The organism is Flavobacterium luminosum (genome assembly GCF_023635005.1).
GTDB lineage: Bacteria > Bacteroidota > Bacteroidia > Flavobacteriales > Flavobacteriaceae > Flavobacterium > Flavobacterium luminosum.
Genome location: NZ_JAMLJM010000004.1, coordinates 115141 through 171453, shown reverse-complemented (window position 1 = coordinate 171453; position 56313 = coordinate 115141). Strand labels below are relative to the sequence as shown.

Annotated in this window: 67 protein-coding genes (2 of these 67 cut by a window edge); 65 read left to right on the top strand and 2 right to left on the bottom strand. The window is 34.3% G+C overall.

Annotated elements, in window-relative coordinates; translation table 11 throughout:
* From rpsJ to ctlX, 34 genes are all read left to right on the top strand, one after another.
* Positions 1 to 190, top strand: partial view of a 30S ribosomal protein S10 gene (gene rpsJ, locus NAT50_RS07350; RefSeq protein ID WP_073311719.1) — the 3' portion only. The gene continues 116 nt to the left of window position 1, outside the view; only the last 190 of its 306 coding nucleotides appear in the window; its start codon lies beyond the left edge, outside the window; the stop codon is at positions 188 to 190.
* A 113-nt stretch (positions 191 to 303) separates the two neighbouring features.
* On the top strand, positions 304 to 921 hold the full coding sequence (rplC, locus tag NAT50_RS07345; RefSeq protein WP_250592572.1) for a 50S ribosomal protein L3: 618 nt from the start codon (positions 304 to 306) through the stop codon (positions 919 to 921).
* Positions 921 to 1550 (top strand): 50S ribosomal protein L4, encoded by a 630-nt coding sequence (gene rplD / locus NAT50_RS07340; RefSeq protein WP_250592571.1) that lies wholly within the window; start codon positions 921 to 923, stop codon positions 1548 to 1550. Before rplC ends, rplD begins: the two co-directional genes overlap by 1 nt.
* Before the next feature lie 6 nt (positions 1551 to 1556).
* Positions 1557 to 1847: a 50S ribosomal protein L23 gene (gene rplW / locus NAT50_RS07335; protein ID WP_250592570.1), complete on the top strand. Its 291-nt coding sequence runs from the start codon at positions 1557 to 1559 to the stop codon at positions 1845 to 1847.
* Between the two features lie 10 nt (positions 1848 to 1857).
* A complete protein-coding gene (gene rplB, locus NAT50_RS07330; RefSeq protein ID WP_250592569.1) occupies positions 1858 to 2682 on the top strand; it encodes a 50S ribosomal protein L2 in 825 nt (274 codons plus the stop codon).
* Between the two features lie 6 nt (positions 2683 to 2688).
* Positions 2689 to 2967 carry a 30S ribosomal protein S19 gene (gene rpsS / locus NAT50_RS07325; protein ID WP_073311710.1) on the top strand — a complete coding sequence of 93 codons (279 nt, stop codon included), beginning with the start codon at positions 2689 to 2691 and terminating at the stop codon, positions 2965 to 2967.
* An 8-nt stretch (positions 2968 to 2975) separates the two neighbouring features.
* A complete protein-coding gene (gene rplV, locus NAT50_RS07320) occupies positions 2976 to 3386 on the top strand; it encodes a 50S ribosomal protein L22 (RefSeq protein ID WP_250592568.1) in 411 nt (136 codons plus the stop codon).
* Between the two features lie 5 nt (positions 3387 to 3391).
* Positions 3392 to 4132, top strand: a complete 741-nt coding sequence (gene rpsC / locus NAT50_RS07315) for a 30S ribosomal protein S3 (RefSeq protein WP_250592567.1) — start codon at positions 3392 to 3394, stop codon at positions 4130 to 4132.
* A gap of 18 nt (positions 4133 to 4150) precedes the next feature.
* Positions 4151 to 4576 carry a 50S ribosomal protein L16 gene (rplP, locus tag NAT50_RS07310; protein ID WP_250592566.1) on the top strand — a complete coding sequence of 142 codons (426 nt, stop codon included), beginning with the start codon at positions 4151 to 4153 and terminating at the stop codon, positions 4574 to 4576.
* Positions 4577 to 4588: 12 nt separating this feature from the next.
* On the top strand, positions 4589 to 4780 hold the full coding sequence (rpmC, locus tag NAT50_RS07305) for a 50S ribosomal protein L29 (RefSeq protein ID WP_250592565.1): 192 nt from the start codon (positions 4589 to 4591) through the stop codon (positions 4778 to 4780).
* Positions 4781 to 4795: 15 nt separating this feature from the next.
* A complete protein-coding gene (gene rpsQ / locus NAT50_RS07300) occupies positions 4796 to 5053 on the top strand; it encodes a 30S ribosomal protein S17 (protein WP_073311703.1) in 258 nt (85 codons plus the stop codon).
* 2 nt (positions 5054 to 5055) lie between these two features.
* Entirely contained in the window at positions 5056 to 5424 is a 369-nt protein-coding gene (gene rplN, locus NAT50_RS07295) for a 50S ribosomal protein L14 (RefSeq protein ID WP_014166275.1), read from the top strand.
* A 12-nt stretch (positions 5425 to 5436) separates the two neighbouring features.
* The gene (gene rplX / locus NAT50_RS07290; RefSeq protein ID WP_250592564.1) at positions 5437 to 5751 is read left to right on the top strand and encodes a 50S ribosomal protein L24; all 315 of its coding nucleotides are present in this window, start codon (positions 5437 to 5439) and stop codon (positions 5749 to 5751) included.
* A gap of 2 nt (positions 5752 to 5753) precedes the next feature.
* Positions 5754 to 6305: a 50S ribosomal protein L5 gene (rplE, locus tag NAT50_RS07285; protein WP_250592563.1), complete on the top strand. Its 552-nt coding sequence runs from the start codon at positions 5754 to 5756 to the stop codon at positions 6303 to 6305.
* 3 nt (positions 6306 to 6308) lie between these two features.
* Positions 6309 to 6578 (top strand): 30S ribosomal protein S14, encoded by a 270-nt coding sequence (rpsN, locus tag NAT50_RS07280; RefSeq protein WP_250592562.1) that lies wholly within the window; start codon positions 6309 to 6311, stop codon positions 6576 to 6578.
* Between the two features lie 107 nt (positions 6579 to 6685).
* Positions 6686 to 7084 carry a 30S ribosomal protein S8 gene (rpsH, locus tag NAT50_RS07275; RefSeq protein ID WP_250592561.1) on the top strand — a complete coding sequence of 133 codons (399 nt, stop codon included), beginning with the start codon at positions 6686 to 6688 and terminating at the stop codon, positions 7082 to 7084.
* A 14-nt stretch (positions 7085 to 7098) separates the two neighbouring features.
* Positions 7099 to 7644, top strand: a complete 546-nt coding sequence (gene rplF / locus NAT50_RS07270; RefSeq protein WP_250592560.1) for a 50S ribosomal protein L6 — start codon at positions 7099 to 7101, stop codon at positions 7642 to 7644.
* Between the two features lie 11 nt (positions 7645 to 7655).
* Positions 7656 to 8009 (top strand): 50S ribosomal protein L18, encoded by a 354-nt coding sequence (gene rplR, locus NAT50_RS07265; protein ID WP_250592559.1) that lies wholly within the window; start codon positions 7656 to 7658, stop codon positions 8007 to 8009.
* A gap of 6 nt (positions 8010 to 8015) precedes the next feature.
* Complete coding sequence (rpsE, locus tag NAT50_RS07260) at positions 8016 to 8540, top strand: 30S ribosomal protein S5 (protein WP_250592558.1); 525 nt, start codon at positions 8016 to 8018, stop codon at positions 8538 to 8540.
* A 12-nt stretch (positions 8541 to 8552) separates the two neighbouring features.
* Entirely contained in the window at positions 8553 to 8732 is a 180-nt protein-coding gene (rpmD, locus tag NAT50_RS07255) for a 50S ribosomal protein L30 (RefSeq protein ID WP_250592557.1), read from the top strand.
* A 14-nt stretch (positions 8733 to 8746) separates the two neighbouring features.
* Positions 8747 to 9199 carry a 50S ribosomal protein L15 gene (gene rplO / locus NAT50_RS07250; RefSeq protein WP_250592556.1) on the top strand — a complete coding sequence of 151 codons (453 nt, stop codon included), beginning with the start codon at positions 8747 to 8749 and terminating at the stop codon, positions 9197 to 9199.
* 13 nt (positions 9200 to 9212) lie between these two features.
* The gene (gene secY, locus NAT50_RS07245; protein ID WP_250592555.1) at positions 9213 to 10559 is read left to right on the top strand and encodes a preprotein translocase subunit SecY; all 1347 of its coding nucleotides are present in this window, start codon (positions 9213 to 9215) and stop codon (positions 10557 to 10559) included.
* 1 nt (position 10560) lies between these two features.
* A complete protein-coding gene (gene infA, locus NAT50_RS07240; RefSeq protein ID WP_007136545.1) occupies positions 10561 to 10776 on the top strand; it encodes a translation initiation factor IF-1 in 216 nt (71 codons plus the stop codon).
* 10 nt (positions 10777 to 10786) lie between these two features.
* Entirely contained in the window at positions 10787 to 10903 is a 117-nt protein-coding gene (gene ykgO / locus NAT50_RS07235) for a type B 50S ribosomal protein L36 (RefSeq protein ID WP_002987490.1), read from the top strand.
* Positions 10904 to 10905: 2 nt separating this feature from the next.
* Positions 10906 to 11280, top strand: coding sequence for a 30S ribosomal protein S13 (gene rpsM, locus NAT50_RS07230; protein ID WP_250592554.1), 375 nt, complete (start codon positions 10906 to 10908; stop codon positions 11278 to 11280).
* Positions 11281 to 11291: 11 nt separating this feature from the next.
* Positions 11292 to 11675 carry a 30S ribosomal protein S11 gene (rpsK, locus tag NAT50_RS07225; RefSeq protein WP_250592553.1) on the top strand — a complete coding sequence of 128 codons (384 nt, stop codon included), beginning with the start codon at positions 11292 to 11294 and terminating at the stop codon, positions 11673 to 11675.
* A gap of 84 nt (positions 11676 to 11759) precedes the next feature.
* Entirely contained in the window at positions 11760 to 12365 is a 606-nt protein-coding gene (gene rpsD / locus NAT50_RS07220; protein WP_250592552.1) for a 30S ribosomal protein S4, read from the top strand.
* Positions 12366 to 12388: 23 nt separating this feature from the next.
* Entirely contained in the window at positions 12389 to 13381 is a 993-nt protein-coding gene (locus NAT50_RS07215; protein WP_250592551.1) for a DNA-directed RNA polymerase subunit alpha, read from the top strand.
* Between the two features lie 62 nt (positions 13382 to 13443).
* Complete coding sequence (rplQ, locus tag NAT50_RS07210; RefSeq protein WP_250592550.1) at positions 13444 to 13926, top strand: 50S ribosomal protein L17; 483 nt, start codon at positions 13444 to 13446, stop codon at positions 13924 to 13926.
* An 86-nt stretch (positions 13927 to 14012) separates the two neighbouring features.
* Positions 14013 to 15122, top strand: a complete 1110-nt coding sequence (gene carA, locus NAT50_RS07205; protein WP_250592549.1) for a glutamine-hydrolyzing carbamoyl-phosphate synthase small subunit — start codon at positions 14013 to 14015, stop codon at positions 15120 to 15122.
* 127 nt (positions 15123 to 15249) lie between these two features.
* Positions 15250 to 16542 carry a phosphopyruvate hydratase gene (gene eno / locus NAT50_RS07200; RefSeq protein WP_250592548.1) on the top strand — a complete coding sequence of 431 codons (1293 nt, stop codon included), beginning with the start codon at positions 15250 to 15252 and terminating at the stop codon, positions 16540 to 16542.
* 199 nt (positions 16543 to 16741) lie between these two features.
* Positions 16742 to 18025 (top strand): citrate synthase, encoded by a 1284-nt coding sequence (locus NAT50_RS07195; protein ID WP_250592547.1) that lies wholly within the window; start codon positions 16742 to 16744, stop codon positions 18023 to 18025.
* Between the two features lie 112 nt (positions 18026 to 18137).
* Positions 18138 to 19097 (top strand): arginase, encoded by a 960-nt coding sequence (rocF, locus tag NAT50_RS07190; protein ID WP_250592546.1) that lies wholly within the window; start codon positions 18138 to 18140, stop codon positions 19095 to 19097.
* Entirely contained in the window at positions 19094 to 20047 is a 954-nt protein-coding gene (ctlX, locus tag NAT50_RS07185) for a citrulline utilization hydrolase CtlX (protein ID WP_250592545.1), read from the top strand. The genes rocF and ctlX overlap by 4 nt, the downstream gene beginning before the upstream one ends.
* A gap of 50 nt (positions 20048 to 20097) precedes the next feature.
* Here ctlX and NAT50_RS07180 read toward each other — a convergent pair whose 3' ends face one another.
* The gene (locus tag NAT50_RS07180) at positions 20098 to 20724 is read right to left on the bottom strand and encodes a MarC family NAAT transporter (RefSeq protein ID WP_250592544.1); all 627 of its coding nucleotides are present in this window, start codon (positions 20722 to 20724) and stop codon (positions 20098 to 20100) included.
* 110 nt (positions 20725 to 20834) lie between these two features.
* Here NAT50_RS07180 and NAT50_RS07175 point away from each other — a divergent pair, with 110 nt between their 5' ends.
* Positions 20835 to 21191 (top strand): CoA-binding protein, encoded by a 357-nt coding sequence (locus NAT50_RS07175; protein ID WP_250592543.1) that lies wholly within the window; start codon positions 20835 to 20837, stop codon positions 21189 to 21191.
* 55 nt (positions 21192 to 21246) lie between these two features.
* Here the strand turns inward: NAT50_RS07175 and NAT50_RS07170 are convergent, their stop codons facing one another.
* Positions 21247 to 22743 carry a sodium:solute symporter gene (locus NAT50_RS07170; RefSeq protein WP_250592542.1) on the bottom strand — a complete coding sequence of 499 codons (1497 nt, stop codon included), beginning with the start codon at positions 22741 to 22743 and terminating at the stop codon, positions 21247 to 21249.
* An 88-nt stretch (positions 22744 to 22831) separates the two neighbouring features.
* Here NAT50_RS07170 and recR point away from each other — a divergent pair, with 88 nt between their 5' ends.
* The 30 genes from recR to NAT50_RS07020 form a co-directional block, all read left to right on the top strand.
* Positions 22832 to 23452: a recombination mediator RecR gene (gene recR / locus NAT50_RS07165; protein ID WP_250592541.1), complete on the top strand. Its 621-nt coding sequence runs from the start codon at positions 22832 to 22834 to the stop codon at positions 23450 to 23452.
* 73 nt (positions 23453 to 23525) lie between these two features.
* A complete protein-coding gene (locus NAT50_RS07160) occupies positions 23526 to 24320 on the top strand; it encodes a polysaccharide biosynthesis/export family protein (protein WP_250592540.1) in 795 nt (264 codons plus the stop codon).
* A gap of 6 nt (positions 24321 to 24326) precedes the next feature.
* On the top strand, positions 24327 to 26783 hold the full coding sequence (locus NAT50_RS07155) for a polysaccharide biosynthesis tyrosine autokinase (protein WP_250592539.1): 2457 nt from the start codon (positions 24327 to 24329) through the stop codon (positions 26781 to 26783).
* Entirely contained in the window at positions 26784 to 27767 is a 984-nt protein-coding gene (locus tag NAT50_RS07150) for an SDR family oxidoreductase (protein ID WP_250592538.1), read from the top strand. It begins immediately after the preceding gene.
* 1 nt (position 27768) lies between these two features.
* Complete coding sequence (locus tag NAT50_RS07145; RefSeq protein ID WP_250592537.1) at positions 27769 to 29040, top strand: nucleotide sugar dehydrogenase; 1272 nt, start codon at positions 27769 to 27771, stop codon at positions 29038 to 29040.
* 24 nt (positions 29041 to 29064) lie between these two features.
* On the top strand, positions 29065 to 30426 hold the full coding sequence (locus NAT50_RS07140; RefSeq protein ID WP_250592536.1) for a UDP-glucose 6-dehydrogenase: 1362 nt from the start codon (positions 29065 to 29067) through the stop codon (positions 30424 to 30426).
* Between the two features lie 4 nt (positions 30427 to 30430).
* Positions 30431 to 31477, top strand: coding sequence for a dTDP-glucose 4,6-dehydratase (gene rfbB, locus NAT50_RS07135; protein ID WP_250592535.1), 1047 nt, complete (start codon positions 30431 to 30433; stop codon positions 31475 to 31477).
* A gap of 70 nt (positions 31478 to 31547) precedes the next feature.
* The gene (gene rfbA / locus NAT50_RS07130; protein ID WP_250592534.1) at positions 31548 to 32420 is read left to right on the top strand and encodes a glucose-1-phosphate thymidylyltransferase RfbA; all 873 of its coding nucleotides are present in this window, start codon (positions 31548 to 31550) and stop codon (positions 32418 to 32420) included.
* A 114-nt stretch (positions 32421 to 32534) separates the two neighbouring features.
* Entirely contained in the window at positions 32535 to 33842 is a 1308-nt protein-coding gene (locus NAT50_RS07125) for an oligosaccharide flippase family protein (protein ID WP_250592533.1), read from the top strand.
* A 1-nt stretch (position 33843) separates the two neighbouring features.
* The gene (gene glf / locus NAT50_RS07120) at positions 33844 to 34953 is read left to right on the top strand and encodes a UDP-galactopyranose mutase (RefSeq protein ID WP_250592532.1); all 1110 of its coding nucleotides are present in this window, start codon (positions 33844 to 33846) and stop codon (positions 34951 to 34953) included.
* 23 nt (positions 34954 to 34976) lie between these two features.
* Positions 34977 to 36218, top strand: a complete 1242-nt coding sequence (locus tag NAT50_RS07115) for a glycosyltransferase (protein WP_250592531.1) — start codon at positions 34977 to 34979, stop codon at positions 36216 to 36218.
* Complete coding sequence (locus tag NAT50_RS07110) at positions 36215 to 36874, top strand: CatB-related O-acetyltransferase (protein ID WP_250592530.1); 660 nt, start codon at positions 36215 to 36217, stop codon at positions 36872 to 36874. The genes NAT50_RS07115 and NAT50_RS07110 overlap by 4 nt, the downstream gene beginning before the upstream one ends.
* Entirely contained in the window at positions 36868 to 37773 is a 906-nt protein-coding gene (locus tag NAT50_RS07105) for a glycosyltransferase family 2 protein (protein WP_250592529.1), read from the top strand. Before NAT50_RS07110 ends, NAT50_RS07105 begins: the two co-directional genes overlap by 7 nt.
* Entirely contained in the window at positions 37770 to 38762 is a 993-nt protein-coding gene (locus NAT50_RS07100) for a CgeB family protein (protein ID WP_250592528.1), read from the top strand. The genes NAT50_RS07105 and NAT50_RS07100 overlap by 4 nt, the downstream gene beginning before the upstream one ends.
* A 2-nt stretch (positions 38763 to 38764) precedes the next feature.
* Positions 38765 to 39880, top strand: a complete 1116-nt coding sequence (locus NAT50_RS07095) for an EpsG family protein (protein ID WP_262918619.1) — start codon at positions 38765 to 38767, stop codon at positions 39878 to 39880.
* Positions 39881 to 39883: 3 nt separating this feature from the next.
* Positions 39884 to 40966 (top strand): EpsG family protein, encoded by a 1083-nt coding sequence (locus NAT50_RS07090; protein ID WP_250592527.1) that lies wholly within the window; start codon positions 39884 to 39886, stop codon positions 40964 to 40966.
* Position 40967: 1 nt separating this feature from the next.
* Positions 40968 to 41963: a glycosyltransferase family 4 protein gene (locus tag NAT50_RS07085; protein WP_250592526.1), complete on the top strand. Its 996-nt coding sequence runs from the start codon at positions 40968 to 40970 to the stop codon at positions 41961 to 41963.
* Positions 41950 to 42960 (top strand): glycosyltransferase, encoded by a 1011-nt coding sequence (locus NAT50_RS07080; protein ID WP_250592525.1) that lies wholly within the window; start codon positions 41950 to 41952, stop codon positions 42958 to 42960. The genes NAT50_RS07085 and NAT50_RS07080 overlap by 14 nt, the downstream gene beginning before the upstream one ends.
* 4 nt (positions 42961 to 42964) lie before the next feature.
* Positions 42965 to 44002 carry a polysaccharide biosynthesis protein gene (locus tag NAT50_RS07075; protein ID WP_250592524.1) on the top strand — a complete coding sequence of 346 codons (1038 nt, stop codon included), beginning with the start codon at positions 42965 to 42967 and terminating at the stop codon, positions 44000 to 44002.
* 7 nt (positions 44003 to 44009) lie between these two features.
* Positions 44010 to 44435: a WxcM-like domain-containing protein gene (locus NAT50_RS07070; RefSeq protein WP_250592523.1), complete on the top strand. Its 426-nt coding sequence runs from the start codon at positions 44010 to 44012 to the stop codon at positions 44433 to 44435.
* A 3-nt stretch (positions 44436 to 44438) separates the two neighbouring features.
* Positions 44439 to 45557, top strand: coding sequence for a polysaccharide biosynthesis C-terminal domain-containing protein (locus NAT50_RS07065; protein ID WP_250592522.1), 1119 nt, complete (start codon positions 44439 to 44441; stop codon positions 45555 to 45557).
* 28 nt (positions 45558 to 45585) lie between these two features.
* Positions 45586 to 46722 (top strand): non-hydrolyzing UDP-N-acetylglucosamine 2-epimerase, encoded by a 1137-nt coding sequence (wecB, locus tag NAT50_RS07060; RefSeq protein ID WP_250592521.1) that lies wholly within the window; start codon positions 45586 to 45588, stop codon positions 46720 to 46722.
* A 164-nt stretch (positions 46723 to 46886) separates the two neighbouring features.
* On the top strand, positions 46887 to 48092 hold the full coding sequence (locus NAT50_RS12375; protein WP_250592520.1) for a glycosyltransferase family 4 protein: 1206 nt from the start codon (positions 46887 to 46889) through the stop codon (positions 48090 to 48092).
* A 16-nt stretch (positions 48093 to 48108) separates the two neighbouring features.
* Complete coding sequence (locus NAT50_RS07050; RefSeq protein ID WP_250592519.1) at positions 48109 to 48711, top strand: sugar transferase; 603 nt, start codon at positions 48109 to 48111, stop codon at positions 48709 to 48711.
* A complete protein-coding gene (locus tag NAT50_RS07045) occupies positions 48701 to 49321 on the top strand; it encodes an acetyltransferase (protein ID WP_250592518.1) in 621 nt (206 codons plus the stop codon). Before NAT50_RS07050 ends, NAT50_RS07045 begins: the two co-directional genes overlap by 11 nt.
* Positions 49314 to 50450: a DegT/DnrJ/EryC1/StrS family aminotransferase gene (locus tag NAT50_RS07040; RefSeq protein WP_250592517.1), complete on the top strand. Its 1137-nt coding sequence runs from the start codon at positions 49314 to 49316 to the stop codon at positions 50448 to 50450. Before NAT50_RS07045 ends, NAT50_RS07040 begins: the two co-directional genes overlap by 8 nt.
* A 122-nt stretch (positions 50451 to 50572) precedes the next feature.
* Positions 50573 to 52498 carry a polysaccharide biosynthesis protein gene (locus NAT50_RS07035; protein WP_456298732.1) on the top strand — a complete coding sequence of 642 codons (1926 nt, stop codon included), beginning with the start codon at positions 50573 to 50575 and terminating at the stop codon, positions 52496 to 52498.
* A gap of 2 nt (positions 52499 to 52500) precedes the next feature.
* Positions 52501 to 53298, top strand: a complete 798-nt coding sequence (locus NAT50_RS07030; protein ID WP_317236676.1) for a polysaccharide biosynthesis/export family protein — start codon at positions 52501 to 52503, stop codon at positions 53296 to 53298.
* A gap of 11 nt (positions 53299 to 53309) precedes the next feature.
* Entirely contained in the window at positions 53310 to 55667 is a 2358-nt protein-coding gene (locus NAT50_RS07025; RefSeq protein ID WP_250592515.1) for a GumC family protein, read from the top strand.
* A gap of 400 nt (positions 55668 to 56067) precedes the next feature.
* Positions 56068 to 56313, top strand: partial view of a Fic family protein gene (locus NAT50_RS07020; protein ID WP_250592514.1) — the beginning only. 708 nt of this gene lie beyond the right edge of the window; the window shows 246 of its 954 coding nt (coding positions 1-246); it begins with the start codon at positions 56068 to 56070; the stop codon falls past the right edge of the window.

Here is a 56313-nt window from a genome sequence, read left to right as displayed (position 1 = left end):
TCCGTTACCAACAAACAAAAAGATTTTTACTGTATTGCGTTCTCCACACGTAAATAAAAAGTCGAGAGAGCAATTTGAAGTAATGTCATACAAAAGATTATTAGATATCTATTCTTCTTCTTCAAAAACTATCGATGCTCTAATGAAATTAGAGTTGCCAAGTGGAGTAGAAGTTGAGATCAAAGTGTGATAATTCACTGAGAATAAATATTTAGGCATTATGTTTTGATATTCAAAACATAATGCCTACTTTTGCACACTCAAAAAATAAAAATTTTAGTAAATAATTAATAATTAGTTAATATGTCTGGGTTAATCGGAAGAAAAATTGGCATGACTAGCATCTTTGATGAGAACGGGAAAAACATCCCTTGTACTGTTATTGAGGCTGGTCCATGCGTTGTTACCCAAGTCAGAACCAATGAGGTTGACGGGTATGAAGCTCTTCAACTTGGTTTCGATGACAAAACTGAAAAGCACACAGTAAAAGCTGAAGAAGGTCACTTCAAGAAAGCAGGAACTGTAGCTAAGAAGAAAGTCGTTGAATTCCAAGGGTTTGAGAATGAGCACAAATTAGGTGATGTGATCACTGTAGATCTATTCTCTGAAGGAGAGTTTGTAGATGTTCAAGGTGTTTCTAAAGGTAAAGGTTTCCAAGGTGTTGTAAAACGTCACGGTTTTGGTGGTGTTGGTCAACAAACTCATGGTCAACATAACCGTTTGAGAGCTCCTGGTTCTGTTGGAGCTTCATCTTATCCATCTAGAGTATTCAAAGGAATGCGTATGGCTGGAAGAATGGGTGGAGATAATGTAAAAGTACAAAATCTTAGAGTTTTAAAAGTGGTTGCTGAAAAGAACCTGCTTGTTGTTAAAGGATGTGTTCCTGGTCACAAAAACTCTTATGTAATCATTCAGAAGTAATGGAAGTAAAAGTTTTAGATATCAACGGAAAAGAAACTGGCAGAAAAGTTCAACTTTCTGACTCGGTTTTCGCAATTGAGCCTAACAAGCATGCTGTTTACTTAGATGTTAAACAATATCTTGCTAATCAAAGACAAGGTACTCACAAAGCTAAAGAAAGAGCTGAAGTAGCTGGTAGTACTCGTAAAATCAAAAAGCAAAAAGGAACTGGAACTGCTCGTGCAGGATCTAAGAAAAGTCCATTGTTTAAAGGTGGAGGTACTGTTTTTGGTCCAAGACCAAGAAGTTATTCTTTCAAATTAAACAAAGCTTTAAAACGTTTGGCTCGTAAATCAGCTTTAACATTAAAAGCACAAGAATCAAATTTAATCGTAGTAGAAGACTTCAATTTTGAAGCTCCAAGTACTAAAAATTTCATTAACGTATTGAAAGCGTTAGGATTAGAGAATAAAAAATCTTTATTCGTGCTGGGTGATACAAATAAAAATGTATATTTGTCATCTCGTAATTTAAAAGGTTCTTCTGTAGTAACTAATTCAGAATTAAGTACTTATGCGATATTAAACGCAAATAATTTAGTTCTTTTAGAGGGTTCTTTAGAAGGAATTGAAGAAAATTTAAGCAAATAATAGGCCATGAGTATCATTATTAAACCTATCGTTACAGAAAAAATAACTAAAGACGGTGAATTATTCAATCGCTTTGGTTTCGTTGTAGATAAAAAAGCTAACAAAGTACAAATTAAGAAAGCTGTAGAGGCTGCTTATGGTGTAACTGTTGTAGAAGTAAATACAATGAACGTACGTCCTAACCGTACTACTAAATATACAAAAAGTGGTATGATTTCAGGAAAAACTAATGCTTACAAAAAAGCGGTAGTTCAAGTACAAGAAGGAGAAACAATAGATTTTTACAACAATATCTAAGTAAAAAAAGATGTCAGTAAGAAAATTAAAACCTATTACCCCGGGTCAGCGTTTTAGAGTTGTTAATGGTTTTGACGCTATTACAACTGATAAGCCGGAGCGTTCATTAATCGCTCCGAAAAAAAACTCTGGAGGTAGAAATAGTCAAGGAAAGATGACCATGCGTTATACAGGTGGTGGTCACAAACAAAGATATCGTATCGTTGATTTTAAAAGAACTAAAGATGGTATTCCAGCTACGGTTAAATCAATCGAATACGATCCAAACAGAACTGCTTTTATCGCGTTATTAGCTTATGCTGATGGTGAGAAAACGTATATCATTGCTCAAAATGGTTTACAAGTAGGTCAAAAAGTGGTGTCAGGCCCTGAGGCTGCTCCAGAAATTGGAAATACATTACCACTTAGTAAAATTCCTCTAGGTACAGTTATTTCTTGTATTGAATTACGTCCAGGACAAGGTGCTGTTATTGCTCGTTCTGCAGGTACATTCGCTCAGTTAATGGCTCGTGATGGTAAATATGCTACTATCAAAATGCCTTCTGGAGAAACTAGACTTATTTTGTTAACATGTTCTGCAACAATTGGTGCAGTTTCTAACTCTGATCACCAGTTAATCGTTTCTGGTAAAGCAGGTAGATCAAGATGGTTAGGTAGAAGACCTAGAACAAGACCAGTAGCTATGAACCCAGTAGATCACCCAATGGGAGGTGGTGAAGGACGTTCATCTGGAGGTCACCCACGTTCAAGAAAAGGTTTACCGGCTAAAGGTTACAGAACCCGTGCTAAACAAAACCCGAGCAACAAGTATATTGTAGAACGTAGAAAGAAATAATAAGACATGGCACGTTCATTAAAAAAAGGACCTTTCGTACACTATAAATTAGAGAAGAAAGTACAAGAAAATATCGAAGGTGGAAACAAAGGAGTGGTAAAGACTTGGTCTAGAGCTTCAATGATTACACCAGATTTCGTAGGACAAACAATTGCAGTTCACAACGGTCGTCAATTTGTTCCAGTTTATGTTACTGAAAACATGGTAGGACACAAGTTAGGTGAATTTTCACCAACAAGATCTTTTAGAGGTCACGCTGGAGCTAAAAATAAAGGTAAAAAATAAAAGAAGACATGGGAGTTCGTAAAAGAGAATCAGCAGAAGCAAGAAAAGAGGCTAACAAGTCTTTGGCGTTTGCTAAATTGAATAACTGCCCTACTTCACCTAGAAAAATGCGCTTAGTAGCAGACTTGGTAAGAGGTCAGAAAGTTGAGAATGCACTAAATATATTAAGATTTAGTCAAAAAGAAGCTTCAAGAAAATTAGAAAAACTATTATTATCTGCAATCAACAACTGGGAGCAAAAAAATAGTGAAGGTAATGTAGCTGAAGCAGGCTTATTTGTAAAAGAGATCAAAGTGGATGGTGGTATGATGTTAAAAAGACTTCGTCCAGCTCCGCAAGGTCGTGCACACAGAATTAGAAAACGCTCAAATCACGTAACTATCGTTTTGGGAGCTAGTAATAACACACAAAGCAATTAATAAAGATGGGACAAAAGACAAATCCAATCGGAAATCGCCTTGGTATCATCAGAGGATGGGATTCTAACTGGTATGGTGGTAATGACTACGGTGATAAAATCGCCGAAGACTACAAAATCAGAAAGTACATTCATGCTCGTTTATCAAAAGCTAGTGTATCAAAAGTAATCATCGAAAGAACTTTGAAACTTGTAACCGTTACTATCACTACTGCTCGCCCTGGTATTATTATCGGGAAAGGTGGTCAAGAGGTAGACAAGTTGAAAGAAGAACTTAAGAAAATTACTGACAAAGAGGTTCAAATCAATATCTTTGAAATTAAAAGACCTGAATTAGATGCTTATTTAGTTGCAAATAGCATCTGTCGTCAAATTGAAAGCCGTATTTCATACAGAAGAGCTATCAAAATGGCAATCGCTGCATCTATGAGAATGAATGCAGAAGGAATCAAAGTAATGATTTCTGGTCGTTTAAACGGAGCTGAAATGGCGCGTTCAGAAAGTTTCAAAGAAGGAAGAATTCCTCTATCAACTTTCAGAGCAGACATCGATTATGCTCTTGCTGAAGCTCACACTGCCTACGGTAGAATGGGGGTTAAAGTTTGGATCATGAAAGGTGAAGTTTACGGAAAGAGAGATCTTTCTCCACTTGTAGGTATGGATAAAAAATCTGCAGCTGGTAAAGGTGGTGATGCTCCACGTGGTGGAAAATCAAACGGTAAACCGGGAGCTCGTAAAAGAAAGTAATTTTTAAATTAAAGAAAAATGTTACAGCCTAAAAGAACAAAATACCGTAAGGTACAAAAAGGTAGAATGAAAGGGAACTCTAACAGAGGTCATGAACTTTCAAATGGAATGTTTGGAATTAAATCTGTACATGAAAATGGAATGTTTTTAACGTCTCGTCAAATCGAAGCAGCTCGTATCGCAGCTACTCGTTACATGAAACGTGAAGGACAATTATGGATTAAAATTTTCCCAGATAAGCCTATTACAAAGAAACCTCTTGAAGTACGTATGGGTAAAGGTAAAGGTGCAGTTGAATACTGGGCTGCTGTTGTTAAACCAGGAAGAATCATGTTTGAGGTAGGTGGTGTGCCACTAGCTGTTGCAAAAGAGGCTTTACGTCTTGCAGCACAAAAATTACCAGTAAAAACTAAATTCGTCGTTGCTAGAGATTTCGAAGCATAATATAATTAGATTATGAAACAATCAGAAATTAAAAATCTATCTGCAGCTGAGTTACAAGAAAAGCTAGTTCAACTAAAAAAGACCTATGCCGACCTAACAATTGCTCATGCTATTTCTCCAATTGAGAATCCACTTCAAATTAGAAGTCTTAGACGTTCAGTAGCAAGAATTGCAACTGAATTAACTAAAAGAGAGCTTCAATAATATTCAGCTGAAAAGATGGAAAAAAGAAATTTAAGAAAAGAAAGAATTGGTGTAGTTACTTCTAACAAAATGGATAAATCTATTGTTGTTTCTCAAGTAACAAGAGTAAAACACCCATTATATGGTAAGTTCGTGTTAAAAACTAAAAAATATGTTGCACACGACGAAACAAACGACTGTAACATCGGAGATACGGTAAAGATCATGGAAACAAGACCTTTATCTAAATCTAAATGTTGGAGATTAGTTGAAATCATTGAAAGAGCGAAATAATTATGGTACAACAAGAATCAAGACTAAAAGTAGCAGATAATACGGGAGCTAAAGAAGTTTTAACTATCCGTGTTTTAGGAGGAACGAAACGTCGTTATGCCTCTGTTGGTGACAAAATTGTAGTAGCTATTAAAGATGCAACTCCTAACGGAAACGTTAAGAAAGGTGCGGTTTCAACTGCAGTTGTTGTTAGAACTAAAAAAGAAGTTAGAAGAGCTGATGGATCTTACATCCGTTTCGATGATAACGCTTGTGTATTATTAAATGCAGCAGGTGAGATGAGAGGAACTCGTGTTTTCGGTCCGGTAGCTAGAGAACTTCGTGAAAAACAATTCATGAAAATTGTATCATTAGCACCAGAAGTGCTTTAATTATTATTTACAATGATAAAGCTAAAAATAAAATCAGGTGATATCGTAAAAGTTATCGCAGGTGACCATAAAGGTGCTGAAGGTAAAGTTTTACGTGTATATCGTGAAAAAAATAAAGCCGTAGTTGAGGGTGTAAATATGGTGTCTAAACACACTAAGCCAAGTGCTAAAAATCCTCAAGGTGGAATCGTTAAGAAAGAAGCTCCTATGCATATTTCTAACTTATCTTTAATTGATCCTAAATCAAAAGAGGCAACTAAAGTAGGTTTTAAAGTAGAAGGAGATAAGAAAGTAAGATTTTCAAAAAAATCTAATCAAGTACTATAGTGATGGCTTATATACCTAGACTAAAAGAAGAATATAAGAGCAGAGTAATTGCTGCTCTTACAGAAGAATTCGGCTACAAAAATGTAATGCAAGTTCCAAAATTGGAAAAAATTGTAGTAAGCCGTGGTGTTGGTGCAGCTGTGTCTGATAAAAAACTTATCGATTACGCTGTAGAAGAATTAACAAAGATTACTGGTCAAAAAGCGGTAGCTACTATCTCTAAAAAAGACGTTGCGTCTTTCAAATTGAGAAAAGGAATGCCAATTGGTGCTAAAGTAACCCTTCGTGGAGAAAGAATGTATGAGTTCTTAGATAGATTGATTACTTCATCTTTACCACGTGTAAGAGACTTCAACGGTATCAAATCTACAGGTTTTGACGGTAGAGGAAACTACAATCTTGGAGTTCTTGAACAAATTATCTTCCCAGAAATTGATATTGATAAAGTAAATAAAATTGCTGGTATGGATATTACTTTTGTTACATCTGCAAGCACAGATAAAGAAGCAAAATCGTTATTAGCTCAATTAGGTTTACCTTTTAAAAAGAATTAAGACATGGCTAAAGAATCAATGAAAGCCCGTGAGGTTAAAAGACAAAAAACGGTAGAAAAATATGCAGAGAAAAGAAAAGCTTTGTTAGAAGCTGGAGATTACGCTGCATTACAAAAATTACCGAAAAATGCTTCACCAGTTCGTTTACACAATCGTTGTAAATTAACAGGTAGACCAAGAGGGTATATGCGTCAATTCGGTATTTCACGTGTAACATTCCGTGAAATGGCTAACCAAGGATTGATTCCAGGAGTTAAAAAAGCTTCTTGGTAGTTTGCAAAAAAGTATTATATTTGCAAACTTAAAATATTAAAGTTTAATAGGTTAAAGGTTCAACTCACTGAGGGTGAGTTGAAAACCATAACCACAATTTTGTTTATATGTATACAGATCCAATTGCGGATTTCTTAACAAGAATTAGAAACGCGGTGAAAGCGAACCACAAAGTGGTGGAGATTCCTGCTTCTAATTTGAAAAAAGAGATCACAAAAATCTTATTCGATCAAGGATATATCCTTAGCTACAAATTCGAAGACAGTACTGTTCAAGGTACTATCAAAATCGCTCTAAAGTATGATAAAGATACTAAAGAGCCTGTGATTAAAGATATTCAAAGAATTAGTAAACCAGGTTTACGTAAGTACGCAGGTGCAGCTAAATTGCCTAGAATTTTAAATGGTTTAGGTATTGCTATCGTGTCAACTTCTAAAGGAGTTATGACAGGTAAACAAGCTAAGCAGTTAAATGTTGGTGGTGAAGTAATTTGTTACGTATACTAAAAAAGAGATAAGAAATGTCAAGAATAGGTAAAAATCCAATTGTAATTCCAGCGGGTGTAACTGTAGAAGTTAAAGATGCTGTAGTTACAGTAAAAGGAAAACTAGGGCAACTTTCTCAAGAGTTTACAAGCAATGTTACTGTAACTGTTGAAGAAAATCAAGTTCTTGTTTCAAGAGCTGCCGATAGCAAAGAAGAAAGAGCTCAACACGGTTTGTATAGAGCTTTAATCAATAACATGATTACTGGTGTATCTACTGGTTTTACAAAAGAATTAGAATTAGTGGGAGTAGGTTACAGAGCTTCTAATCAAGGAAATAAACTTGATTTGGCTTTAGGTTATTCTCACAATATCGTTTTAGAGGTGGCTCCTGAAGTTACAGTAGAGACTGTTTCTGAAAAAGGTAAAAATCCAATTGTAAAGCTAACTTCTCACGACAAACAATTATTAGGACAAGTAGCGGCTAAAATCCGTTCTTTCCGTAAACCTGAACCTTACAAAGGAAAAGGTGTGAAATTTGTAGGTGAAGTATTAAGAAGAAAAGCAGGTAAATCAGCTTAAAAATTAAGATTATGTCATTAACAAAATCTGATAGAAGACAAAGAATACAGTACAGAATTAGAAAGATTGTTAGCGGAACTGCTGCAAGACCTCGTTTATCTGTATTCAGAAGTAACAAAGAAATCTATGCTCAGCTTATAGATGATGTGAATGGTGTTACATTGATAGCAGCTTCTTCTCGCGAAAAAGGTGTTGATACTAAAGGAACTAAAATCGAAGTTGCTGCTGCAGTGGGTAAATTGGTTGCTGAAAAAGCTGTAAAAGCTGGTATCGAAAATGTTACATTTGATAGAGGTGGATATTTATATCACGGTCGTGTTCAATCATTAGCAGAAGGTGCGAGAGCAGCTGGATTAAAATTCTAAGAAATTATGTATCATAATTATAAAAACGTAGAGTTAGTAAAACCAAGCGGTCTTGAATTAAAAGATCGTTTAGTTAGTGTGAATCGTGTTACTAAAGTTACAAAAGGTGGTAGAGCTTTCGGTTTTTCTGCTATTGTAGTTGTAGGTGACGAGAACGGTGTGGTTGGACACGGATTAGGAAAATCAAAAGATGTTTCTGAAGCTATTGCTAAAGCGGTAGAAGATGCAAAGAAAAACTTGGTGAGAATTCCTTTAAGTGGTCAGTCTGTTCCTCACGAGCAAAAAGGTAAATTTGGTGGAGCAAGAGTATTTTTAATGCCTGCTTCTCATGGTACTGGAGTAATTGCTGGTGGTGCTGTTCGTTCAGTTCTTGAATCAGTAGGTATTCACGATGTATTATCAAAATCTCAAGGTTCTTCGAATCCTCATAACGTAGTAAAAGCAACTTTTGATGCTTTATTACAAATGAGAAGTGCAGCTACTGTAGCTAAACAAAGAGGAGTATCTTTAGAGAAAGTATTTAAAGGTTAATTCAAGGAAATTATGGCAAAGATTAAAGTAAAACAAGTAAGAAGCAAAATCAACTGTCCAGAAAACCAAAAAAGAGTTTTAGTCTCTTTAGGTTTACGTAAAATAGGACAAGTTGTTGAGCACGATGCAAATCCTGCTATCCTTGGAATGGTAAATAAAGTTAAACATTTGGTTTCTGTAGAAGAAGCTTAATAACTGATATTGTTATGAATTTAAGTAATTTACAACCAGCTGCAGGTTCAACGCACAACCAAAACAAAAGAGTAGGTAGAGGTGAAGGTTCTGGTAAAGGTGGTACCGCTGCACGTGGTCACAAAGGAGCTAAGTCTCGTTCTGGTTACTCTAAAAAGATTGGTTTTGAAGGAGGTCAAATGCCACTTCAAAGACGTGTTCCTAAATTTGGTTTCAAAAATATCAACAGAGTTGAATACCAAGGTATTAATTTAGATACTTTACAAGCTCTTGTTGATAACGGTATCGTAACGGATACAGTAGATTTTGCTACTATCGTTGGAAACCGTTTAGCTACTAAAACTGAAGTTGTGAAAATCTTAGGTAGAGGTGAGCTAAAAGCAAAATTAAAAGTTAGTGCACACAAATTCACGGCTACTGCTAAAGCTGCTATCGAAGCTGCTGGTGGTGAAGCTATAGAATTATAATTTTCTGAACACGATGAAGAAATTTATTGAATCATTACAAAACGTTTGGAAAATTGAGGAACTAAGAAACAGAATCCTAATTACATTAGGATTTCTGTTAGTTTATCGTTTTGGTGCTCAGGTGACTTTGCCTGGAATTGATGCTACTAAGTTGCAAGGATTAACTGATCAAACCGACAAAGGTATTGGTTGGTTAATTGATGTTTTCACTGGTGGTGCTTTCTCTCAGGCTTCAGTTTTTGCCTTGGGTATTATGCCTTATATTTCTGCTTCTATTGTAGTACAGTTAATGGGAATCGCTGTTCCTTATTTACAGAAATTACAAAAAGAAGGAGAAAGCGGAAGAAAGAAAATGAACCAAATTACAAGATGGTTAACTATTGGTATTACTCTAGTTCAAGGTCCTGGTTATATTTATAACTTGTACAGAACATTGCCTGCCGATGCTTTCTTGTTAGGATTTAATTCATTTGCATTCTTATTCTCGTCTGTAATTATCTTGACTACAGGTACAATTTTTGCAATGTGGTTAGGAGAAAAAATTACTGATAAAGGTATTGGAAACGGTATTTCTTTATTAATTTTAGTTGGTATCGTTGCAAGATTACCGCAAGCGTTCACTCAAGAATTTTCTTCAGTGATTTCAAATAACAATGGAGGACCAATGTTATTGGTTTTAGAAATTATTATTTGGTTACTTGTAATTGTAGCTTGTATTTTGATGACAATGGCTGTTCGAAGAGTGCCTGTTCAGTATGCTCGTCGCACCGTTTCAGGTGATATGGAGCAAGATTTAATGGGTGGTAATCGTCAGTTTATCCCGCTAAAATTAAATGCGTCTGGAGTTATGCCAATCATTTTTGCTCAGGCAATTATGTTTATTCCTGCTGCTGTAGCCGGATTATCATCATCGGAAACAGCTCAATCAATCAGCACAAGATTTCAAGATATTTTCGGATGGGAGTATAATTTATTATTTGCTACATTAATCGTAGTTTTTACGTATTTTTACACAGCAATTACCATCCCTACTAATAAGATGGCTGATGATTTGAAAAGAAGTGGAGGTTTTATTCCTGGTGTTAAACCTGGAGTTGAAACGGCTGACTTTTTGGATAGAGTGATGTCTTTAATTACTTTCCCAGGATCTTTATTCCTTGCTTTGCTTGCTGTGTTCCCAGCAATTGTAGTAAGTGTATTAGGTGTACAAGCACAATGGGGATTGTTTTTTGGAGGTACATCATTGTTAATTTTGGTTGGAGTTGCAATCGATACAATTCAGCAAATCAATTCATATTTGTTAAACAAACATTATGATGGTTTGATGAAGAGTGGTAAAAACAGAAAAGCATTAGCTTAATATGGCAAAACAATCAGCAATAGAACAAGACGGTTCAATCATTGAAGCATTGTCAAATGCGATGTTCCGTGTTGAGTTAGAGAATGGGCATATCGTTATTGCTCACATTTCAGGAAAAATGCGTATGCATTACATCAAATTATTACCTGGTGATAAAGTGAAACTGGAAATGAGTCCTTACGATTTATCCAAAGCAAGAATTACTTATAGATACTAAAGCTACTAAAATGAAAGTAAGAGCATCAGTAAAAAAACGTAGTGCCGAGTGCATTATCGTACGTAGAAAAGGAAGATTATACGTTATTAACAAAAAGAATCCTAGATTTAAACAAAGACAAGGATAATTATGGCAAGAATAGCAGGGGTAGATATACCTAAAAACAAAAGAGGAGTTATCGCTTTGACATATATCTTCGGAATTGGAAAAAGCAGAGCTATCGAAATTCTAGAAAAGGCTCAAGTGAGTCAAGATAAAAAAGTTCAAGAGTGGAATGACGAAGAAATTGGAGCTATCCGTGACGCAGTTTCATACTACAAAATTGAAGGTGAATTGCGTTCTGAAACTTCATTAAACATCAAGCGTTTAATGGATATCGGATGCTACAGAGGAATCCGTCACAGATCAGGGCTTCCATTAAGAGGTCAAAGAACTAAAAACAATTCTAGAACTAGAAAAGGTAAAAGAAAAACTGTTGCTAACAAGAAAAAAGCAACTAAATAATAAGTAGTAATATGGCTAAGACAAGCACAAAAAAACGTAAAGTTATCGTTGAGTCGACAGGAGAAGCTCATATTAGTGCAACTTTTAACAACATCATCATTTCGTTAACTAACAAAAAAGGTGAAGTTGTTTCATGGTCATCAGCTGGAAAAATGGGCTTCAGAGGTTCTAAAAAGAATACTCCGTATGCAGCTCAAATGGCCGCTGAAGATTGTTCAAAAGTAGCATTAGAGGCTGGGCTTAAAAAGGTGAAAGTTTTTGTGAAAGGTCCTGGAAATGGTAGAGAATCGGCAATCCGTTCTCTTCACAATGCAGGAATCGAAGTAACAGAAATCATCGATGTTACTCCATTACCTCACAACGGATGTCGTCCTCCAAAAAGACGTAGAGTTTAATTTATTTAAGTATAACTAGGTAGAAAACAGATTATCGGAGGATACTGACCTGAATTCATAATCTCTACCTTAAAAATTTTTAAAATGGCAAGATATACTGGTCCAAAAACAAAAATTGCTCGTAAATTTGGCGAAGCAATCTTCGGAGATGATAAAGCCTTCGAAAAAAGAAATTACCCTCCAGGGCAACATGGTTTAGCTAAAAAGAGAGGTAAAAAATCTGAATATGCAATCCAGTTAATGGAAAAGCAAAAAGCTAAATATACTTATGGTATTTTAGAAAAACAATTCAGAAACTTGTTTGAAAAAGCTGCTGCTTCTAAAGGTGTAACTGGTGAAATCCTTTTACAATTATGTGAAGCTCGTTTAGATAACGTAGTTTATAGAATGGGTATCGCTCCGTCAAGAAGAGCTGCACGTCAAATTGTAACTCACAGACATATTACTGTAAATGGTGAAGTGGTTAACGTTCCTTCTTACCATTTAAAACCTGGTGACAAAGTTGCTGTTCGTGAAAAATCTAAATCATTAGAGGCTATCGAACGTTCTTTAGCTGCTTCTTCTCATGTTTATGAGTGGATTACTTGGAATAACGATACTAAAGAAGGTACTTTCGTATCTGTTCCTGCAAGAATTCAAATTACAGAGAACATTAAAGAACAACTAATCGTCGAATTGTACAACAAATAATAATTGACATCAGTCGAAAATTTATGGCAATATTTAATTTTCAAAAGCCCGATAAAGTTATCATGATCGATTCTACCGATTTTGAAGGTAAGTTTGAATTCAGACCTTTAGAACCGGGATATGGATTGACTGTTGGTAACGCACTTAGAAGAGTTTTACTTTCAGCATTGGAAGGTTATGCTATCACATCTGTACGCATTGAAGGTGTTGATCACGAATTCTCTACTATTTCTGGTGTTGTTGAAGATGTTACCGAAATTATCCTTAATCTGAAACAAGTACGTTTAAAACGTCAAATCGAAGATATTGATAACGAAGCTGTGACAATATCAATCACAGGAAAAGATCAAGTTACTGCAGGTGATTTCCAAAAATTCATGTCTGGTTTCCAGGTGTTAAACCCGGAATTAGTAATTTGCAATTTAGATAGTAAAGTAAACCTTAACATGGAAATTACTATCGAAAAAGGTAGAGGATATGTACCTGCAGAAGAGAATAAAAAACAAAACGCTGCAATTGGTACGATCTTTACAGATTCAATCTTTACTCCAGTAAAGAACGTGAAGTATGCTATCGAAAACTTCCGTGTAGAGCAAAAAACGGATTATGAAAAATTGGTTTTTGAAATTAAAACTGATGGTTCTATTCACCCTAAAGATGCTCTAACAGAAGCTGCTAAAGTATTAATTCACCACTTTATGTTGTTCTCAGATGAGAGAATCACATTAGAGGCTGATGAGATCGCTCAAACTGAATCTTACGATGAGGAGTCTTTACACATGAGACAGTTGTTAAAAACTAAACTTGTGGATATGGACTTGTCAGTGAGAGCATTAAATTGCTTAAAAGCTGCTGAAGTTGATACGTTGGGCGACTTAGTATCGTTTAATAAAAATGACTTAATGAAGTTCCGTAACTTTGGTAAAAAATCATTAACAGAGCTTGATGAATTAGTAGCCAACAAGAATTTAACATTCGGAATGGATTTGTCAAAATATAAGTTAGATAAAGAATAAATTACTTCATATTTTGCTCTCCAAGGTGGATCGAAGCAAGATGAAGTACAAAAAGTAACGTCATGAGACACGGAAAAAAAGTAAACCATTTAAGCAGACAAACTGGGCATAGAAAAGCTATGTTGGCTAATATGGCTTGTTCTCTAATCGAGCACAAGCGTATTAACACTACTGTTGCTAAAGCTAAAGCATTAAAACAATTTGTTGAGCCGCTTATCACAAAGTCAAAAGAAGATACTACTCACAACCGTCGTATCGTTTTTTCTTACTTAAAAAGCAAATACGCTGTAACAGATTTGTTCAGAGATGTAGCTGCAAAAGTAGGCGATCGTCCAGGTGGATATACTCGTATTATTAAATTAGGAAATCGTTTAGGAGATAACGCTGATATGGCGATGATCGAATTAGTAGATTTCAACGAGTTATACAACGGTGGTAAAAAAGAAGTTAAAAAAGCAAAAAGCCGTCGTGGTGGAAAAGCTAAAAAAGCTGAATCTGCTCCTGAAGCTCCTGCTGCTGAAGAATCTTCTGAAACTGCTGAATAAGATGAATCTTACTTCATAAATATTTAAGGATAAACTTTATAGTTTATCCTTTTTTTTTAGATAAATTTGCAAAACTTTTTTTTACAATGCAACACACTACATCACAATCTGCAATACTACTACTGGCAGATGGTACTATTTTTCACGGTAAATCAATCGGAATCTCTGGGAAAACCTTTGGAGAGGTTTGTTTTAATACCGGAACTACTGGTTATCAAGAAATTTTCACAGACCCTTCTTATTATGGACAGATTATGGTTACGACCAATGCCCATATCGGGAACTATGGTGTAAATGAAGAGGAGGTAGAATCAAATTCTATTAAAATAGCGGGTTTGGTTTGTAAAAAATTCTCTACTTTTCATTCGAGACCATATTCAGAAAGTAATTTATTTGATTATTTTAAAAAGCAAAATCTGATCTGTATATCCGATGTGGATACTCGTGCTCTCGTATCATACATTAGAGATCATGGTGCACAAAACGCTGTGATATGTACTGATGGGACACCAGTTGATGAGTTAAAAGCGCTTTTGGCACAGACACCTGATATGGTAGGTTTAGAATTGGCTTCGAAAGTTTCTACTAATCAGCCTTATTTTTACGGAAACGAAAATGCAACCTATAAAATTGCAGCTTTAGATTTAGGAATTAAAGAAAATATCTTAAGAAATTTAGCAAAAAGAGATTGTTACGTCAAAGTATTCCCTTATAATTCTTCTTTTGAAGAGCTTAAAGCTTTCAATCCTGATGGCTATTTCTTGTCAAATGGGCCTGGCGATCCAGATCCTTTGGATGGTGCTATAAATGTAGCAAAAGAAATCATTGCTAATAACTACCCGTTGTTTGGCATCTGCTTAGGACACCAGATTATTGCTTTAGCCAATGGTGTTTCAACCTATAAGATGTTTAATGGGCACAGAGGAATCAATCATCCGGTTAAAAATTTAATAAGTGGAAAAGGAGAAATTACTTCTCAAAATCATGGTTTTGCTGTGAATAAAGAAGCGTTGGACAATCATCCTGATTTAGAAATTACACATATTCATTTAAATGACGGAACTGTAGCTGGAATGCGAATGAAGTCTAAAAACTGCTTTTCAGTACAATACCATCCTGAGGCAAGTCCCGGGCCACATGATTCGTCTTATCTATTCGATCAATTTTTAGACAATATTAAATCGGCTAAAAATTAAAACTAAAACGTTATCGTTAATAACAATTTTATTTTAACTATGGTTGTTTGTGTAGATTAAATAAATTTGTAAAATGTTCTTTTAGTAGAATAGTGTGATAGATTTATAACAAATAAAAAGAATAACAATGAGTATTATTATAAAAGTACATGCAAGGCAAATCCTTGATTCAAGAGGTAATCCTACAATCGAAGTGGATGTGGTAACTGAAAATGGTATTTTAGGACGAGCTGCTGTTCCTTCTGGTGCTTCAACCGGAGAACATGAGGCGGTAGAATTACGTGATGGAGGTAAGGCTTTCATGGGTAAAGGAGTTTTAAAAGCAGTTGAAAATGTTAATACTACTATAGCAGAGGCGTTGTTAGGAACTTCAGTTTTCGAGCAAAATTTGATTGACAAAATCATGATCGATTTAGATGGTACTTCTAACAAATCTAACCTAGGAGCGAATGCTATCTTAGGAGTTTCTTTGGCTGTAGCCAAAGCAGCAGCTAACGAGTTAGGTTTGCCTTTGTATCGTTACGTAGGAGGTGTTTCAGGTAATACGTTACCGGTTCCTATGATGAATATTATTAACGGAGGTTCACACTCTGATGCGCCTATCGCTTTCCAAGAGTTTATGATTATGCCGGTTAAAGCCACTTCGTTTACGCATGCGATGCAAATGGGTACTGAAATTTTCCACAATCTTAAAAAAGTATTACACGACAGAAACCTTTCTACCGCGGTTGGAGATGAAGGAGGTTTTGCGCCTAACTTAGCAGGAGGAACAGAAGATGCTTTAGATTCTATTAAGGTTGCTGTAGAAAACGCAGGGTATACTTTTGGTGAGGATATCATGATTGCTTTAGATTGTGCTGCTTCTGAGTTTTATGTGGACGGAAAATATGATTATACGAAATTTGAAGGTGAAAGCGGAAAAATTAGAACATCTTCTGAGCAAGCAGAATATTTAGCAGAATTAGCTTCTAAATACCCGATTATATCGATCGAGGACGGAATGTATGAAGATGACTGGGAAGGATGGAAGTTGTTAACAGAAAAAATTGGTAATAAAGTGCAGTTGGTAGGAGACGATTTATTCGTGACCAATGTTGAACGTCTATCAACAGGAATTGAAAAAGGTATCGCGAATTCAATTTTGATTAAAGTGAATCAAATTGGTACTTTAACTGAAACTATTGCTGCAGTTAATATGGCGCATAATGCAGGTTATACATCGGTAATGTCACATCGTTCGGGTGAAACAGAAGACAATACTATTGCAGATTTAGCTGTTGCTTTAAATTGTGGTCAAATTAAAACGGGATCGGCTTCTCGTTCAGATCGTATGGCAAAATACAATCAATTATTGCGTATCGAAGAAGAATTAGGAGATGTAGCGTATTTCCCTGGAAAAAATGCATTTAAAGTCAAATAATAAACCGCTTTTTTAAAGTCTAAAAGTCTGATTATCTTAAAATAATCAGACTTTTTTTATATATGTAAAGAAGATGTATATTAAATTTACGAATTTTATAAAATTATTAACGAAAACGTTTCCTTAAAACTTTTTTATTTGATTCTTATTTCGTTAAATTTGTTAAAATATATATTAAGATTAATTCCCAAATTACATTATGTCAAAAACAGCGATATTAGAATTTGATGGCAATAAATATGAATTTCCGGTAATCGTAGGAAGTGAGAATGAGGCTGCCATCGATATAGAAAAATTACGTGCTTTAACAGGTGCGATTACATTAGATCCGGGTTATAAAAACTCAGGTTCTTGTAAAAGTGATATTACTTTCCTTGATGGGGAAGAAGGTATTCTTCGTTACAGAGGGTATGCCATTGAAGATTTAGCAGATAAAGCCAACTTCTTAGAAGTGTCTTATTTGGTTATTTTCGGTGAATTACCAACAAAAGAACAGTTAACACAGTTCGAAACAGATATCAGAAGATACACTTTGGTGAATGAAGAGATGAAAAACATCATTGATGGTTTCCCTAAGACTGCCCATCCTATGGGAGTGTTATCTTCTTTGACTAGTGCATTAACTGCTTTCAATCCTAAGGTGGTAAATGTTGAAAACGAAAAAGAAATGTATGAAGCAGTATGCAAAACAATGGGTAAATTCCTAGTTATTGCTACTTGGACCTACAGAAAAATGATGGGTTATCCTCTAAATTATTATGATAATACTATTGGTTATGTAGAGAATTTCATGCAATTAATGTTTAAACTACCTACTGGTCCATACGAAATCAATCCAGTGGTTGTAGATGCATTAGATAAGTTATTTATTTTACATGCAGATCACGAGCAAAACTGTTCAACATCTACGGTTAGAATTGTTGGTTCTTCTCATGCAGGTTTGTTTGCTTCAATATCAGCAGGTGTTTCGGCACTATGGGGACCACTTCACGGAGGTGCTAACCAAGCGGTATTGGAAATGTTAGAAGAAATTCAAAAAGATGGTGGAGATGCTGATAAGTATTTAGCGAAAGCGAAAGATAAAAACGATCCTTTCCGCTTAATGGGATTCGGTCACCGTGTTTATAAAAACTTTGACCCTCGTGCAAAAATTATCAAAAGAGCGGCTGATGAAGTGTTAGCAACTTTAGGAGTAAATGATCCTATTTTGAATATTGCTAAAAAATTAGAAGAATCTGCTTTACAAGACGAGTACTTCAAATCTAGAAACTTATATCCTAACGTAGATTTCTATTCTGGTATTATTTACCGTGCTTTAGGAATCCCAACAGATATGTTTACAGTATTATTTGCTATTGGTCGTTTACCAGGTTGGATAGCACAATGGAAAGAAATGCGTGTGAACAAAGAACCTATCGGTCGTCCTCGTCAAGTGTATACAGGTCATCCTTTGAGATCCTTTATACCAATGGATAAAAGATAAAGATTAAATTTAATATCAAGAAAGCTTCTCTAATAGAGAGGCTTTTTTTTATATTTGCTCGTTAAGAAACAGATGGTGCGATACGTTCGTACGACAATCAAATAAAATCTTTATGAGTACTAATGTTACTTTTTTAATCAACAAATCCGAAATTACCGCCGGTACGCGGGGAGCATCTTTGGGGCCAGATGCTATCATGACTGCTGCCAGGACAAAGGGGAGTTACCTTTTTGGAGAAAACACTCTCGAACAACTGAATATTACCAACGCATTTTTAGACCGACCTACCAAATATCCTTTCGCAAAGCGAATTGACGGACTTCTTTCCGTTTATCAGGAACTTAATACTAAAGTCGCTGATATTTTAAACAAAAACTCTTTTCCAATTATTTTAGCAGCAGATCATGGTTCTGCAGGAGGAACTATTTCAGGAATCAAATCGGCTTTTCCTGACAAACGAATTGGTGTGGTTTGGATTGATGCACATGCGGATATTCATACGCCTTATACAACTCCTTCTGGCAACATGCATGGCATGCCTCTGGCTTCAGTAATGAATCTAGATAATTTAGAATGTAAAGTCAATGAGGTTGATCCCGAAACAGTATCGCTGTGGAACGAACTCAAAGCTGTGGGAGGAATAACCCAAAAGATTAACCCAAAAGATGTAGTTTATGTCGGGGTTCGTGATACCGAAGAGCAAGAAGAAAAAATTATAAAACAACTGGGCATAAAATGGTTTACTGTAGATGATGTACACAATCAAGGAATAACAGCCATCGTGCAACAGATTGAGGAACAATTAAAAGATTGCGATTTTGTGTACGTTACTTTTGATGTAGATTCCATGGATCCTGAATTGACTTCATACGGTACCGGGACTCCAGTTCCTAATGGAATTTCACCAATAGAAGCCAAAGGATTACTAACAGCTTTATCTCAAAATCAAAAAACAGTGTGCTTGGAAATTGTAGAAGTTAATCCATGTTTGGATGAAAAAGGAAATACAATGGCAGAAGTAACACTAGAGATTGTTGAAGCGATAACGGATGTAATAAAAAACAGAAAATGAAACAAAACACCAATACAATCTTGATGATTCGTCCGGTTGCTTTTAGAAGCAATGAACAGACAGCTGTAAATAACTTCTATCAAAAAGAATTCAAAGGAATGTTGCCAGCAGCAATTAATGCCAAAGCGCAACAAGAGTTTGATGGTTTGGTAGAAAAATTAAAAGCAGTAGGTGTTCATGTTATTGTGTTGGATGACAGTAAAGAAAACGATACTCCGGATAGTATCTTTCCAAACAACTGGATCTCGTTTCATGAAAATGGTGAGGTAGCTTTGTATCCGATGTTTGCAGAAAATCGTCGTTTGGAGCGTCGTGAAGATGTTCTAGATGCAGTGGAAGCTCAAGGATTCGTGATTGAAAGCGTGATGGATTATACCGAAGCAGAAGAGCAAGAGGTATATTTAGAAGGAACCGGAAGTGTGGTTTTGGATAGAGCCAATGGCAAAGCCTATTGCGCTTTGTCTCCTCGTGCAGACGAAGAATTGTTTATTGAATTTTGTGAAGACTTCGAATACACTCCGGTAATCTTTAAAGCCTATCAAACAGTAGGAGAAAACCGTGAACTTATTTATCATACCAATGTGATGATGTGCGTAGGTGATACCTTTGCTGTCGTTTGTGCCGAATGTATTGAGGATAAAACGGAGCGCAAAAATGTATTAGAAAATCTACGCCAAGATGGCAAAGAAATTATTCTGATTTCTGAAGCCCAAGTGAATCATTTTGCTGGAAATATGTTAGAAGTTTTAGGAGATAAAAACCAGCATTATTTGGTGATGAGTGAACAAGCTCGTCAATCGTTATCAACAAAACAAATAGAGCAGTTAGAAAAACATGCTGTAATTTTAAGTGCTAATTTAGAAACTATAGAAACGTGTGGCGGAGGAAGTGCGCGATGTATGATGGCAGAAGTTTTTCTTCCAAAAAAAATAACATCCCTAATTAATTAAAATAAAAAGACCAATACTATTCATCAGCAATAGTATTGGTTTTTTTTCTTTTAAAAATTTCCTTTAATGATAGTGAGTAAAGCATTCACGATATACTGAATACCAATCGCAATGACAAAGAATCCAACGATTCGCGAAATGGCTACAATTCCCGCTTCACCCAAATATTTTACTAGATAATTGGCACTTCTCAATACGAGATAGATCGATAAAGCTACGGCTAAAATAGCGCCAATAGCAATGGAAATAGCGGTCAAATTATGGTGTTCTTGATAAAATGCAATTAATAAAGAAATAGAGCCAGGACCTGCCAATAGAGGCATTGCCAACGGAGTTAATGCAATAGCATGTTTTTGTTGTGCTTCATCTTCCACTTTTTTATTGATTCCCTTTCTTTTTTTTACTTTTCCAGACAAAAGTCCAAAACCAGAATTGGCAATAATAAGTCCTCCAGCGATTCGCAATGATTCGAGACTAATTCCAAAAAAACGCAAGACATATTCCCCCATGAAATAGGCTACAATCAATATTATAAATACATTAACAGCTGTCCAGAATGATGTTTTAATTAATTCTTCCCGACTATAACCATTGGTCAAACCAACAAATACTGGGATAGCTCCGATAGGGTTTAAAACAGAAAATAAGGCGGCGAAGATGTAAAAGAATAAATCCATAGTTTTTTGGTAAAGTTAGCTTCTTATTGAGTATGTAATATAAAAGAAATGTTAAGTAACTATTTCTATAAGATTAAAAGTACTAATTTTATTGAATAATAAAAAGAACAATGAAAACATTAGTTATAGGAGCTTCCTCTAATCCGGAACGATACGCATACAAAGCCATCAATATGTTATTGCAGCATGGTCATGAAGTAGTAGCCGTTGGATTAAAAAATGAAAAAGTTGCCTCAGTAGCAATAGAAACTGGATTTCCTGATTTTCAAGGGATTCATACGGTAACTTTGTATCTTAATCCTTTACGACAAAAGGAATATTACGACTACATTATCAACTTAAAACCACAAAGAGTTATTTTTAATCCAGGGACAGAAAATCCAGAATTTTACACCCTTTTGCAACAAAATAATATTCAAGTAGAAGTGGCTTGCACACTAGTCTTGTTAACAACACATCAGTTCTAGAGTCGAAATATTTTTTAAAGATTTAGCCACAAGAGTTTAAAATGAACTCCTAGTTTTAAAATCGTGTTTGCCCTGTGGCTGGTTTGCTGATTAAAAATAAACCTAAAAATGTGATAAGTCCGTTAACAATGATTAGTTCTTCGGCCAAGGTATAACCATTTAACCATTCTGATGAATTTGCCGAAATGATGTAGCAAATGGCTGGTGAAATTAAACAAATAAAAGGAACCAGTTTGTCATTTACAGTCTTCGATTTTACAAATAATCCAAAAGCATATAGGCCTAGAAGTGGTCCATAAGTATAAGAGGCAATTCTGAAAATCATTTTTACGACTGAAGCATCATTTACAGCGTTAAAAAAGACAATGACCAAGAACATCAATAAAGAAAAACCAATATGGACCCAGTGTCTAGTTCTTACTGCAGCTGGGTTATTCTGATTTTCGGCTTTATCCATTCCTAAGAAATCTACGCAAAAAGAAGTGGTTAATGCCGTCAGAGCCGAATCGGTTGTCGCAAAAGTTGCGGCAGTAAGCCCTAATAAGAACACAATAGCCGGGATTAAACCAAGGGATTTTAGGGCTATTTCAGGAAATAAAAAATCGGTTCTTGCGACATCATCTACCATAGGAACACTGATACCGTTTTTTTCGGCATACATGTACAACAAAGCCCCAACACTCAAAAAGAAAAGGTTAATGATGACAAATATACCGGTGAAAGTAAACATGTTTTTTTGAGCTTCTCCAATAGTGGCACAACTCAAATTTTTCTGCATCAAATCCTGATCCAAACCAACCATGGCGATGGTAACAAAAATTCCGCCCAACAATTGTTTCCAGAAATAATTGCCTTTCAGATAATCTTCAAAAAAGAAAATTTTAGAATATTGACTTTCTTTAACGGTTTCAAAAGCTTGTATCACAGAAAGATCGAGACTTTTACAAATGAAGATAATAGTCAAGAATACCGATAAAACAAGAAAAAAGGTTTGTAAGGTATCGGTAATAATAATAGTTTTAAGGCCTCCTTTATAGGTGTAGGCAAAAATTAAAAGTAACGATAACAGTACAGTAAAAGTAAAAGGAATGCCGTAATGGTCAAAAACATAGCGTTGCAATACAATCACAACTAAGTACAATCTAAAGGCAGAACCAATTGTTCGACTAATAAGGAAGATCGTCGCCGCCGTTTTGTAACTCACCGTGCCTAATCGTTGTTCAATATAACCATAAATGGAAGTCAGATTCATTCTGTAATAAAGAGGAAGTAATACTTTGGCGATGATTAGAAAGCCAATAGCATTACCCAAAACAAATTGGAAATATTTAAATTGCAAATCCGGATTCCCTACTTCGCCCGGTACTGAAATAAAAGTCACTCCAGACAAAGCCGTGCCTATCATTCCGAAAGCAACCAAATACCATTTCGAGTTTTTATTAGCCTTAAAAAAAGCATCATTGCCACTGTCTTTCTTGCTGACAATGTGGGAGATGAAGAATAAAATTCCAAAATAAACTACAATTAAGGATAAAATGGCAAATGGTGACATCAGATTTCAAATTTATTTTGTGCCAATTTACATAAATAATCTTCAATTCATCAAATTTTATAAATTTCAAATTAACTACTTTTGTTCCATGGAATTTTCTTCGAAACTTTTAGAAAAAGCAGTAAGTGAAATGTCGCAATTACCAGGTATTGGTAAACGAACCGCTTTGCGTTTGGTATTGCATTTGTTAAAACAGCCCAAAGAGCAAACCGATTTCTTAACGCAGGCATTAACCAACATGCGCAACGATATCAAATTTTGTAAAAACTGTCACAATATTTCTGATATAGAAGTATGTGAGATTTGTGCCAACCCTTCACGCAATTATAAAATAATTTGTGTGGTGGAAGATGTAAGAGATGTCATGGCGATAGAAAATACCGGACAGTTCCGAGGAATATATCATGTATTAGGAGGAAAAATTTCGCCTATTGATGGCATAGGGCCTAGTCAATTAAATGTAGCGTCATTGGTAGAAAAAGTCAAAGCGGGTAATGTTGAAGAAATTATTTTTGCCTTAAGTTCCACCATGGAAGGGGATACGACCAATTTTTATATCTACAAACAAATCAAAGATTCAGGAGTTACAACCTCTTCTATTGCGAGAGGAATATCAGTGGGCGACGAATTAGAGTATGCAGATGAAGTAACCTTGGGAAGAAGTATTGTTAACAGAATTCCTTTCGAAAACTCCCTGAGAAATATTTAAAATAATTTAATTTTAATTACGTTTCTTTTTTACAAATGAAAAGTTATATTTGTTTTCCAAAATCCCGCTTATAATGAACAAAATATATAGTTTTTTAATAGTATTATTGTCTTGTTTTTTGACCACTTCTTGTATCACAAACAAAGATTTGGTTTACATACAAAAAGCGGAAACAGCGAGCGAGTCCGATGTAATTCAGCCCGTGGCTATAAAACCCTACAGGGTGAAGGTAAACGATGTGTTGAGCGTCACTATTAAAGCTTTGGATCAAAAATTGGTAGCGATGTTTAATCCTTCTCCAGAAAATGCGCTTTCAAGAAGTGATCAGTCGTTGTATTTTGATGGTTTTACGGTAGATGATCACGGAAATATTCGAGTGCCTGTTTTGGGAGAATTACAAGTTTTGGGGATGACTTTCGAAGAAATCAGACAAAAAATTGAAAAACAACTTTTAGAAGAATATTTAAACAAAGAAGCGGATCTTTTTGTTACCGTAAAAATAGGTGGATTACGATATACCATTAATGGCGAAATAGGATCTCCGGGAACTAAAACCTTGTTTCAAGACAAAGTGACTATTTTGGAAGCTATCGCAAACAGCGGGGATATAACGTTGGTAGGAAATAGAAAAGATGTGGTGATTGTAAGACAATTTCCTCATGGGACAGAAATCCACACAGTGGATCTTACTTCTGTTGAGGTGATGAAATCTCCTTATTATTATGTTCAGCCTAATGATTATATTTATATCAAGCCTTTAAAGCAAAAAACAAGAGGTTTTGGTACCAATGGTTTACAAACGGTAACCACTTTGTTGAGTACTATGGGAATATTGTTTACCACTTATTTATTAATAAAAAACAACTAATTCAGAATGTTAGATACCAAAGATTTTACATTCTTCGAATCGCATAATACTTTTGATTTTAAAGCATTGTTTTCTAAAATCATAGCGTATTGGTATTGGTTTTTAATCGCCTTGTTAATTACTTTCACGGTTGCTTATCAGGTGAATATCCGTAAACAAAAAATTTACGGGATGTCAACTACCATTGCCTATAAAGAAGAAAACAATCCTTTTTTTACGTCGAATACTAGTTTAGTTTTCAATTGGGGAGGTACCTCAGATCAGGTTAGTACCTTAATGTCTACCATCAAATCGCGTTCACACAATGAAGATGTAGTCAGAGAATTGCAATATTATGTAGAGTACCTGCGCCAAGGAAAATACAACATGGAAGACGCTTACGGGGAAGTTCCTTTCGTAGTAAAGTTGAACAAACACTTACCGCAGTTAATAGGGAGAGTCATCAATATTCGTTTTATCAATGCGAAGACTTTTGAAATAGCAATCCCTTTTCAAGAGGCCAAGGTAGGATTGTATAATTATACAACTGATGAATATTCGCATACAAATGTGCCTGTTGGAGAGTTTAAAAAGCAATACAAAATAGGCCAGCAAATAGCGCTACCGTTTTTAAATTTAAAATTAGAACTTACCGATAATCCTGGTTTTTACGAAGGTGCTTCTTATATGATTCGTTTTGCTGATTTTAATGGTGTAGTTGCAGGATATCAAGGAATTGATGTAGAGAGCGATGCCAAAGCAGGATCTATTGTAAGACTCGGTCTGTCGGGTACAAACAAAGCCAGAATGGTTGATTATCTTAATGGAACAGTGAATGTTTTAATTAAGAAACAATTGCAAATGAAAAACCAGTTTGCTGCAAATACTATCGATTTCATTGATAGTACTTTAGTTGCAATGGAAGGACAACTGAAAAACACCGAAGATGAATTAAAAAAATTCAGTCGCGATAAAAATATTTTTGAAGTAGAAGATGGTGGCGAAAAATATTCTTCTTTGCTCTCAGATCTCGATACAGAAAAGGATTTAATCGAAAGAAAAATTGTGTATTACGACAGATTGAAAAACTATTTATTGAGCAATGAAGATTTTTCACGTCTGCCAGCACCATCAGTTGCAGGAATAGATGATCCCAACATAATTGCGAATATCGCAAAGCTAACCGGACTCTCGGCGGAGAGAGCTGAAATGGCGTATACCGTTAAGAGCGATAAAAAGTTTAAAGATTTCGATAATCAAATGGAGGCTTTGAAAAAAGTCTTACTAGAGAATATCGCTACAGCAAAAGCGGCTGTTCAGTATGACTTAAGAGCCATCAATAAAAAAATAAGTGTTGCCGAGCAAAACATTAAAAAGTTGCCGGAACAGCAACAGGAGTTGGTTAAAATCAATCGTAAATACGACTTGAGTAAAAACATATACAACACCTTCCTCGCAAAAAGAAGTGAAGCGGATATTGTTAGAGCAGCCAATCTTTCAGATATTCAGTTTATCGATCCAGCCAAAGATACGGGAGGAGGTTTGATAGGTCCTAAAACCAGTGTGAACTACGTAATGGCACTTTTTCTCGGATTGTTAATTCCGTTTCTGCTGATTTTTGTTTTGACTTTACTGGACAATACCATCAAGAATATTGAAGATATAACCCGATTAACCAAAATTCCTGTTATTGGTGTTATCGGAAAAAAACATACCACGACGAATTTGGCCGTATTCGAAAAACCAAAATCAGCTTTGGCGGAGAGTTTTAGAGCGGTTCGTTCCTCTTTACAATTTTTATACAAAAAGCAACAAGCAGGTTCTAAAGTGTTAATGCTAACATCTTCCATTAGTGGTGAAGGAAAGACATTTTGTTCCATGAATATTGCTACGGTTTTTGCAATGAGTGAAAAGAAAACCGTAATTGTTGGTTTGGATCTCAGAAAACCAAAGATTTTCCAAGATTTTGGGTACGAAAATAATATAGGGGTAGTAAATCATTTAATAGGTCAAAAAACACTCGAAGAAATAACATTAAAAACGGAAATTCCTTATCTGGATCTTATTACTTCTGGACCCGTTCCTCCTAATCCTTCTGAACTAATTATGAGTGAGAATATGAGGGAGTTAATAGAGGAGTTAAAGGCTAAGTATGATTATGTGATTCTCGATACACCACCTGTCGGATTAGTTGCCGATGCTTTAGAGTTAACAGAGTATTGTGATGCGACTATTTATGTGGTAAGACAGGGAATTACTAGAAAAGACATGCTTACTTTAGTGAATAATAAACACAAAAGGGGGGAGTTAGAAAATATAAGTATTTTATTCAATGGTTTCGAAAATAAGGCCAAATACGGTTATGGTTATGGCTACGGATATGGCTACGGTTACGGTTATGGGGCCTATGGTGAAGGTTACTTAGAGATGCCGGAAAAAAGAAACAGAATAAAAGAGTGGGTCGATAAATTTTTTAAAAAATAAATGAATACTTCCGAAATAAAAATACTCATCACGGGTGGTGCAGGATTTATAGGTTCTAATCTTTGTGAATATTTTCTAAATAAGAAATATCAAGTAGTTTGTTTGGATAATCTGGCTACGGGGTATTGTAAAAATATTGAACATTTATTAGATGACCCTAATTTTACTTTTATCGAAGGGGATATTAGAAATTTTAAAGATTGTCAAAAAGCAGTAGAAGGAGTTCATTATGTTTTACATCAAGCGGCTTTAGGTTCGGTACCGCGATCCATACAAGATCCTCTTTCTTCCAATGAAGTAAATGTAACGGGTTTTTTAAATATGTTACAAGCCTCAAAAGAAGCCGGAATAAAGCGTTTTGTGTATGCAGCAAGTTCTTCTACGTATGGAGATTCAGAAAGTTTACCCAAAGTGGAAGAAGTCATAGGGAAACCTCTTTCGCCTTACGCCATTACCAAATATGTCAATGAACTTTATGCAGAAATATTCGGAAAAACCTACGGTATGGAAACCATCGGACTCCGTTATTTCAATGTTTTTGGTCGAAAACAAGATCCAAATGGAGCCTATGCGGCTGTGATTCCTAAATTTGTATTGCAGTTCATGCGATATGAAAGTCCAGTGATTAATGGAGATGGAAATTATTCTCGCGATTTTACCTACATAGACAATGTAATTCAAATGAACGAGTTGGCCATGTTGACGCAAAATCCTGATGCCATCAATACGGTCTTCAACACGGCTTTCGGAGACAGAACTACTTTAAATCAATTAGTGGCTGTCTTGCAAGAAGAACTGGCCCGATTTGATCCTAAAATTGCAGACGTAGAAATTAAACATGGTCCGAACCGAATCGGAGACATACCTCATTCGTTAGCCAGTATAGATAAAGCAAAAAAAATATTAGGATATAATCCGCAATACTCGTTGCAACAAGGAATTAAGGAAGCCGTGCAATGGTATTGGAATAATTTAAAACAATAAAATGAAGATTGGAGTGATTGGTCTGGGGTATGTAGGCCTGCCATTGGCAAGATTGTTTGCTACCAAATATAATGTCATAGGTTTTGATATTAACAAAAACCGAGTGGCTGAGCTAAATCAAGGAAAAGACCTTACGTTAGAAGTCAGTGAAGAGGTACTTCGTTCTGTTTTGAAAACAGTGAATAAAGAAGAAAAGGGCTTGTTTTGTTCGTCATCTCTAGAGGATATAGCAGACTGTAATTATTATGTGGTGACGGTACCTACACCGGTCGATAAACACAATAAACCGGATTTAAAACCTTTGTATAAAGCGAGTGAAACTGTTGGAAAAGTACTAAAAAAAGGAGATATTGTGATTTATGAATCTACCGTATATCCTGGAGTAACGGAAGAAGAGTGTGTGCCGGTTTTGGAGCGCGTGAGCGGATTAAAATTCAATGTTGACTTTTTTGCTGGCTATTCACCGGAAAGAATCAATCCGGGCGATAAAGAGCATACCGTTGAAAAAATATTAAAAGTAACTGCCGGTTCTACTCCTGAAGTAGGCGAAAAGGTAGATGCGTTGTATCGTTCGGTAATCACTGCCGGAACCCATTTAGCACCTTCAATTAAAGTAGCGGAAGCAGCCAAAGTAATAGAAAATTCTCAAAGGGATATCAACATTGCTTTTGTGAATGAGTTGGCAAAGATTTTTAATTTATTAGAAATCGATACACAAGAGGTACTTAAAGCAGCCGGAACCAAATGGAATTTTTTACCTTTTAAACCTGGATTAGTTGGAGGACACTGTATAGGTGTAGATCCATACTATTTGGCACAAAAAGCACAAGAAAAAGGATACCATCCTGAGATTATTCTAGCGGGTCGCCGATTAAATGACAGTATGGGCGAATATGTAGCCGCTCAGGTGGTGAAATTAATGATAAAAAAAGGAATTGCGATTAATAGTGCGAAGGTTTTAATGTTAGGAATTGCTTTCAAAGAAAATTGCCCGGACGTTCGAAATACCAAAATAGTAGATGTCATTGCGGCGCTGAACGATTACGGAATCAGCGTGACCATCTACGACCCATGGGTCAATCCTGCGGAGGTGAGGCACGAATACGGTTTAGAAACAGTGACCACATTACCACAAGATAAATTTGATGCCTTAGTATTGGGGGTAGCTCACAAAGAGTTTTTAGAAATAGATTTAGTACAATTACGAAAAGAAAATTCTGTTTTGTATGATGTGAAAGGAGTTTTAACCACTCATGTCGATGGAAAACTGTAATTTTACAAGGTTAAAATGAAAAATATGAAGATTGATTCTATTTGTTGTATAGGAGCAGGCTACGTAGGAGGGCCTACTATGGCGGTTATTGCACAGAAATGTCCCGATATAAAAGTGACGGTGGTGGATTTGAATGAAGCACGAATTGCGGCTTGGAACGACACCGATTTAAACAAATTACCGGTGTATGAACCCGGATTAGCCGAGGTGGTGAAAGAAGCTCGTGGCAGAAATCTATTCTTTTCTACGGAAGTGGATAAAGCCATAGACGAAGCACAAATGATTTTTATTTCGGTGAACACGCCTACTAAAATGTATGGTGCAGGAAAAGGAATGGCTGCCGATTTAAAATACATTGAATTATGTGCGAGACAAATTGCTAGAGTCGCTAAATCCGATAAAATCGTGGTTGAAAAATCTACCTTACCGGTACGTACGGCCGAGGCCATTAAAAGTATTTTAGACAATACAGGCAATGGAGTGAATTTTCAAATTTTATCCAACCCTGAGTTTTTAGCGGAAGGGACCGCAGTACAAGATTTACACAATCCTGATAGAGTACTTATCGGTGGAAATGATCCGGAAGCGATTCAGGCATTAGCAGAGGTATACGGTCGTTGGGTACCCCAAGAACGAATTTTAACTACTAATGTTTGGTCTTCGGAATTGTCAAAATTAACGGCCAATGCTTTCTTAGCACAACGTGTTTCTTCTATCAATGCTATTTCTGAATTGTGTGAAAAAACAGAAGCGGATGTGTCAGAAGTCGCCAAAGCGATTGGAATGGATTCTCGTATTGGATCAAAATTCTTAAAAGCTTCTGTTGGTTTTGGAGGTTCTTGTTTCCAAAAAGACATTCTTAATTTAGTATACATCGCCAAGTCTTATGGATTGCACGAAGTAGCTGATTATTGGGAACAGGTGGTGATTATGAATGACCATCAGAAACATCGTTTTGCTAAAAATATTGTAAGAACACTATACAACACTGTATCGGGTAAAAAAATTGCGATGTTGGGTTGGGCTTTCAAAAAAGATACGAATGATACTCGTGAATCGGCAGCAATTAATGTAGCACAAGATTTAATCAACGAAGAAGCCAAAGTAGTAGTCTATGATCCTAAAGTAGAAAAAAGTCAAATAGAATTCGATTTAGGAAACCAATCGGAAGCAATCGCTGTAGAAACCAATCCATACGAAGCGTGTAAAAATGCGCATGCCATAGCAATATTGACAGAGTGGGATGAGTTTACCACTTACGATTGGCAAAAAATTTATGATTCAATGTTGAAACCTGCTTTTGTTTTTGATGGAAGAAATATTCTCGACAAACAAAAAATGAAAGACATCGGTTTTGTTTACAATGCAGTAGGAAGTTCAAATTAAGCGTATGAAAAACATTTTAATAACAGGAGGAGCAGGATTTATAGGTTCACATGTCGTGAGAAGGTTTGTGCAAAACTATCCCAATTATCATATCTATAACCTAGATGCTTTGACTTACGCTGGGAATCTCGAAAACATAAAAGATATAGAGAACGAATCGAATTATACTTTCTTAAAAGGAGATATCGTCGATGAAGCGTTTCTTCACACTATTTTTGAAAAATATCAGTTCGATGGAGTTGTTCATTTGGCAGCCGAATCTCACGTAGACCGCTCTATAACGGATCCTTTGGCTTTTGTGAAAACAAATGTCATTGGAACCATGAATTTGCTAAACGCGGCAAAAGAACTTTGGAAAGGAAATTATGAGGGAAAACGATTTTATCATATTTCCACAGATGAGGTGTATGGAAGTTTAGGAGAAACCGGATTATTTACGGAAACTACGGCATACGATCCTAATTCTCCGTATTCGGCTTCAAAAGCAAGTTCAGATCATTTTGTAAGAGCGTACGGTGAAACTTATGGATTACCGTATGTGATCACCAACTGTTCAAACAATTACGGACCGTATCATTTTCCGGAAAAACTGATTCCTTTGTTCATTAATAATATCATCAACAACAAGTCGTTGCCAGTATATGGAGATGGAAATTATACCCGTGATTGGTTATTTGTAAAAGACCACGCGGTAGCCATTGATTTGGTATTTCACCAAGGGAAAAATCACGAAACCTATAATATAGGTGGATTTAACGAATGGAGAAACATCGATTTAGTTCGTTTGTTGTGTCAAAAAATGGATGATAAATTAGAAAGAGAAAAAGGAACCTCAGAAAAGTTAATCACCTTCGTAAAAGATCGTCCCGGTCATGATTTGCGTTATGCCATTGATGCTTCAAAAATCAATCGCGAATTAGGATGGAAACCTTCCGTAACTTTTGAAGAAGGATTGGAACAAACCATCGATTGGTATCTGGCCAACACCGAATGGCTCAATCATGTCACTTCGGGAGAGTACACCAAATATTACGAAAAACAATATCAATAGCCATAAACGTTAGTGCTTAGCATTTTTAATTTTTGCTAATACTAAAGACGCAAGGCAGAAGGCTCATACTATGAAAGGAATTATTTTAGCAGGAGGTTCAGGAACCCGTTTACACCCTTTAACGCAAGTGGTGTCCAAACAGTTATTACCGGTATATGATAAACCGATGATCTATTATCCGTTATCGGTTTTGATGTTAGCGGGAATAAAAGAAATCTTGATTATATCGACACCGCATGATTTGCCTAATTTTCAACGTTTATTTGGAGATGGCAGTCAAATTGGTTTAAAACTTTCGTATGTAGAACAACCTTCGCCGGATGGATTGGCACAAGCATTTATTTTAGGGGAGGAATTCATCGGAAACGATGATGTGTGTCTCATTTTGGGAGATAATATTTTCTACGGAGCAGGGTTGCAAAACTTGCTATCCAATGCAGTAAATATTGTAGCAGAGAAAAAAGAAGCGACAGTGTTTGGCTATTATGTAGACGACCCGGAACGTTACGGAGTAGCAGAGTTTGACGAGCAAGGCAAAGTATTGTCTATCGAAGAAAAACCGATAAAACCGAAATCCAATTTTGCGGTGGTAGGCTTGTATTTCTATCCGAATTCGGTAGTAGAAATTGCCAAAAATGTAAAACCTTCCCATAGAGGGGAATTAGAAATAACTTCGGTAAATCAAGCTTATCTAGAACAAGGTAAATTGAACCTACAGTTAATGGGGCGTGGTTTCGCATGGTTAGACACTGGAACACACGAATCACTAACAGAAGCGACCGAATTTGTAAAAGCGGTGGAAAAACGAACAGGTCTGAAAATTGCCTGTATCGAAGAAGTAGCCTATCGCAAAGGTTTTATAACAAAAGAACAATTTGAAGATACTGCTGCAACTCTAGGGAAAAGTACCTATGCGGAGTATTTGAGGAAGATAATTGTTTGACATATTTGATTTATAGTATGTTGATAGCTCTATTTGATTTGAAAATATGTTACAAGAAAATATGTTTTTTTAATTGGTTAAAATTCAATTGTAAATGCCAAACAGCTTTTATTAATGTTACAAAAAAAATTAATACAAAATATATTTTCATTAGGAATAATACAAATAGTAAATTTTATTTTTCCTCTGATAACAATACCATATTTGTCAAGAATAATAGGTCCTTCAGGTTATGGTATAATTAATTATGCTACAGCATTTGTTGGGTATTTTAGTCTTTTAATTTTCTATGGATTTGACTTGACTGCAACCAGAAGAATATCACAGGACCCATATGATTTTAAAAATATAAATGCTGTTTTTTTAGATGTAATTAATAGTCGTATAATCTTATTCATAATTGCAGTTTTTTTATTTATTTTTTCATTACTTACTATAAATCCATTACAAAGAGATGTTTTGGTGAGTGTAATTCTTTTCATAGGCACTATCTCTTCTCTATTATCTCCACAATATATTTTTCAAGGAACACAGAATCTGGTGATTTATGCAAAGATTAATTTTATAAGGGGATCGTTGAATACGGTTTTGGTTTTTCTTTTAATAAAAAAACCTGAGGACTATTATTGGATAGTTATTTTGAGTTCCTCTTTTAGTATATTATTTAATCTTTTTCTCCTAATTTATGCAATAAAAAAATATCAATTAAAGTTTAAATGGAAAAAAATTAACGAATCGATTAAACTTCTATACAAAGAAAGTAGAATTTTTCTTTCAACAGTTTTGATTTCATTATACACGACTACAAATGTTGTGATTTTAGGTTTTTTTGCAGATTCGAAGGAATTAGGCTATTATACCACAAGTCAAAACTTTATACTAATAGTGATTTCTGTTTTGAGTATTCCCATTTCCACCTCTCTTTTTCCTTATATAGGAAATAAATTATCAGAATCAAGAGAAGATGGGCTGAGAATAATAAAAAATGTAATTCCTATTATCTTTTATATTTACTTTTTCGCATCTTTATTTATACTAATTTTTGCTCCTTTTTTGGTGAAATTAATATATGGAGATCTGTTTGCTCCAGCAGTTCTGGCTTTAAGGATAACTTCATTTATGCCACTAATGATAGGATTGTCAAATGTTTTTGGGATACAAATTATGTTAAATGTAAAACTTGATAAAGCTTTTTTTAGAATTACCGCAATATGTAGTTTTATAGGAGTTCTTTTGGGAGTTATTATGAGTAGTAGGTTCGGTTATTTAGGAACCGCTTGGAATGTTATTATAATTGAAACTATTGTTACTTTATTGATGTATTTGTATTTGAGAAAAGAAAAAATTTATATTGTTAATAGGAACAGTTTTCACCCCAAAAATCTTTTGAGAACGGTAAATGATGTTATAAAAATAAAATAAAATGAATAGATATTTAATTGTTGGTGCTGGTTTTTCTGGTGCTGTAATTGCTGAAAGACTTGCAAAAAATCCTGATAATTTTATTGTTGTAATTGATGAAAGAGAACATATTGGGGGAAATTGTTTTACTGAAAGAGATTCCGAAACCAATGTAATGGTTCATAAATACGGCCCCCATATTTTTAATACAGATAATATTGAAGTATGGAATTATATTCAAGAGTTTTGTCAAATGATGCCATTTGTAAATAGAGTGAAAACCATATTTAATGGAAATGTATACTCCATGCCTATTAATTTACATACGATTAATCAATTTTTTGAAAAAACTTTAAATCCTACTGAAGCAAAAGATTTTATAAAATCAATCGCCGATAATACCATTGATGTGCCGAGTAATTTCGAAGAACAAGCATTAAAGTTTATAGGAAAAGATTTGTATGAAGCTTTTTTTTATGGGTATACCAAAAAACAATGGGGATGCGAGCCAACAGAATTACCTGCAAGCATATTAAAAAGGCTTCCAGTGAGGTTCAATTATGACGATAATTATTATAGTAATCCTTATCAAGGAATTCCAAAAGATGGTTATACGGCTATTTTTGAAAAAATGCTTAATGCTCCAAATATAAAAGTAAACTTAAATACAAAATTTGATTCAAAATGGGATGTAAGAGAATATGATCACATTTTTTACACGGGTCCTATTGATTCATTTTTCAATTATAAATACGGTAGGTTATCCTATAGAACGGTTTTTTTTGAGTCTTCTATTACAAATGATGATTATCAAGGAAATGCGGTAATAAATTATGCTGATCCAGACGTTCCTTTTACGCGTATCCATGAACATAAGCACTTTACACCTTGGGAATCACATAACAAAACAATTTATTTTAAAGAATTTAGTAAAGAAACAGAAGAAGGGGATGTGCCATATTATCCCAAAAGATTAGCTCAAGATCTAGAGAAATTAGTTGAATATCAGAAAGAAGTGGAAAAATTAGATAAATTTACATTTTTGGGTAGACTAGCTACTTATAGATATATGGATATGCATCACGTTATTGCTGAAGCTTTGGAAATTCATAGGCAGTTTATTAAACAGTAAAGGTTATAATTTTATAAAAAATAATGAAGATACTTCAAATAAGTACAGGTTATGATATCTCTTTTAGTGGTGGTATAACAAATTACGTTCGTAACATATCGACTGCATTGGCTAATGAAAATTTTGATGTTACAGTACTTTTTTCACAAGATAATGGTGAAAGTAAAAAATATAATTACGATACGATATCTATTCAGACTGAATTAAGACCATTTCATTTAAGTAGTGTTATAAAAAATAAAGATTTATATAAACTTGAGGAGATATTAAAAAAATTAAAACCAGATATTATACACGTACACATGATTATTGATTTACCTCTTTCTGTCTTAAAGGTTTTTCAAAAATATGCTAAACTAGTGATCTCATTGCATGATTATTCTTATATATGTAATAGGATAATTTTGATAGATAGAGAGGGTAAAAATTGTGTTAATAATAATGAGAATAAAAAATGTAATACTTGTATTACTTATGAAGAAACTATTGATAATAGACTTATTAATTTTAGTATAAGAAAATTAAAACAATTTTTGAATATCAATAAAATTTGTAATTCATCAGGTCACTATGATCGATTGCAATTAGCTAAGAAACTTTTTAGTCAAGCGGATGCCATAATTGCTGTTTCAAATAGAGTTAAAGAAATTTATAAATCAAATGGATTTGATAATAAAAATTTTTTTGTGAATCACATTGGTAATTATACTGCAGAAGATGATTTTAGGGAGAAATTTTTAGAAAGGCCATTAAAAAATACTAATGAGAAATTTAGATTTGGTTTTATAGGAAATTTGAATTATCACAAAGGAGCTGAGATTTTTAAAGAAATAGTACAACATTCAACACACGAATTTCATATTTATGGAGGAATTGATGCAAAATTGAAGCCTTTTATAGAGTCATATGAAAACGTTTATTATCACGGTAAGTATGGCCATAATGATTTAGAGTCTATTCTTAAAAATATAGAAATCGGATTAGTACTTCCTATTTGGGAAGATAATGCTCCTCAAGTTGTATTTGAATTTTTAAACTCTGGTATCCCAATAATTGCTACAAAAATGGGAGGTATTCCAGATTTTATAAATCAAGAAAATGGAATTTTGTTCGAACCAAATCAGGAAGAGATTCATAAAATATTCAATTTTATGAATAGTAATGATATATATGAATTTTACAATAAAGTTGTAAATAAATTCGAAGGGACAAAAAAAGTGAAACAACACATGCAAGATTTGATAAAAATTTATAATTCTATATGATTAAATTGCTTAAAATTTTAAATGCAATTAGATTAGACATTAAGCGGTATTTTTTGAGTAAGTATAATAATGTTGATTGGAGACTAAGAAATCCACATAATTATACCACGATATCTAAAAACGTCAAAAATAGTGCCTTGATACAAGTCGGTAAATACTCTTATGGAGAAATTAATGTACAGTCTTTTGAAAATGAAAATGAAAAATTAATTATTGGGAATTTTGTAAGTATTGCAGACAATGTTGTTTTTGTTCTAGGAGGAAATCACCAGATAAGTGCGTTTACGACTTACCCATTAAAAGCAATTTTTTCAGAGCCATTCAGTAAAGATGATGCCCAAACAAAAGGAGCTGTTGTTATAGAAGATGAGGTTTGGATAGGTACGAATGTAATGATAATGTCGGGTGTTACTATTGGAAAAGGCGCTATAATAGCAGCTGGTAGTATAGTTGTAAAAGATGTTGCCCCTTTTTCTATTGTGGGAGGAAATCCAGCAGATTTTTTAAAGTGGAGAATTCCTGAAAATCTGATTCATAAAAGAAGTAAGATGAATTTGAAAGATTTGCATATTGAAGGAATTAAAAAAGAAATGGATTTATTTTACAAAACATTAGATGAAGATCTATTGAAAGAGATTGAAGAAAAATTATGTTAGAGGTTTCCATAATCATTGTAAATTACAATACAAAAGATCTGGTAATTGATTGTATTAGATCCGTAATAAATAATACCAAAGCAATTTCGTACGAAATTATTTTGGTAGATAATGCTTCTACCGATGGTTCGGTAGAAAATGTAAAAGAAATATTCCCTTCAATAAATATAATTAGCTCATCGGTAAATTTAGGTTTTGGTAGAGCTAATAATCTAGCATCTCAAAACGCTAAAGGAGAGTTTTTATTTTTTTTAAATTCAGATACTGTTCTAGTTGAAGATTCCATTTCCAAGCTATATTATTTTTTTATCAGCAATGAAAATGAAATCAAAATAGGGGCATTAGGATGTATTTTAGTAGATAAGACATTTCAAGTAAACGGTTTCGGAGGTAAATTTCCTACATGCAAAGAGGAAATGAAAGGGTTGTTTAGAACAATGTTGTTAAATATGAAGTTAATTACTTCGCACAGAAAACAGACTTATCCTTTAAATAAAGAATTTTTTGAAGTGGATTATGTAATTGGAGCAGATCTTATGATGCGATCATCATTGTTTAAAAAATTAAATGGTTTTGACCCTTCTTTCTTTATGTATTATGAAGAAACGGATTTGCAAAAAAGAATGTCATTACTAAATCTTAAAGCGTTTATATATACAAAAACAAGAATTATACATTTGGAAGATGGTTCAGGGAAATTAATAAAAACATATTCTAATAGAAAAAGAATTATTATTCATACTAGTAGAAATATTTACTTAAAGAAAAATGATTCAAGAAATTACAATATATATGTATATTGGGATAAATTATATTTGTTTTTTTCCAAATTCAACAAAAAATATTCATTTTCGGAAAATAAACAATATAGTTTAGAAGTAAAAAAGACTCATACATGAAAATAGCATTATTAGGGAGTAAAGATTTTGATAGTCTAGAATTTCATATCAATGATACACTCATACATATGGGACATGAGGTTTATCATGTCGATATCGCCGATGTAGTAGCAATTCCCTATAAGTATAATTATTGGGCTACAAAACTATTTCCAAAATATGACGTAGCCATCTTTAAAAAAATTGCCTATAAAATCATAGAGCAACAGCCTGATTTTGTTATTTGTACCTATAGGTTTATTCATCCGGAATGTATAAAATTAATCAAAGAAAATTTGAAAAATGTCCCGGTGATTCATATTAATCCTGATCAATTAACAACTCTTGAATACCAACAAATTTTTGTATCACCATATGATGCTTTTTTTTCTAAAGAGTATTTTATGGTCAATTTTATGAAAAATAACATCAAATTAAATACATTTTATTTGCCGGAGGCTTTTAATCCCAGAATACATAAATCTCCTGAGATAGATAGAGTACAACTAGAAACGAATATTAATATTGACGTAGTGGCTTTTGGTACAATGTATCCATACCGTTCTAAGATGATTGAAAAATTGATTGATTCAGGGGTGAATGTTTCACTTTTTGGTACTCCTGATAAACGTTTTCCAAATCAAAAAATCATGAAACACTTTAAAAATGAGTTTATTACTGGTGAAAGAAAATCAGAAATAGTGTATGGATCAAAAATCGTTTTTAATAATTTTCATTATGCAGAAATTTCCTCGGTTAATGTTAAATATTTTGAAAATTATGGTATCGGAGGATTTCAAATTTGTGATTATAAACCAACAATTGAAGAATTCAGTAAAGTTGATGTAGAAAAATATACGTACAAGAATATTGACGAAGCAATAGAATTGATTAATTATTACCTTAACAGACCTGAGGAAAGATATAATATTACTAATATTCAACAAGAACATTTTTTAAAAAATCATACTTATGAGCATAGAATGAATGATGTTTTTAGTAAATTATAACAATGGAAGTCTACTTATTCACCATCTTTATTTTAGCTTCATTCTCTTTTTTTCAAATAACAACAGAAAATTACAGAGATAGTAATCAATTGATCAAGTTTTTTGGAATAACATCCTTTTGTATTCTTGTAATACAGATGGGGTTAAGATGGGAAACAGGAACCGATTGGGAACCTTATTATGATCATTTCAATAGTTTTACAAATCAAAAATATTGGAGGGAGATCAATGAGATGGAAATAGGATACGGTTTTTTTGTTTATCTTTTCAATAATTTTTTTGGTAATTATTCCATTTTTTTACTGGTAAATGCAGTTATATTTTATTGGTTAACATTCAGAGCAATACGCTTTTTTTCACCTTACTCCATATTAGGTTTTTTATTGTTTTATTGTTTTAGTATAGGTTTATGGGGTTCCAACAGGCAGTTGTTGTCTTTAAGCATTGGTTTAGTTTCTTTGGAGTTCTTATACAAGAAGAAATTAATTTATTATTTTGTTTTGGTTTTCATAGCTTATTTATTTCATTCTAGTTCTCTTTTATTTTTGCTTTTTTTCTTTTTAAATAAGGAGTTGTCATTTAAAAATATATTTATAATCTTGTTAGTCAGTTTTGTGATAGGCTATACGGGATTACCGGTAAAAATTTTCAGTTTAGCAGGAGGGATCAATGAAATGGCTACGAATAAAGCTGAAATCTATTTGAATCAAGCTAATGAAAATTTGGAAAGTGTGAGGCTCTCTCTTTTTGGACTATTAAAGAGGTTATTTTTTTTATTAATATTTCTTTACAATAGAGATAAAATCTCAAAATTATTTCCTAAATACAACTTATTGTTAAATGGTTATGTTCTTAGCTTAGCTTTTTATTTTATTTTTTCACAAAGTTTATTAGTCATGATTAGTAGGGGGAGTTTGTATTTTAATGCGATGGAACCCCTATTGTTGAGTTTTCAATTGGTGTTATTAAAAGATAAAAAGTATCGATTAATTGGTTTTTTGATTTTGTTAATCTTTGCATTTATCTCTTTTAAACAGTCTATTAGCGCTTATCCGGAACTTTTTGATCCATACAAAGGGATTTTTTATAATGAACATTTTAACAGAGTAGTTTTTTAATGTATGCTAATTCTATTATTACTTTTTTTAATTTTATTTTCAGCGCTAGAGTTGCATAAGAAACAAACTTTTCCTCTCCTTGTTTTGTTTTTATTATCAAGCCTGGCTGCTTTTATAGAAGGAATTAGATGGTATAGTGGAACGGATTTTTTCATGTACTATAACAGTTATGAAAAAGTTTTAAATGCAACTACGGAACCACATAACACCCGTTATGAGTTTTGTTATTTATACTTAACAAAAGGATTCAAAATTTTAAATATTCCGTATACATTATTTCTTTTATTTCTTTCGTTCTTTTCAGTCTTGCTTTATAGTAATACAATTAGAAAATTTACAATATACCCTTTAACGGGACTACTGGTTTATTTTGTTTCTATAATAGGTTTTTGGGGTAGTAATAGACAACTTATTGCGATGGCTATTGTTTTTTTTGGAATGAATTATTTGATGGAAAAAAAATATATAAAGTTTATAGTTTTAGTCTTATTAGCTTCTTGTTTTCATACAACGGCAATCACAATGTTGTTTTTACTATTACTAGTTCATAAAATAGATTTTAAAAAGTGGATGATTCTAGGAGGAGGAGTTATTCTTTTGAGTTTTTTGCCTCTAGAGAGTATTGTAATTAGATTGCTGGATTTTAACAGTAGTTTTTTTCCTTATTTCAAAGAAAGATTTATAGTTTATAGTCAGTTTAATGAGGCTAAAGTTGATTTTTTTAAAAATTTGTTAGGATTGATTAGAAAGGCAATGCCAATTGTATTTCTAATCTTATTTAAAAATAAATTACAGCATCTAAAAGGATATGTTTTTTTTCTAAATATTTCTATTGTTTCATTTTTAGTTTTTTTCTTGGCAAGTTTAAATTTTACGTATTTGTTAGGAAGGTTTACAATCTACTTTTCAATTTACGAGTGTATTATTTATTCTTGGATCGGATATATTGTACTAGATAAAGACAAATGGATTAAATATTCGAGTTTGTCCTTGTTTTACTTTTTTTGTGTTTTTTCTTTTTTTAGGTCTTTGAAATTATATCAAGAATTATTTATTCCTTACAAAACAATATTTTTTACTTTTTAAGATGAATGTTCAATTTTTTGAAAGAAAACCGTTCAATGGACAAATAAGTATTGAAAAACTTTTTTCTGTCATAAGATCTCAATTAAACGATTTTGGGGTACAAACTAATTCTTTCAAAAATCCCTACGCTCTTAAAGGTATGTTGAAATCGTTCTGGTATTTTTATAAAAATCAGGGTGATATTAACCACATTACGGGGGATATTCATTGGGTCGCTCTAGTACTAAATCCAAAAAGAACCGTATTAACTATTCATGATTTAGTAGGGTTACAATATCTGAAAGGAATTCGTAAGAAAATTTATTATTATCTTTGGATTTATTGGCCCATAAGAAGACTTAAATATATAACTGTAATCTCGGAAAAGACGAAAAAGGAAATAGTAGAGTTACTTCCTTGGGCAGCTCAAAAAATTGTAGTAATTCCAAATTGCTTAACAATTCCCTTTTCAAAAGATTTTAAAAAAAATAACAATAGCATATCCAAGTTTCTTATCATAGGAACAAGAGCAAATAAGAATGTAGATCGTGCTATACAAGCACTAAAAGGAATTAAAGGAGTATTAAACATAGTAGGAGAAATAACTCCTGAACAGAAAGTTTTTTTAGAGACCAACAATATTGATTATGATATTCATGTCAATGTAAATGAAACTAAATTGATTGAATTTTATAAAGAGTCAGATATATTACTTTTTCCATCTTTTTACGAAGGTTTTGGCTTGCCAATTATTGAAGCTCAAGCCTATCAGTGTGCGGTGATTACTTCTAATATTTCTCCAATGAAAGAAGTTGCTGGAGAAGGAGCCATTCTGGTAAATCCTTATCAAATCAATGAGATTACTGAGGCTATTGTGAAGTTGCAAAATGATACTGTTTTCAAAGAAGAATTAATCAAAAAAGGATTGATGAATGTGAAAAACTATGAGCCCAAAGCAATAGCAATTCTATATCTTAATTTGTATCAAAAAATTTTACAAGAGAATGATTTTAATTGACGCATTATATATAAACAATGGTGGAGGTAAGGTACTTTTAGATTACTTAATTTCCAATTTAGAAAAAACAGATAAAAAAATTTTTTATCTCTTTGATGTGAGAGTAAAAAATAATTTGTCATTTGATTTTAAAGAATCAAATACGGTTGTTTTTTTAAAAGCGTCCATGATGAATCGATTTAAGTTTTATAATCAAAACAAGAAAAATTTTACTACTGTTTTGTGTTTTGGAAACTTACCCCCAAACATTAGGTTAGAAGGTGTAGTATATACCTATTTTCATCAGCTAATGTATTTGTCAGTCCCTATTGATTTTTCTTATTTCGATAAATTAAAATTTTGGTTAAAAGTACAAGTATTAACTCAATTCAAAAAGAATACTAATATTTGGTTAGTTCAATCAAATATAATCAAACAAAAGTTTATTGCTAAATACAATATAAATGAAAAACAAGTGTTAATTTGTCCCTTTTATCCACCCATTTTTAAAGAGAATCAAATTGAAAGAAAGAAACACACGTATATATATGTTAGCAATCCAACACCTCATAAAAATCACTTGAGGCTCATCGAGGCTTTTTGTGACTTTTACGATAGCTATAAAAAAGGAAAATTGATTCTCACCATAGATGATTCCAACCAAGAAGTTAATAACCTATTAAATTTAAAAAAAGATAGAGGTTATCCTATAGTTTCAATTGGATTTGTATCAAGAGAAAAATTAATGCCGTTATATTGCGAATCAGAATATTTAATTTTTCCATCATTAGCAGAAAGTTTTGGATTGGGTCTAGTAGAAGCCATTGAATGTGGGTGTAAAATATTGGGAGCCGATTTACCTTACATGCATGAGATTTGTGAACCAAGTTTAGTTTTCAATCCTTATGACAAGCAAGCTATATATAAATGCTTATCATTATCTTTGGAAACGGAATTACCACCTAGTAAATCAAAAATAAACAACAAAATAAACGATCTATTAGATTTATTGAAATAAGTTAATGAACATACAAAATAAAATTTTGCTTATAACTGGAGGTACGGGTTCTTTTGGAACAGCAGTACTGAATCGTTTTCTGGAAACGGATCATTTCAAAGAAATCCGAATCTTTTCAAGAGATGAAAAGAAACAGGACGATATGAGAAATCTACATAAAAACGATAAACTCAAGTTCTATATTGGAGATGTTCGTAATCCGTCAAGTATTGATTATGCAATGCGTGGGGTAGATTATGTGTTTCATGCTGCTGCTTTGAAACAGGTGCCTTCATGCGAATTTTTCCCAATGGAAGCGGTAAAAACCAATGTGGAGGGAACACAAAATGTGATAGATGCGGCGGTTAAGTATGGTGTGAAAAAGGTAATTTGCCTGAGCACCGATAAAGCGGCGTATCCTATAAATGCAATGGGTATTTCTAAAGCTATGATGGAAAAAGTAGCTGTGGCAGCTTCAAGAAATTTAGAGCATACAACCGTTTGTTTAACGCGTTACGGAAATGTAATGGGTTCAAGAGGATCTGTTATTCCATTGTTCGTGAAGCAAATTAAAAATGGGGAACCACTTACGATCACCGATCCTTCAATGACACGTTTTCTGATGTCTTTAGAAGAAGCAGTAGAATTAGTTCTTTTTGCATTCGAACATGGAAATCCTGGGGATTTGTTTGTGAATAAAGCTCCAGCAGGAACAATTGGCGATTTAGCACAAGCATTAAAAGAAATGTTTAAAGCAGATAATCCAATTAGAATTATTGGAACAAGACATGGCGAAAAGCTCTATGAAACACTTTGTACTCGTGAGGAAATGCTAAAAGCAGAAGATATGGGAGATTTTTACCGAATTCCTGCCGATAATAGGGATTTAAATTATGCACAATATTTTTCTGAAGGTGAGATAGATGTTTCTAAAATTGAAGATTATCATTCGCATAATACAATCCAACAAGATGTTGAAGGGATGAAGCAACTCTTAATGAAACTTCCTTTAATTCGCAAAGAGGTATTAGGAGAAGCCGATTTAAAACAATATCCAGATTAAATTGAGTATGTTGCCAACAGTGATAAAAGGGAATTGTCATTCAGACCATAGAGGAACGCTCAAATTCAATAATGATTTTGATGCTAGTCCAATAAAAAGGATGTATGTGATTGAAAATGAAAGTCCTAATTTTAAGAGGGGATGGCAAGGACATAAAAGGGAACAAAGATGGTTTTCTGCCATGGTTGGAACTTTTGAAATACAACTAATAAGGATAGAGAATTGGGATAATCCTGAGCCAATAGCAAAACCATACGTTTTTTGTCTTTCCTCAGAAAACTTAGATATATTACATGTTCCTTCAGGTTATATTTCTTGTATTCAATCAAAGGAAGAAAATGCAAAACTTTTAGTAATGAGCGATTATCTTTTGGGAGAAATTAAAGATGAATATAAATATCCTTTAGAGTACTTTGTCTGCACAAAACAATAAAATATGCTAAAAATAGGAATTACAGGACAACATGGTTTTGTAGGAAATCATTTGTACAATACTTTAGGATTATTTCCCAATGAGTTTGAAAGAATTGATTTCGATAAAAGTTTTTTTGGAAACCAACAGCAATTAGATGCTTTTGTGAAACAATGTGATGTAATTGTACATTTAGCTGCGATGAACAGACACGAAAGTCAAGAAGTTATATATGCGACCAACTTAGATTTAGTAGAGAAATTAGTTTCATCATTAGAAAGAACGCAATCAAAACCACAGGTGCTTTTTTCCTCTTCGTCACAAGAAGAAAGAGAGAACTTATACGGAAAATCCAAAAAGCAAGGCCGTGAAATTTTCATAAATTGGGCAAAGAAAAATGATGCAAAATTTACAGGTTTGATAATTCCGAATGTTTTTGGACCGTTTGGGAAACCTAATTACAATTCTTTTATAGCAACTTTTTGTTATAAATTAACCCATGGGGAAATACCGGTAATCGATGCAGACGGTGAAGTAAAATTAATTTATGTTGGGGAATTATGTCAGCTAATTATAGAGCAAATACGATCGGGTAGTTCAGAAAAGGAATTAATGATACCGCCTTCATCAATTAATAAAGTTTCGGAGGTTTTAGCAAAATTGAATCATTTCAAAGACAGTTATTTCACAAAAGGAGAAATACCCAGATTAGAGTCAACCTTCGATTTGAATTTGTTCAATACTTTTAGATCGTATATCGACCACAAGAGTCATTTTCCAGTTAAATTTGTTCAACATACAGATCCTCGTGGAGCTTTTGTGGAGGTAATTAGATTGGGTGTAGGAGGACAAGTTTCTTTTTCTACTACAGTCCCGGGTATAACTAGAGGGAATCATTATCATACCAGAAAAATAGAACGATTTGCTGTAATCAAAGGAAAAGCATTAATTCAGTTAAGAAAGATTGGAACAGATGAAGTACTTGATTTTTATCTGGACGGAAATGAGCCGGCGTATGTAGATATGCCTATATGGTATACTCACAATATCAAAAATATTGGGGAAGAATTACTATACACTAATTTTTGGATCAACGAATTTTTCGATCCCAATGATACTGATACCTATTTTGAACAAGTTTAAAAGATAATTTAGAGCCTTTCTGGTAAAAATGAAAAAATTAAAAGTAATAACAGTAGTAGGAACTAGACCTGAAATCATCCGATTGTCCCGTGTGATGGCCGCTTTAGATGCTTCTGAAGCAATTGAACACATTGTAGTTCATACAGGTCAAAACTATGATTATGAATTAAACCAAATCTTTTTTGAAGATTTAGGAATTCGTAAACCCGATTATTTTTTAAATGCAGCGGGTAAAACAGCCACCGAAACGGTCGGACAAATACTAATTAAAATTGATCCTTTACTAGAAGAAATTCAACCGGATGCTTTTTTAGTTTTAGGAGATACTAACAGTTGTTTGTGTGCTATCCCAGCAAAAAAACGTCAAATCCCTATTTTCCATATGGAAGCTGGAAACCGTTGTTTTGATCAAAGAGTTCCAGAAGAAACCAATCGTAAAATAGTAGATCATATTTCAGATGTTAATTTGACGTATAGTGATATCGCCCGCGAATATTTACTTCGAGAAGGTTTACCAGCCGATAGAATCATTAAAACGGGATCTCCAATGTTTGAAGTGTTACATCATTATTTGCCATCCATTCAAACTTCAGAGGTTTTGAGCCGATTAAATTTAGAAAAAGGCAAGTATTTTGTAGTGTCTTCACACAGAGAAGAGAATATCAATAATGACGAAAATTTCTTCGGATTAATAGAAAGCTTAAATGTAATCGCCGAAAAATACAACTATCCAATTATCGTAAGTACACATCCAAGAACAAGAAATAAAATTGAAGCTTCAAAAGTCCAAGTGCGAGAAGAAGTTCAATTTTTAAAACCACTAGGATTTCATGATTATAATGCTTTACAAATGAATGCTTTGGCGGTATTGTCAGATAGCGGTACCATTTCAGAAGAATCTTCTATATTGAATTTTCCAGCTTTAAATATTCGTCAAGCACATGAAAGACCTGAAGCTATGGAAGAAGCATCGGTAATGATGGTAGGGCTATCACCGGAACGAATTATGCAAGGTTTAGTTCAACTCGAACAACAAAAAACGGGATCAGAACGTAATTTCCGTACGGTGGCCGATTATTCTATGCCTAATGTGTCAGAAAAAATGGTGCGTATCATTTTAAGTTATACGGATTATGTAAATAGAGTAGTTTGGTCTAAAAAGTAGTATAGAGTTCAGTTACACTGAGCGTAGTCGAAATGTTTCTTGAAATTTTATAATAACAAAATGTATTAATGGAAACTTCGGGATGCTCAGCCTAGATAAAATTAAAAAATAGAAAAGAATTCTTTAAATTACTTTCCATCTGTGTGGAATAAAAATAAAACAACGTGAAACCCAATAGTAAAATACTTTTTCTTGCCTTAGCGTATCCTAAAATTCCAAAATCAAGTAATTTATATACTGATTTAATGGAAGAATTCCGTAATCAAGGACACGAAGTATTTGTTGTGGCTCCTGCCTTGAACAATCACGAAGTGGGATTAATTGAAGAAGAAGGAATTCAAGTCATTCGGGTGAAGACCTTACCTCTTTTAAATGTGAATCCTATTAGAAAAGGAATCGCTAACGTATTGTTGCCCTTTCAATATAAAAAGGCGATAAAAAAATATTTTCAATCTACTACTTTAGATCTAATCATTATGCCTACACCACCTGTTAGTTTGGTCTCTGTAGCGCATTGGTTAAAGCAGCGATACCAATCAAACTTATATTTGATTTTAAGGGATATCTTCCCTCAAAATGCAGTAGATTTAGGTTTGATGAAAAAAGGCGGGTGCTTGTATAATTTCTTCCGAAAGAAAGAGAAAATGTTGTATGAAATAGCAGATGAAATTGGTTGTATGTCACAAGGGAATATAAATTATGTGCTGCAACATAATCCAAAAATAAAAATCAAAAAATTACATTTATTGCCAAATTGGCAAAAGGAAATCCCTCAATTTTCAGGAGATCGAATGGGTTTAAGAACTAAATATCATTTCAATGATAATTTTGTAATTATTTTTGGTGGAAATATTGGATTGCCACAAAAATTAGAAAATATTTTAGCAGTAGCAGAATTGTTTCAACCTCATGATAAGGTATTATTTTTTATAGTCGGACAAGGAACAGAAAAAGCAAAAATTGAACGTTTGATTCATGAAAAAAGACTTCAAAATGTTATTATCAAAGATGCTGTACCGAGAGAAGATTACCAAAATATTATATCGGTAGCAGATTGTGGATTAATTAGTTTACATGAAGATTTTACCATTCCAAATATTCCGTCTAAATCCATGAGTTATTTCAATGCTAAAATTCCAATAATAGCAGCAATTGACATGAATACCGACTACGGAAAACATATCCAAGAAGAGGTGAAGGCAGGATTTTGGGCCCCTTCGAATCAACCTCATTTTATTAAAGAAAAAATTGATTTATTGCGTTCAAATCCACAACTTTGTAAAGAGATGGGGGAAAATGGGTATCAATATTTTATTCACCATGTGACTCCTGCACATAGTTATGATATCATCAACAAAAGAGTCGAGTAAAAGAAGTAGTTTAAAAATGTATCAAAAATTATTTAAGCCAATAATAGATGTTTCTTTAGCGGTGTTAGGATTTATACTTCTGTTGCCTGTTTTTGTATTGGTAACTGTTTTATTATTTTTTGCCAATCAAGGAAAACCTTTTTTTATTCAACAACGTCCTGGGAAAAACTGTAAAGTTTTTTCTATAATCAAATTCAAAACAATGAATGATAAAAAAGGTCCGGACGGTAAACTACTGCATGATGCACAAAGATTAACACCTATTGGGGAATTTGTCAGAAAAACATCGTTGGATGAAATACCTCAGTTGTTAAATGTTTTGAAAGGAGACATGAGTCTCATAGGACCACGACCTTTATTAACGGATTATGTGCATTTATACAATGATTTTCAGAACAGACGACATGAAGTAAAACCGGGGATAACAGGTTGGGCACAAGTAAATGGAAGAAATGCGATTTCTTGGGATCAAAAATTTGCGTATGATGTTTGGTATGTCGATCATTGCAGTCTATTGACAGACCTCAAAATTTTAGCAATGACTTTTCTAAAAGTGATTAAAAAAGAAGGGATTAACGCTGCTGATGCAGCAACAATTGAGCCGTTTAATGGAGAATAAAGTGATTGTCTACGGAGCAAGTGGACATGGGAAAGTGATTATCGATATACTACAAAAAAATAATGTATCGATTCATGCTGTAATCGATGATAATCCTAATTGTGAGTCTATTTTAGGTTTAAAAGTCCATAGACCTAGTGATTTGGATTTCTCTGAAAAGTACCAGATGATTTTATCTATTGGGAATAATGAAATAAGAAAAAAACTGTCGTTACAATTACATCAGATAGATTATACGAATGCCTTTCACCCAAAAGCGATAATTTCAAATCATGCAGTCATTAATCCTGGAACAGTGGTAATGGCAGGAGCTATAGTCAATGCAGGGGCAGTAATTGGGAAACATGTCATTATTAATACAAGTGCTATTGTAGAACACGATTGTGTGATTTCTGATTTTGTTCATATTTCGCCAAATGCCTCTTTAGCCGGAGGGGTTCAAATTGGAGAAGGGACACAGGTTGGACTTGGAGCTTCAGTAATTCAAAATGTTAAAATTGGTAAATGGGCAGTAATAGGAGCCGGGGCAGTGGTTATAAATGACGTGCCTGATTTCGCTGTAATGGTGGGGATTCCCGCAAAATCTATAAAATTTCACACTAATGAATAACTCAAAAATATGGCTTTCGTCTCCACACATGGGAGGAAACGAACAAAAATACGTACAGGAAGCCTTCGATACGAATTGGGTAGCGCCCCTAGGACCTAATGTGAATGGTTTTGAGCAGGATTTAGAGCAATACCTAGAAGAAAATGTTCAGGTAGCGGCCCTGAGTTCTGGAACAGGAGCCTTGCATTTGGCTTTAATTTTATTGGGGGTGCAAGCAGGTGACGAAGTAATCTGTCAAAGCATGACTTTTTCGGCTTCAGCGAATCCTATTATGTATTTGGGTGCCACGCCTATTTTTATCGATAGCGAACCGGAAACTTGGAACATGTGTCCAGTCGCTCTAGAAAAAGCGATACAAGATAGAATGGCTAAAGGGAAAAAACCAAAAGCAATCATTGCGGTGCATCTCTACGGAATGCCTTTCAAATATGATGAAATCAAGGCCATTTCGGTACAATACGATATACCAATAGTAGAAGACAGTGCAGAGGCTTTGGGCAGTTCCTACAAAGGGCAAAAGTGTGGTACGTTGGGCGATATTGGAATCTTGTCTTTTAACGGGAATAAAATTATTACGACTTCCGGGGGAGGGGCTTTGGTAGCTAAAAATAAAGAAACAAAAGACAAAACGGTTTTTCTGTCTACTCAAGCCAGAGACGAAGCACCCCATTATCAACACAGTCAAGTGGGATACAATTATCGCATGAGTAACATATCTGCCGGTATTGGTCGTGGTCAAATGGAAGTATTGGAAAAGCATGTGGCCTTGAGAAGAACAATGCATGATTTTTATGTGGATTTCTTCAAAAACATTGAGGGAATCGCCGTTTTTCAAGAGCCTTCCAAGGAGTATTTTTCCAATCATTGGTTATCCGCCACGGTCATCGATCCGGAAAAAACAGGGGGTAAAACAAGAGAAGATCTGCGTTTGTTTTTAGAGAAAGAAAACATCGAAACCCGTCCGCTCTGGAAACCGATGCATCTACAACCTGTTTTTGAAAAATACCCTTATTACGGAACCAACGTAGCAGAGCAGTTATTTGAAAAGGGACTGTGTTTACCTTCGGGCTCTAATACTACTGAGGAACAAAAAAATAGAATTCTAAGCGCTTTAAAAAGTTTTTTTTAGTACTTTGCGTACTTTAGTACAATAAAAGAATATTATTACGTTTATTATACTCTTAATAAAAAACTATTGTTTTGGGGAAACTAGAGGAAGAGACTGTAAAATCAGTCTTTAAGCAAGGGTTTTTGTTACGCTCACGAGAGGGTTTTAATCTAAAAAATTTAGGTTATTTGCCTCGGTGGGTGATATTCTTGATTGATATTTTGACAGTAACCTTCTCGGGAGTGGTTACCTTTTATCTTTTCAAAGGCCTTGGACTCGAGTATTTTGATGAATCCCGTAAGGTAATGGCTTTTGGGCTTTATGTAGGACTCAATATTTTCTTCTTCTGGTGGTTCAAAACCTATTCGGGAATTATTCGACACTCTTCTTTTATCGATGCAATTAAAATTTTCTTTTCTCAGTTAGCCGTATTTTTGGTAATGCTAGCGGTTAAGATCATTTTCTCCGTTGCGCTAGAAGAAAATATCTTTATAGTCACCGCGTTATTAATCAATATCATCTTTAATTTTTGTCTTCTGTTTTTATACAGAGTATTGGTAAAGCAAATTTTTGAGGTCTACTTCAAAGGAATTCAAAGCGGACAATTGGTCAATGCACTGGTCTATGGAGCCGATGCCAATGCCATTTCGGTAACCAATGCGCTGATGTCTGAAATTCCAACGCGTTTTAAGTTGTTGGGTTTTATCGATAAATACAGTCTTAATGAATCGAAGCAAATCCTAGGGTTACCGATTATCAATCAAAAGAAAAAAATATCGGTAATCATGAAGTCGTTACAGGCAGAAGCCTTGATTATAGCCGATAAAGGATTGTCAAAAGAAGAACAATTGGCCATAGTTGACGATTGCTTAGAATATAATCTGAAAGTGTATACGGTTCCGTTGATCTCCAATTGGGAAAATCAAAAAGAAATTTCTCAAAAGATTAAAAGTTTCCAGATCGAGGATTTATTAGATCGAAAACCCATTGTATTGGATAATAAAATGATTTCTGCCCAATTGAATAATAAGACGATCATGATTACTGGTGCTGCCGGATCAATTGGGAGTGAGATTGTACGTCAGGTATTAGAATTCAATCCAAAAACGGTAATTATTTTAGATCAGGCAGAGACCCCTTTACATGAGTTGACCCTCGAGATTCAGAAATTATTGATACAAACCAATATTGTCTCAGTAGTAGCAGACATTCGCGATAAATCAGGATTAGAAAAGTTATTCGAATTGTATCGTCCGAATCTGATTTACCATGCCGCGGCTTACAAACACGTTCCTCTCATGGAAGATAATCCTTCCCAAGCGATATTGGTGAATGTGATGGGAACTCAAAACTTGGCAGATTTAGCCTTAGCGTTTGGAGTCGAAAAGTTTGTCATGGTGTCTACAGACAAAGCGGTGAATCCAAGTAACGTAATGGGAGCCAGTAAGCGTATTGCGGAAAAGTATGTACAATCGCTGTATTTCCATGAATTAGAGAAAAACAAAGAAACTACGAAATTCATCACGACCCGTTTTGGAAACGTTCTAGGCTCTAATGGATCCGTGGTGCCACTCTTTTCGAAACAAATTGCAGAAGGAGGTCCGGTAACCATTACCCACAAGGAAATCATTCGTTTCTTTATGACGATTCCCGAAGCTTGCCAGTTGGTGTTAGAAGCGGGAGCCATGGGCAATGGAGGAGAAATCTATATGTTCGATATGGGCAAGCCGGTAAAAATATACGATTTGGCCAAGAAAATGATTCGTTTGGCGGGCTATGTCCCGGATAGCGATATTCAAATAAAAGTTGTAGGTTTGCGCCCGGGAGAAAAATTGTACGAAGAATTGTTAAACGATACATCCAAAACATTACCCACACACCATGAGAAAATAATGGTGGCTCAGGAGGAAATCGATGCCTTCGAGAAAGTTTCGGAAGCCATAGCCGACATTATGGAAGCTTCGTCACAATACAACAATCATTTGATAGTGACAAAGATGAAGGCCTTAGTACCCGAGTTTAAAAGCTTAAATTCTATTTTTGAAATACTAGATAAAAAAAATAATTAATAATGATGATGAGATTACCCAAGATGGTAACTGTCGCTTTTTGCTTAATGGCAATAATCGGATTGAACAGTTGCAGTCAACAAAAAAATATTGTTTATTTTCAAAATATTGATCAACTTCAGGATTTAAATGCAGCTACTTTTGAACCTTCAATACAACCAGATGATTTATTGTTAATTATTGTCTCAGCGGCCGACCCCGAAGCTGCAGCTCCTTTTAATCTAACTTTAGAAAATATACCTACTGTCGTAGGACAGGCTGCTATGGCGCAGCGTCAACAACAATTGTATTTGGTAGATAAAGAAGGGAATATTGATTTTCCGGTCTTGGGAAAAATTCAAGTGGGTGGACTAGCCAAAACAGAGGTTTCTAAAGTACTCAAAGAAAAGTTAGCACAATACATAAAAAATCCGATTCTTAACATTCGTATCATGAATTATAAAGTAACGGTGCAAGGTGAAGTAACTAGACCAGGAAGTTATCCAGTGACTAGTGAAAGGATCACATTGGTAGAGGCACTCAGTATGGCAGGGGATTTAACCATCTATGGGAAAAGAAACAATATTGTGGTCGTTCGAGAAATTCAGGGTAAGAAAACGGTGGGAAGAGTCGATTTAACCAAAGCAGACTTCATCAATTCTCCTTATTATTATTTGGCACAAAACGATTTGGTTTATGTAGAACCCAATAAGCCAAAAAGTAATTCGTCGACCTTCAATCAAAACACCTCGGTATGGATTTCAATCGCGTCATTGGTTTCTTCCGCAATTTTTTCCATCCTCTTAATCAATAAAAATTAAGTTCCATTCTTATGCATTCTATAAATGACAATACAGAAGATAGTACGCTAAATCTTAGGGATTTACTGATGAAATATTTAATCCATTGGAAATGGTTTTTAGTAAGTGTCTTGGTGTTTTTAGTTGGCGCAAAATTATACCTTCGGTATTCGGTGCCGGTCTATAAATCTTCTACAACAATCCTAATAAAAGACGATAAATCTGGAAATATTGCTTCGGAATTATCTGCTTTTCAAGATATTGGTCTTTTTGCAGGTCCCAAAAATAAAATAGATGATGAGGTGGAAATTTTAAAGTCTAGAAAACTTATTGAAAAAACGGTGGAGGAAGGAGAGTTTTTTATCAAGTACATTGCTGAAGGACGTATCAAATCTTCTGATGCTTACGGTTCTAGTCCGGTAAAGTTTATTTTTGCTAAAAAATCACCCCGATTGTATAAAACGGACACCATTCTGTATGTTGATATTGTTTCAGAAAATCAATTCGATTTAGTGAATCAAGAGAATAATAAAGTGGGAAGATATACTTTTGGGCAGACCGTTCATTCTAAGGTATTCGGAGATTTTACAGTAAATAAAAGCGTATTGCTGAATGAATACGAGGAACCTAAACCGATCCAAAAAGGCAAAATCATGGTGGCTATTTCTAAATTAGAAAAAGTAGTGGATGATTTCAAAGGAAGAGTGAACGTTTCTACATTGTCTAAATTCTCCAATGTAGTTGAAATTTCTATGACGGATCAAGTCAGTGAAAAAGCAGACGATTTTCTGGATAAATTAGTAGAAATCTATAATAAAGAGGCGATCAATGACAAAAACCTGATTTCGGAAAAAACGGCCAAGTTCATAAACGAAAGATTACTAATTATCACAGAGGAATTAGGCGGAGTTGAGAGAGAAGCAGAAAGCTACAAAAAGAGAAATAAAATTACGGATATTCCATCGGAAGCAGAATTGAATTTGAAAACAGCTAGTGAATTCAAAGCCGAAGAGATTGCGGTGGGAACTCAATTGAGGGTAGTCGACATGATGCTCCGATACATGAAATTAAATGTGAATTCGGATATCATTCCGGCCAATATTATTCCGTCAGATAACAATTCGACTCAGTTAATAGCAGAATATAATAACCTCGTAGTAGAAAGAGACCGTATTCTTAAAAGTTCTACACCAGAAAACCCACTGGTAGTTAGGCTTAACGATAAAATTAATACGCTTAAAATTACGATCAACGAAAGTTTGTTGCGACTGAAAGCCTCATTAGCGGTTAAAGAAAATGATATTCGTAATCAAGAGAATCTTCTTGAAGGTAGAATAGCAAAAATACCACAGCAAGAAAGAGAATTCCGTAATATTTTCAGACAACAGCAAATCAAAGAGGAATTGTACCTATACCTATTTAAGAAACGAGAAGAAACGGCTATCGCATTGGCGGCTACGGCACCCAATTCAAAGGTGGTGGATCAGGCTTATTCTAACGGTGTTCCCGTTTCCCCAAAAAGACAATTGATTTATTTGACCGCCTTTATTTTTGGATTGTTAATACCCTTTTCGATCATTTATCTAAAAGATTTATTAGATACCAAAGTAAAAACAAGAGCAGATTTAGAAGAGCTGAAAATTCCGTTCTTGGGCGATGTACCACATTCGGATTCTCATAATGAGATTATCAAAACCGATAGCCGTACCAGTGCCGCGGAAGCCATTCGCATTGTCAGAACCAACTTAGAATTCATTGTCAACAATGCCGTGCGCGATAGAGCCAAAACCATTATGTTGACCTCTACTTTGCCGTCGGAAGGGAAGACGTTTATCGCAGTTAATTTAGCGGCAACCATTGCCATTTCAGGAAAGAAAGTCTTGTTGATCGGAATGGATGTCCGCAACCCAAGACTAGATGATTATGTGACCTTACCCAATAGAGGATTGACAAATTTCTTATCGACAACTGAGGCTGAGATAGAGAATTATATCGTGCCACAAGCAGGATACAACCGATTTGATATTCTTCCGGCTGGGGTGATTCCTCCAAATCCGGCAGAATTATTAATGAGTCAAAAGTTGGAAGTAATGTTCGACAAGCTAAAAGGAGTGTATGATTATATCATCGTAGATACTGCCCCAGTGAGCTTGGTGACAGATACCTTATTGATCTCTCAGCATGCCGATGCTTTTGTCTATGTAGTCAGAGCGAATTATTTGGATAAAGAACTATTAAAAACACCGAAATCGTTATACGACGAAAAGAAATTACCAAGCATGTGTCTGTTATTGAATGATACCGATACCTCAAAAGGTTATGGCTACGGCTATGGCTATGGAGTAACAGAAGAGAAAAAACCATGGTATAAAAGAATTTGGAATAGCTAGTTTTAAATAGAGCCTTAAACCTAAAAACCACACGAAATCGTGTGGTTTTTTTATATTTTACTAGAAATAAGTTCAAGTTTCGTCTCTTCGAGTGTTTTTTCGAAGTGCAACGGAGAAAAAACGTATCGAGAAGTTTTAGCAACAATGAAACATCAATTTTACTTTTGCTTTTTTCAACCCGTCACTTAGCTTCGCTCCGTTCGGCTTCGCCTCGGGTCGAGTGTTTTTTCGCAGTGCAACGGAGAAAAAATGTATCGAGAAGCTTAGCATCAACAAAACACATCTTATCTCTCACACTAGCATTTATGGATCTGTTATGCATAATTTTTCCCCCCAACTAAAGTGTTAGGAATCGAATTAAATTCATATTTTTGATAGTATCAAATGATAGTATCAAAATATGAAACCACCCTACGAAATAACTTCACTAATATTGAAATACATCTCTTCGATTTCAGAGAAAATTGGAGAGGTAAATGCAAAATATTTAGTCAAAACGAATCCAAGTTTACGAAAACAAAATCAAATAAAAACAATACATTCATCATTAAGTATTGAGGGAAATACGCTGTCGGAAGAACAAATCACAGCAATAGTAGAAAATAAACGAGTTGTTGGGCCTCAGAAAGACATCATAGAAGTTTTG

What these genes read in the sequence shown, in the direction of transcription:
- NAT50_RS07040 (WP_250592517.1), top strand. Translation starts at nt 49,314, where the DNA reads ATGAATAACTCAAAAATATGGCTTTCGTCTCCACACATGGGAGGAAAC.
- rpsH (WP_250592561.1), top strand. Translation starts at nt 6,686, where the DNA reads ATGTATACAGATCCAATTGCGGATTTCTTAACAAGAATTAGAAACGCG.
- rpsM (WP_250592554.1), top strand. Translation starts at nt 10,906, where the DNA reads ATGGCAAGAATAGCAGGGGTAGATATACCTAAAAACAAAAGAGGAGTT.
- rplC (WP_250592572.1), top strand. Translation starts at nt 304, where the DNA reads ATGTCTGGGTTAATCGGAAGAAAAATTGGCATGACTAGCATCTTTGAT.
- eno (WP_250592548.1), top strand. Translation starts at nt 15,250, where the DNA reads ATGAGTATTATTATAAAAGTACATGCAAGGCAAATCCTTGATTCAAGA.
- NAT50_RS07050 (WP_250592519.1), top strand. Translation starts at nt 48,109, where the DNA reads ATGTATCAAAAATTATTTAAGCCAATAATAGATGTTTCTTTAGCGGTG.
- rpsC (WP_250592567.1), top strand. Translation starts at nt 3,392, where the DNA reads ATGGGACAAAAGACAAATCCAATCGGAAATCGCCTTGGTATCATCAGA.
- rplO (WP_250592556.1), top strand. Translation starts at nt 8,747, where the DNA reads ATGAATTTAAGTAATTTACAACCAGCTGCAGGTTCAACGCACAACCAA.
- rplP (WP_250592566.1), top strand. Translation starts at nt 4,151, where the DNA reads ATGTTACAGCCTAAAAGAACAAAATACCGTAAGGTACAAAAAGGTAGA.
- NAT50_RS07170 (WP_250592542.1), bottom strand. Translation starts at nt 22,743, where the DNA reads ATGTCACCATTTGCCATTTTATCCTTAATTGTAGTTTATTTTGGAATT.
- rpsE (WP_250592558.1), top strand. Translation starts at nt 8,016, where the DNA reads ATGTATCATAATTATAAAAACGTAGAGTTAGTAAAACCAAGCGGTCTT.
- rplE (WP_250592563.1), top strand. Translation starts at nt 5,754, where the DNA reads ATGGCTTATATACCTAGACTAAAAGAAGAATATAAGAGCAGAGTAATT.
- NAT50_RS07045 (WP_250592518.1), top strand. Translation starts at nt 48,701, where the DNA reads ATGGAGAATAAAGTGATTGTCTACGGAGCAAGTGGACATGGGAAAGTG.
- wecB (WP_250592521.1), top strand. Translation starts at nt 45,586, where the DNA reads ATGAAAAAATTAAAAGTAATAACAGTAGTAGGAACTAGACCTGAAATC.
- NAT50_RS07025 (WP_250592515.1), top strand. Translation starts at nt 53,310, where the DNA reads ATGCATTCTATAAATGACAATACAGAAGATAGTACGCTAAATCTTAGG.
- NAT50_RS07065 (WP_250592522.1), top strand. Translation starts at nt 44,439, where the DNA reads ATGCTAAAAATAGGAATTACAGGACAACATGGTTTTGTAGGAAATCAT.
- rpsQ (WP_073311703.1), top strand. Translation starts at nt 4,796, where the DNA reads ATGGAAAAAAGAAATTTAAGAAAAGAAAGAATTGGTGTAGTTACTTCT.
- glf (WP_250592532.1), top strand. Translation starts at nt 33,844, where the DNA reads ATGAATAGATATTTAATTGTTGGTGCTGGTTTTTCTGGTGCTGTAATT.
- rfbA (WP_250592534.1), top strand. Translation starts at nt 31,548, where the DNA reads ATGAAAGGAATTATTTTAGCAGGAGGTTCAGGAACCCGTTTACACCCT.
- ctlX (WP_250592545.1), top strand. Translation starts at nt 19,094, where the DNA reads ATGAAACAAAACACCAATACAATCTTGATGATTCGTCCGGTTGCTTTT.
- NAT50_RS07070 (WP_250592523.1), top strand. Translation starts at nt 44,010, where the DNA reads ATGTTGCCAACAGTGATAAAAGGGAATTGTCATTCAGACCATAGAGGA.
- NAT50_RS07090 (WP_250592527.1), top strand. Translation starts at nt 39,884, where the DNA reads ATGCTAATTCTATTATTACTTTTTTTAATTTTATTTTCAGCGCTAGAG.
- NAT50_RS07115 (WP_250592531.1), top strand. Translation starts at nt 34,977, where the DNA reads ATGAAGATACTTCAAATAAGTACAGGTTATGATATCTCTTTTAGTGGT.
- NAT50_RS07150 (WP_250592538.1), top strand. Translation starts at nt 26,784, where the DNA reads ATGAATACTTCCGAAATAAAAATACTCATCACGGGTGGTGCAGGATTT.
- NAT50_RS07110 (WP_250592530.1), top strand. Translation starts at nt 36,215, where the DNA reads ATGATTAAATTGCTTAAAATTTTAAATGCAATTAGATTAGACATTAAG.
- rplR (WP_250592559.1), top strand. Translation starts at nt 7,656, where the DNA reads ATGTCATTAACAAAATCTGATAGAAGACAAAGAATACAGTACAGAATT.
- rplV (WP_250592568.1), top strand. Translation starts at nt 2,976, where the DNA reads ATGGGAGTTCGTAAAAGAGAATCAGCAGAAGCAAGAAAAGAGGCTAAC.
- rpmD (WP_250592557.1), top strand. Translation starts at nt 8,553, where the DNA reads ATGGCAAAGATTAAAGTAAAACAAGTAAGAAGCAAAATCAACTGTCCA.
- NAT50_RS07085 (WP_250592526.1), top strand. Translation starts at nt 40,968, where the DNA reads ATGAATGTTCAATTTTTTGAAAGAAAACCGTTCAATGGACAAATAAGT.
- NAT50_RS07180 (WP_250592544.1), bottom strand. Translation starts at nt 20,724, where the DNA reads ATGGATTTATTCTTTTACATCTTCGCCGCCTTATTTTCTGTTTTAAAC.
- NAT50_RS07105 (WP_250592529.1), top strand. Translation starts at nt 36,868, where the DNA reads ATGTTAGAGGTTTCCATAATCATTGTAAATTACAATACAAAAGATCTG.
- carA (WP_250592549.1), top strand. Translation starts at nt 14,013, where the DNA reads ATGCAACACACTACATCACAATCTGCAATACTACTACTGGCAGATGGT.
- rpmC (WP_250592565.1), top strand. Translation starts at nt 4,589, where the DNA reads ATGAAACAATCAGAAATTAAAAATCTATCTGCAGCTGAGTTACAAGAA.
- NAT50_RS07140 (WP_250592536.1), top strand. Translation starts at nt 29,065, where the DNA reads ATGAAGATTGATTCTATTTGTTGTATAGGAGCAGGCTACGTAGGAGGG.
- rocF (WP_250592546.1), top strand. Translation starts at nt 18,138, where the DNA reads ATGAGTACTAATGTTACTTTTTTAATCAACAAATCCGAAATTACCGCC.
- NAT50_RS07175 (WP_250592543.1), top strand. Translation starts at nt 20,835, where the DNA reads ATGAAAACATTAGTTATAGGAGCTTCCTCTAATCCGGAACGATACGCA.
- NAT50_RS07075 (WP_250592524.1), top strand. Translation starts at nt 42,965, where the DNA reads ATGAACATACAAAATAAAATTTTGCTTATAACTGGAGGTACGGGTTCT.
- secY (WP_250592555.1), top strand. Translation starts at nt 9,213, where the DNA reads ATGAAGAAATTTATTGAATCATTACAAAACGTTTGGAAAATTGAGGAA.
- rplN (WP_014166275.1), top strand. Translation starts at nt 5,056, where the DNA reads ATGGTACAACAAGAATCAAGACTAAAAGTAGCAGATAATACGGGAGCT.
- rpsD (WP_250592552.1), top strand. Translation starts at nt 11,760, where the DNA reads ATGGCAAGATATACTGGTCCAAAAACAAAAATTGCTCGTAAATTTGGC.
- rpsK (WP_250592553.1), top strand. Translation starts at nt 11,292, where the DNA reads ATGGCTAAGACAAGCACAAAAAAACGTAAAGTTATCGTTGAGTCGACA.
- NAT50_RS07215 (WP_250592551.1), top strand. Translation starts at nt 12,389, where the DNA reads ATGGCAATATTTAATTTTCAAAAGCCCGATAAAGTTATCATGATCGAT.
- NAT50_RS07145 (WP_250592537.1), top strand. Translation starts at nt 27,769, where the DNA reads ATGAAGATTGGAGTGATTGGTCTGGGGTATGTAGGCCTGCCATTGGCA.
- NAT50_RS07160 (WP_250592540.1), top strand. Translation starts at nt 23,526, where the DNA reads ATGAACAAAATATATAGTTTTTTAATAGTATTATTGTCTTGTTTTTTG.
- rpsN (WP_250592562.1), top strand. Translation starts at nt 6,309, where the DNA reads ATGGCTAAAGAATCAATGAAAGCCCGTGAGGTTAAAAGACAAAAAACG.
- recR (WP_250592541.1), top strand. Translation starts at nt 22,832, where the DNA reads ATGGAATTTTCTTCGAAACTTTTAGAAAAAGCAGTAAGTGAAATGTCG.
- infA (WP_007136545.1), top strand. Translation starts at nt 10,561, where the DNA reads ATGGCAAAACAATCAGCAATAGAACAAGACGGTTCAATCATTGAAGCA.
- ykgO (WP_002987490.1), top strand. Translation starts at nt 10,787, where the DNA reads ATGAAAGTAAGAGCATCAGTAAAAAAACGTAGTGCCGAGTGCATTATC.
- rplD (WP_250592571.1), top strand. Translation starts at nt 921, where the DNA reads ATGGAAGTAAAAGTTTTAGATATCAACGGAAAAGAAACTGGCAGAAAA.
- rpsS (WP_073311710.1), top strand. Translation starts at nt 2,689, where the DNA reads ATGGCACGTTCATTAAAAAAAGGACCTTTCGTACACTATAAATTAGAG.
- NAT50_RS07155 (WP_250592539.1), top strand. Translation starts at nt 24,327, where the DNA reads ATGTTAGATACCAAAGATTTTACATTCTTCGAATCGCATAATACTTTT.
- NAT50_RS07030 (WP_317236676.1), top strand. Translation starts at nt 52,501, where the DNA reads ATGATGATGAGATTACCCAAGATGGTAACTGTCGCTTTTTGCTTAATG.
- rplF (WP_250592560.1), top strand. Translation starts at nt 7,099, where the DNA reads ATGTCAAGAATAGGTAAAAATCCAATTGTAATTCCAGCGGGTGTAACT.
- rplQ (WP_250592550.1), top strand. Translation starts at nt 13,444, where the DNA reads ATGAGACACGGAAAAAAAGTAAACCATTTAAGCAGACAAACTGGGCAT.
- rplX (WP_250592564.1), top strand. Translation starts at nt 5,437, where the DNA reads ATGATAAAGCTAAAAATAAAATCAGGTGATATCGTAAAAGTTATCGCA.
- NAT50_RS07100 (WP_250592528.1), top strand. Translation starts at nt 37,770, where the DNA reads ATGAAAATAGCATTATTAGGGAGTAAAGATTTTGATAGTCTAGAATTT.
- rfbB (WP_250592535.1), top strand. Translation starts at nt 30,431, where the DNA reads ATGAAAAACATTTTAATAACAGGAGGAGCAGGATTTATAGGTTCACAT.
- NAT50_RS07095 (WP_262918619.1), top strand. Translation starts at nt 38,765, where the DNA reads ATGGAAGTCTACTTATTCACCATCTTTATTTTAGCTTCATTCTCTTTT.
- rplB (WP_250592569.1), top strand. Translation starts at nt 1,858, where the DNA reads ATGTCAGTAAGAAAATTAAAACCTATTACCCCGGGTCAGCGTTTTAGA.
- NAT50_RS07125 (WP_250592533.1), top strand. Translation starts at nt 32,535, where the DNA reads ATGTTACAAAAAAAATTAATACAAAATATATTTTCATTAGGAATAATA.
- rplW (WP_250592570.1), top strand. Translation starts at nt 1,557, where the DNA reads ATGAGTATCATTATTAAACCTATCGTTACAGAAAAAATAACTAAAGAC.
- NAT50_RS07080 (WP_250592525.1), top strand. Translation starts at nt 41,950, where the DNA reads ATGATTTTAATTGACGCATTATATATAAACAATGGTGGAGGTAAGGTA.
- NAT50_RS07195 (WP_250592547.1), top strand. Translation starts at nt 16,742, where the DNA reads ATGTCAAAAACAGCGATATTAGAATTTGATGGCAATAAATATGAATTT.